32 protein-coding genes and 1 pseudogene are annotated in these 42,563 nt (G+C 66.9%); 24 read left to right on the top strand and 9 right to left on the bottom strand.

The window, feature by feature from the left end; all coding sequences use genetic code 11:
- Together ACGLHR_RS10320 and bamE are read left to right on the top strand one after the other, a co-directional pair.
- Positions 1 to 3,244, top strand: a 3,244-nt coding sequence (locus ACGLHR_RS10320) for a translocation/assembly module TamB domain-containing protein (protein ID WP_400093638.1), incomplete at its 5' end; no start/stop codon positions are given.
- A gap of 70 nt (positions 3,245 to 3,314) precedes the next feature.
- A complete protein-coding gene (bamE, locus tag ACGLHR_RS10315) occupies positions 3,315 to 3,857 on the top strand; it encodes an outer membrane protein assembly factor BamE (protein ID WP_400093637.1) in 543 nt (180 codons plus the stop codon).
- 65 nt (positions 3,858 to 3,922) lie between these two features.
- On the opposite strand, the gene metG is transcribed toward bamE, so the two are convergent.
- Positions 3,923 to 5,992, bottom strand: coding sequence for a methionine--tRNA ligase (gene metG / locus ACGLHR_RS10310; RefSeq protein WP_400093636.1), 2,070 nt, complete (start codon positions 5,990 to 5,992; stop codon positions 3,923 to 3,925).
- Positions 5,993 to 6,315: 323 nt separating this feature from the next.
- Positions 6,316 to 6,948 (bottom strand): OmpA family protein, encoded by a 633-nt coding sequence (locus ACGLHR_RS10305; RefSeq protein WP_267604094.1) that lies wholly within the window; start codon positions 6,946 to 6,948, stop codon positions 6,316 to 6,318.
- Positions 6,949 to 7,258: 310 nt separating this feature from the next.
- On the opposite strand from ACGLHR_RS10305, the gene apbC reads away from it, so the two are divergent.
- The 16 genes from apbC (at position 7,259) to ACGLHR_RS10225 (ending at position 24,471) form a co-directional block, all read left to right on the top strand.
- On the top strand, positions 7,259 to 8,347 hold the full coding sequence (gene apbC, locus ACGLHR_RS10300; protein ID WP_267604093.1) for an iron-sulfur cluster carrier protein ApbC: 1,089 nt from the start codon (positions 7,259 to 7,261) through the stop codon (positions 8,345 to 8,347).
- A gap of 5 nt (positions 8,348 to 8,352) precedes the next feature.
- The gene (locus tag ACGLHR_RS10295; RefSeq protein ID WP_318231898.1) at positions 8,353 to 8,925 is read left to right on the top strand and encodes a DUF3305 domain-containing protein; all 573 of its coding nucleotides are present in this window, start codon (positions 8,353 to 8,355) and stop codon (positions 8,923 to 8,925) included.
- Positions 8,926 to 8,941: 16 nt separating this feature from the next.
- Complete coding sequence (locus ACGLHR_RS10290) at positions 8,942 to 9,559, top strand: DUF3306 domain-containing protein (protein WP_400093634.1); 618 nt, start codon at positions 8,942 to 8,944, stop codon at positions 9,557 to 9,559.
- A gap of 101 nt (positions 9,560 to 9,660) precedes the next feature.
- Complete coding sequence (locus tag ACGLHR_RS10285) at positions 9,661 to 11,832, top strand: 4Fe-4S binding protein (protein WP_400093633.1); 2,172 nt, start codon at positions 9,661 to 9,663, stop codon at positions 11,830 to 11,832.
- 107 nt (positions 11,833 to 11,939) lie between these two features.
- Entirely contained in the window at positions 11,940 to 12,578 is a 639-nt protein-coding gene (locus ACGLHR_RS10280; RefSeq protein ID WP_400093631.1) for a molecular chaperone, read from the top strand.
- A 200-nt stretch (positions 12,579 to 12,778) separates the two neighbouring features.
- Positions 12,779 to 12,994 (top strand): formate dehydrogenase, encoded by a 216-nt coding sequence (locus ACGLHR_RS10275; protein ID WP_267604089.1) that lies wholly within the window; start codon positions 12,779 to 12,781, stop codon positions 12,992 to 12,994.
- Between the two features lie 57 nt (positions 12,995 to 13,051).
- Complete coding sequence (locus ACGLHR_RS10270) at positions 13,052 to 16,075, top strand: molybdopterin-dependent oxidoreductase (RefSeq protein WP_400093629.1); 3,024 nt, start codon at positions 13,052 to 13,054, stop codon at positions 16,073 to 16,075.
- A gap of 59 nt (positions 16,076 to 16,134) precedes the next feature.
- Positions 16,135 to 16,800, top strand: coding sequence for a formate dehydrogenase FDH3 subunit beta (gene fdh3B / locus ACGLHR_RS10265; protein WP_318231893.1), 666 nt, complete (start codon positions 16,135 to 16,137; stop codon positions 16,798 to 16,800).
- Positions 16,797 to 17,030, top strand: a complete 234-nt coding sequence (locus tag ACGLHR_RS10260) for a hypothetical protein (protein ID WP_318231892.1) — start codon at positions 16,797 to 16,799, stop codon at positions 17,028 to 17,030. The genes fdh3B and ACGLHR_RS10260 overlap by 4 nt, the downstream gene beginning before the upstream one ends.
- Positions 17,031 to 17,082: 52 nt before the next feature.
- A complete protein-coding gene (locus ACGLHR_RS10255; protein ID WP_400093628.1) occupies positions 17,083 to 18,297 on the top strand; it encodes a formate dehydrogenase subunit gamma in 1,215 nt (404 codons plus the stop codon).
- Between the two features lie 36 nt (positions 18,298 to 18,333).
- Positions 18,334 to 18,735, top strand: a complete 402-nt coding sequence (locus tag ACGLHR_RS10250; protein WP_400093627.1) for a hypothetical protein — start codon at positions 18,334 to 18,336, stop codon at positions 18,733 to 18,735.
- A 13-nt stretch (positions 18,736 to 18,748) separates the two neighbouring features.
- On the top strand, positions 18,749 to 19,288 hold the full coding sequence (locus ACGLHR_RS10245; RefSeq protein ID WP_400093625.1) for a superoxide dismutase family protein: 540 nt from the start codon (positions 18,749 to 18,751) through the stop codon (positions 19,286 to 19,288).
- A gap of 62 nt (positions 19,289 to 19,350) precedes the next feature.
- Entirely contained in the window at positions 19,351 to 20,181 is an 831-nt protein-coding gene (locus ACGLHR_RS10240; protein ID WP_267604083.1) for a formate dehydrogenase accessory sulfurtransferase FdhD, read from the top strand.
- Between the two features lie 191 nt (positions 20,182 to 20,372).
- Entirely contained in the window at positions 20,373 to 20,939 is a 567-nt protein-coding gene (gene dcd / locus ACGLHR_RS10235) for a dCTP deaminase (protein ID WP_017230746.1), read from the top strand.
- A 142-nt stretch (positions 20,940 to 21,081) separates the two neighbouring features.
- Complete coding sequence (locus ACGLHR_RS10230) at positions 21,082 to 23,346, top strand: arginine/lysine/ornithine decarboxylase (RefSeq protein WP_267604082.1); 2,265 nt, start codon at positions 21,082 to 21,084, stop codon at positions 23,344 to 23,346.
- A 144-nt stretch (positions 23,347 to 23,490) separates the two neighbouring features.
- Positions 23,491 to 24,471 carry a quinone oxidoreductase family protein gene (locus ACGLHR_RS10225; RefSeq protein WP_400093623.1) on the top strand — a complete coding sequence of 327 codons (981 nt, stop codon included), beginning with the start codon at positions 23,491 to 23,493 and terminating at the stop codon, positions 24,469 to 24,471.
- A gap of 87 nt (positions 24,472 to 24,558) precedes the next feature.
- Here the strand turns inward: ACGLHR_RS10225 and ACGLHR_RS10220 are convergent, their stop codons facing one another.
- Both ACGLHR_RS10220 and ACGLHR_RS10215 read right to left on the bottom strand, forming a co-directional pair.
- Positions 24,559 to 26,301 (bottom strand): TRAP transporter large permease subunit, encoded by a 1,743-nt coding sequence (locus tag ACGLHR_RS10220; RefSeq protein ID WP_400093622.1) that lies wholly within the window; start codon positions 26,299 to 26,301, stop codon positions 24,559 to 24,561.
- Positions 26,298 to 26,840 carry a TRAP transporter small permease subunit gene (locus tag ACGLHR_RS10215; protein WP_183036609.1) on the bottom strand — a complete coding sequence of 181 codons (543 nt, stop codon included), beginning with the start codon at positions 26,838 to 26,840 and terminating at the stop codon, positions 26,298 to 26,300. Before ACGLHR_RS10215 ends, ACGLHR_RS10220 begins: the two co-directional genes overlap by 4 nt.
- A gap of 305 nt (positions 26,841 to 27,145) precedes the next feature.
- Here ACGLHR_RS10215 and ACGLHR_RS10210 point away from each other — a divergent pair, with 305 nt between their 5' ends.
- A complete protein-coding gene (locus ACGLHR_RS10210; protein ID WP_400093620.1) occupies positions 27,146 to 28,588 on the top strand; it encodes an RNA-guided endonuclease InsQ/TnpB family protein in 1,443 nt (480 codons plus the stop codon).
- 60 nt (positions 28,589 to 28,648) lie between these two features.
- On the opposite strand, the gene argH is transcribed toward ACGLHR_RS10210, so the two are convergent.
- The 3 genes from argH to ACGLHR_RS10195 form a co-directional block, all read right to left on the bottom strand.
- A complete protein-coding gene (gene argH, locus ACGLHR_RS10205; protein ID WP_006160535.1) occupies positions 28,649 to 30,058 on the bottom strand; it encodes an argininosuccinate lyase in 1,410 nt (469 codons plus the stop codon).
- A 136-nt stretch (positions 30,059 to 30,194) separates the two neighbouring features.
- On the bottom strand, positions 30,195 to 30,941 hold the full coding sequence (locus tag ACGLHR_RS10200) for an anti-sigma factor domain-containing protein (protein WP_267604078.1): 747 nt from the start codon (positions 30,939 to 30,941) through the stop codon (positions 30,195 to 30,197).
- Positions 30,938 to 31,540 (bottom strand): sigma-70 family RNA polymerase sigma factor, encoded by a 603-nt coding sequence (locus tag ACGLHR_RS10195; protein ID WP_400093619.1) that lies wholly within the window; start codon positions 31,538 to 31,540, stop codon positions 30,938 to 30,940. Before ACGLHR_RS10195 ends, ACGLHR_RS10200 begins: the two co-directional genes overlap by 4 nt.
- Positions 31,541 to 31,764: 224 nt before the next feature.
- Between ACGLHR_RS10195 and ACGLHR_RS10190 the strand changes: the two genes are divergently transcribed.
- On the top strand, positions 31,765 to 32,400 hold the full coding sequence (locus ACGLHR_RS10190) for a ferritin-like domain-containing protein (RefSeq protein WP_400093618.1): 636 nt from the start codon (positions 31,765 to 31,767) through the stop codon (positions 32,398 to 32,400).
- 149 nt (positions 32,401 to 32,549) lie between these two features.
- Here ACGLHR_RS10190 and ppc read toward each other — a convergent pair whose 3' ends face one another.
- Positions 32,550 to 35,567 carry a phosphoenolpyruvate carboxylase gene (ppc, locus tag ACGLHR_RS10185; protein WP_400093617.1) on the bottom strand — a complete coding sequence of 1,006 codons (3,018 nt, stop codon included), beginning with the start codon at positions 35,565 to 35,567 and terminating at the stop codon, positions 32,550 to 32,552.
- A gap of 80 nt (positions 35,568 to 35,647) precedes the next feature.
- Here ppc and hemC point away from each other — a divergent pair, with 80 nt between their 5' ends.
- From hemC to ACGLHR_RS10170, 3 genes are read left to right on the top strand one after another with little or no spacing between them, the layout of a single operon-like run.
- A complete protein-coding gene (gene hemC, locus ACGLHR_RS10180; protein WP_400093616.1) occupies positions 35,648 to 36,649 on the top strand; it encodes a hydroxymethylbilane synthase in 1,002 nt (333 codons plus the stop codon).
- A 9-nt stretch (positions 36,650 to 36,658) separates the two neighbouring features.
- Positions 36,659 to 38,830 carry a fused uroporphyrinogen-III synthase HemD/membrane protein HemX gene (gene hemDX, locus ACGLHR_RS10175; RefSeq protein ID WP_400093615.1) on the top strand — a complete coding sequence of 724 codons (2,172 nt, stop codon included), beginning with the start codon at positions 36,659 to 36,661 and terminating at the stop codon, positions 38,828 to 38,830.
- Positions 38,831 to 38,833: 3 nt separating this feature from the next.
- A complete protein-coding gene (locus ACGLHR_RS10170; RefSeq protein ID WP_400093613.1) occupies positions 38,834 to 40,024 on the top strand; it encodes a heme biosynthesis protein HemY in 1,191 nt (396 codons plus the stop codon).
- 68 nt (positions 40,025 to 40,092) lie between these two features.
- On the opposite strand, the pseudogene ACGLHR_RS10165 reads toward ACGLHR_RS10170, so the two are convergent.
- Positions 40,093 to 41,642, bottom strand: a pseudogene (locus tag ACGLHR_RS10165) (cryptochrome/photolyase family protein).
- A gap of 175 nt (positions 41,643 to 41,817) precedes the next feature.
- Here ACGLHR_RS10165 and ACGLHR_RS10160 point away from each other — a divergent pair.
- Positions 41,818 to 42,525, top strand: coding sequence for a pseudouridine synthase (locus ACGLHR_RS10160; RefSeq protein ID WP_400093642.1), 708 nt, complete (start codon positions 41,818 to 41,820; stop codon positions 42,523 to 42,525).
- Positions 42,526 to 42,563: the final 38 nt, after the last annotated feature.

Below are 42,563 nucleotides of genomic sequence, written 5' to 3'. Positions count from 1 at the left end.
GGTGGATGGCGCTTCCGCGCCGGCGCCGGCCGCGGCGGCCAGCGCTCCGGCGGCATCGGCAGCGGCAGTTGCCACCCCCGCCTCCGCGCCCGCTGCCAAGCCTGGCAGCGCTCACGACAGCGCGCCCCTGCGCGTGGCGGGCGACGTGCGCATCGTCAACCACGAAGCCGGCAAGCTCGACGCCGAGCGCCTGCCGGTGGAATCGGTGCAGGCGCATATCGAGGTCAGCGAGGCGACGCAGATGGTGCGCGACCTGCACGTGGCGCTGGCTGGCGGCGGCGAGATCCGCGGCGGGGGCGCGCTGCGCGATAGCCGCGGCGGCTTCGACCTCGACGTGCGCAACCTCGACCCGCAGGCCCTCTATGGCAGCCTGAAGCGCGTGCGCCTGTCCGGGCCGGTGAGCTTGCGGATGGAGCCCGGCCGCCAGAGCGTGGCGCTGGATCTGGCCGGCGGCGAGTACAAGCTTTTCGCCGACGCGCACATGGACGGCGAGGCGGTCACGGTGACCTCGCTGCGCGCCGGCATCGGCGCGGGCACGCTGAACGCCGACGGCAAACTGTCGCTCAAGGACGAGCAGCCCTTCACCTTCAAGGGCAAGCTGACGAATTTCGACCCGGCGCGCGTCGCCGAGGTGGCGGCGGGCCGCATCAATGCGGACTTCACCACCAGCGGCACGCTAGCGCCTGGGCCGCGCGTGGCGCTGGACTTCGCGGTGCGCGACAGCGTCTATGCGGGGCTGCCGATGCGTGGCGAGGGCAAGCTGCGCCTGGACGGCGAGCGCTTGCTGCCGAGCCAGGCCACGCTCGAGATGGCGGGCAACCAGGCCCAGCTCAATGGCAGCTTTGGCGCGCGCGGCGACCGCCTGAAGCTGCACGTGGACGCGCCCCAGCTCGACCGGCTCAAGTTCGGCGTGGCCGGCGTGCTCAAGCTCGACGCGGACATCACAGGCACGCTGGCGCGGCCCGAGATCGTGGCCAGCTATGACGCGAAGTCGCTGGTGGTCGGCCCGCACCACGTGGCCAGCGCCAGCGGCAGCGCCGAGTTGCGCGGGGGGGTGAACGGCACGCTCGCGCTGAAACTGAACGCCCGCGACTATCGCGGCCCGGTCGCCACGCTGCGCACGCTCGATGCCACGCTCAGCGGCACCCAGGCCAGCCACACCTTCGACCTGAAGGCGGCCGGCGCGTTGCACGACAAGCCGATGCAACTCGCCTTGTCGGGGCAGGGCGCCTGGCAGGGGGCGGCCGGCTGGAAGGGCACCATCCTCACCCTGGAGGAGCGCGGCACGGTCAACGTGCGGCTGATCGCGCCGACGCAGCTGCAGGTGGCGGACCAGCGCGTGCGCCTCGGCGCGGCCGGCTTGCAGTTCGAGCGCGCCCGCGTGACTGTGGATAGCTTCGATTTCGACCACGGCCGCATCCGCACCCAGGGCAACCTGGATGGCCTGCAGATGGCCAACGTGCTGCGCCTGGCCGAGGCCTTGACCGGCGAAGCGCCGCCGGTGCGCTCGGACCTGGTGCTGGACGGCCGCTGGAATATCACGCTGGCCGAGACCGCCTCAGGCTTTGCCGAGCTGCGCCGGCGCAGCGGCGACGTCTCGGTGAGCGCCGGGCGGGGCTACACCACGCTGGGCCTGGGCGAATCCGTGCTGCGCGCCGAGTTTGCCGGCAGCCGCATCATCCTGAGGGGCGGCATCGAGGCCGCGCGGGTCGGCAAGGTGGTGGTCGATGCGTCCGCCGGGCTGATCCAGGAGCAGGGCCTGATGACGGTGACGCCGGCGTCCACGCTGGCGGGCAAGGTCGCGCTGGATGTGCCGAAGATCAAGTCGCTGGAGTCGCTGAGCGGCCCGCAATACGCGTTCGATGGCAAGCTGGCGGCAGTCCTGCAGCTGGCGGGCACCGTCGGGCAGCCCCTCGTTACCGGCACGATCGACGGCACCGGCATCGCCATTACGCTGTACGACGAGGGCATCCGGCTGACCGATGGCATCGTGCACGTGGTGCTCGACCAGAACACCATCGAGCTCAAGCAGGTGGAGTTCCGTGGCGGCGACGGCAAGATCGTGGCCACCGGCAATGTGAAGCTGGGCGACACCGATCCCAACCTGACCGGCAAGATCGTGGCCGACAAGCTCCAGCTCTTTGCCAGCCCCGAGCGCACGCTGATCATTTCCGGCGATGCCAGCATTGCCAACGAGAACCGGCAGATCGTGATCCGCGGCAAGTTCCGCGTGGATCGCGGCTTGTTCGACCTGCCCAAGGCCGGCGCCCCGGAGCTGGGCGACGACGTGGTGGTGGTGCGCCGGCGCGACCAGCGCGAGATCAAGACCGCGGCCACGCCGGTGCCGGAGGCCAAGCCGGCCAGCCGCTTCAGCCCGCTGATCGACCTCACGCTCGACCTTGGCGACAATTTCCGCTTCCGCGGCGCTGGCGCGGACCTGCGCCTGGGCGGGCAGCTTGGCGTGCGCAGCGCGCCGCTGACGCCGCTGCGCGCCACCGGCACCATTCGCGTGACCGACGGCACCTATGAAGCGTTCGGGCGCAAGCTCAACATCGAGCGCGGCATCGTCAATTTCAACGGGCCGGTGGACAATCCCAACCTCAATATCCGTGCCATGCGCCGCAACCAGGAAGTGGCGGCGGGGGTGGAGGTGACCGGCACGGTACGCCTGCCGCGCGTCAAGCTGGTGTCCGAGCCGAATATGCCGGAGGAGGATAAGCTGTCATGGCTGATGTTCGGCTACGGCGCGGAAGGCGCCGCGGCCGGACAGCAGCAGCAACTCAGCGCCGGGGCCCTGGGCGGTGCCGCGCTGGGCATGCTGGGCGGGCGCGCGGGCAAGGGGATCGTGCAGCATCTGGGCATCGACGAGTTTTCGATCGGGCCCAGCACGGCCGGCCTTAACGACCAGCAGGTGGTCAGCGTGGGCAAGGCCGTGACCGAGAAGATCTCGGTGGGCTACGAGCAGAGCCTGACCAGCGCCAGCAATGTGGTCAAGCTGACCTGGGCATTCTCGCGGCGCTGGTCGCTGATTGCCAAGGGCGGCTCGATCAACGGGCTTTCGGTGCTGTTCAACCGCCGCTTCGACAGTTGGGGTAATTTGTTCACGGGCGCGTCCAACCGCGCCGGAACCGCGAGGAGCCAGACCGATGCCAGCCAGGATACCGACAGCATTGCAACGGACGCAGCGCCGGCCAGCAAGCCGGGCGGCGCCGCCTCGGACGCGCCCGCGCCTGCGCGGCCCTGAGGCGCGCAGCGCCTTGATTTGCGTGCCCCCCACCTCCGCCACTGCCGCGTCTTATCGACGCCTTGCCGCCATGGGACTGATTTCCTCCGTGCTCGCCCTGTTCGGGTGCGACCAGCAAAAGGTCGACGAAGCCATGAAGAAGGCGGGAGACACCGCGCGCGCCACCTGGAACTCGGTCAAGCCCGACAGCCATCTCTTCAAGGGCATCGTGGTGGGCGAGTCCAGCGAGGAAGACGTGCGCCGCCAGGCCGGGCGCCCGGAGATCACCTGGGAAGAAGAGGACGGTGGCCGTCGCCTGGAGTACCCGCGCGGCCCGGAGGGCGCCACCACCTGGATGGTGACGATCGGCGCCGACGGCACGGTGCGCGCCATCGAGCAGGTGCTGACCGCGGAGAACTTCGCGCGCGTGCGCGCTGGCATGAGCCGCGACGATATCCGCCGCCTGGTAGGCAAGCCCACCAAGGTGGAAGCTTTCGCGCTCAAGAAGGAAGAGGTGTGGGGATACCGCTGGTGGGAAAGCTCGCAGGAGAAGGCGTTCTTCAACGTGCATTTCAACGCCGACGGCAAGGTGACGCACACCTCGCGCAGCGACGAGAAGCTGCAGGGCGGTTAGCCGGCGGCGGCGGTTGCGGTTGCCACCGCCGCCGCCGCGACTGCCGATGCGCTTAGGCGATGCGCTTAGCCGATGCGCATGCCCGGCACCGCGCCTTCGTGCGGCTCCAGGATCCAGAGCCCCGGCGTGGCCTTCTCATCCGCTGCCGATGCGGCCAGCACCATGCCCTCGGACAACCCGAACTTCATCTTGCGCGGGGCCAGGTTGGCCACCATCACGGTGAGCTTGCCCACCAGCTGTTCCGGCGTGTAGGCCGACTGGATGCCGGAGAAGACATTGCGGGTCTTGCCTTCGCCCAGGTCCAGCGTGAGCTGCAGCAGCTTGCTCGAGCCTTCCACCTTCTGGCAGTCCACGATCTTGGCGACACGCAGGTCGATCTTGGAGAAGTCGTCGATGGTGATGGTGTCGGCGATAGGCTCGATCGATGCGCCGCCAGCGTCCGCTTCACCGGCGGGCGCGGTGGCCTGCAGCGAGTCGCGGTTGGCGGCCAGCAGCGCATCGACCTGCTTGGCATCCACGCGCGTCATCAGGTGCGAATATGGCTGCACCGGGCGCGAAGCCGACAGTTGCTTGTCGATCGCGCGCCAGTCCATCGGCTCCACATTGAGGAAGCGCTCCACGCCGGCGGCCATCTGCGGCACCACCGGCTTGAGGTAGACGGTGAGCAGGCGGAAGGCTTCCAGCGAGACCGAGCAGGCCGCGTGCAGGGCCGCGCGCTTGCTTTCGTCGCGTGCCAGCTCCCACGGCTTCTCCGTGTCGACGAAGGCGTTCACCGAATCCGTGAGCTCCATCACCAGGCGCAGCGCCTTGCTGTACTCGCGGCCTTCATAGAACTGCGCCACCTGCGGCGCGGCTTCGCGCAGCTGCTTGAGCAGCGGATGGGCCAGCGCGGCCTCGTCCACCACGCCGTCGAAGCGCTTGACCAGGAAGCCGGCGGCGCGGCTGGCAATGTTGACGTACTTGCCGATCAGGTCGCTGTTCACGCGCGCGATGAAGTCATCGAGGTTCAGGTCGAGGTCTTCCATGCTGGCGTTGAGCTTGGCGGCGAAGTAGTAGCGCAGCCATTCCGGGTTCATGCCGGTGTCGATATAGCTCTGCGCGGTGATGAAGGTGCCGCGCGACTTGCTCATCTTGGCGCCGTCCACCGTCAGGAAGCCGTGCGCGAACACGTTGGTGGGCGTGCGGTAGCCCGAAAAGCGCAGCATCGCCGGCCAGAACAGCGTGTGGAAGTACAGGATGTCCTTGCCGATGAAGTGGTACTGCTCGGCGGTGGAGTGCGGGCCCACCCAGGCGTCGAAGTCGATGCCCTTCTTCTCGGCCAGGTTCTTGAAGCTGGCGTAGTAGCCGATCGGCGCATCCAGCCACACATAGAAATACTTGCCGGGCGCGCCGGGAATCTCGAAGCCGAAGTAGGGCGCATCGCGCGAGATATCCCAGTCAGACAGGGTGGAGGCCTCGCCTTCGGCGCCCAGCCATTCCTGCATCTTGTTGGCCGCCTCCGGCTGGGCCAGGTCGGCCACCCACTCGCGCAGGAAGGTTTCGCAGCGCGGGTCGGACAGCTTGAAGAAGTAGTGCGCGGAGGACTTGCGCACCGGCGTGGCGCCGGACACCACCGAGTACGGGTTTTTCAGGTCGGTGGGCACGTAGGTCGTGCCGCAGACTTCGCACGAGTCGCCGTACTGGTCCTTGGCGCCGCACTTCGGGCACTCGCCCTTGATGAAGCGGTCCGGCAGGAACATGTTCTTGACCGGGTCGTAGAACTGCTCGACCTCGCGCTCGGCGATCAGGTCCTCGGCTTTCAGCGACAGGTAGATCTTCTCGGAGAGCTGCTTGTTCTCCTCGGAGTCGGTGCTGTAGTAGTTGTCGAACGACACCATGAAGCTGTCGAAATCGCGCTTGTGCTCGGTCCACACGCGATCGATCAGTTCCTTGGGCGTAATGCCTTCCTTCTCGGCCCGCAGCATCACCGGGGTGCCATGCGTGTCGTCCGCGCCGACGTAGTAGACCTCGTTCGCCATCATGCGCTGGAAGCGCACCCAGATGTCGGTCTGGATGTACTCCACCAGGTGGCCGATATGGATCTGGCCGTTGGCGTAGGGCAGGGCAGAAGTAACGAGGATGCGACGTGCGGTCATGGAAAAATTGCCGGTCAGGAGGGGGTTGGACGGTAAGGCGGGGGCGTCGCCGCCAAAGTTGGGCGGGCACCGTGAGAGGGCTATTCTAACAAGCGGGGCGGCGAGCGCGTGCACTGCTCAGGGGCGTGGCGCGAAGAGAGGGCTTTGGCTGGTGGTTAGTGACGCAAAGTGCACTCAGTAAGCTGGGGACAAAAAAAGCGCCGGTCAGAGCCGGCGCAGCTTTCCACAACGGAAAAGGAGGAGAAATCAGGTACCGCCCGGGAGGTCAGCCACCCATCGCGAGCCAGCAACGGTGACAAGCGGTACCTATTTCTATGACCGCATCATCTCTGAATTGGTTTCAAATAAATTTCGACCCGGCGATTTTGTGTGCGTCCGGCCTCGGTGGCGTTGTCCGCGACCGGCTGGGTCTGGCCTCGTCCTTCAGCTGCCAGGCGGGGCCGGGCAACGCCTCGGTCACCCAGGTAGGTCGCGACGCTCTGGGCACGGCGCTGCGACAGTTGCATGTTGTAGTTCGGGTTGCCGGTGCTGTCGGTATGGCCCACCACGGTGGCGGAGACGTCTTGTTGCTGGGCAAGGGTCTGCGAGACCTGGTCCAGCACCGAGCGGAACGACGGCTTGATGCTGGCGCTGTCTGTATCGAAGGTCACCTGGCTCGGGATGTTCAGCTTGAGCGAGCCGTCCGGCTGCTCGGTGATCTGCGTGCCCGTGCCCGCGGTGTCCTTGCTCAGCTTGCCGCGGATCGCATTCCAGTTGTAACCCGTGGCCCCGCCCAGGGCCCCGCCAACCGCCGCGCCGACGAGCGTGCCGGTGGTATTGCCGCCGATCAGGTTGCCCAGGCCGGCGCCCACTGCAGCGCCCACGCCGGTGCCGACCGCGGTCTGGGTGCCTTGTTCCGTGGCGCAGCCGGCGGCAAGGGTGGCCACAACGGCAAGGCTGACAAGCTTGAGTTTCATGCTTTCTCCTTCAGGACGAATTTTTTTGGCTGTTTGGAAGTGGTGCGTGCAATACCACTAGAAATAACGCGGAAGACACGTGAATACAAGGCCCTGGACCGTATTCGCCGGGCTTGCGTTCCTGGCGCACTACAATAAGGAGATGATGCCGGGTGCACAAGCCTGTTGCTGTGACAGTTGTAAGTGCGTGTAATTCCACGTGCGGATCATGGGCTTGCCATCCTCGCGCTACCCTTGCGCTGCACTTCGCTCATACTTTGATACAGTACGCGCCTTCCCCATATTCCCATATTCAGTAGCGGAGATTGTCTTGAGCCTCACCGTCGACCAGGTTACCGAAGTCCTGCGCACCGTGATCGACCCCAACACGGGCCGGGATCTGGTGTCCACCCGTTCGGCTCGCAATGTGCGGGTCGAAGGCGGCGATGTGTCGCTGGAAGTGGAGCTGGGTTATCCCGGCAAGAGCCAGCTGGAGCCGATCCGCAAGCAGGTGGTGGATGCGCTGCGCCAGTTGCCCGGTGTGACCAATGCCAGCGTGGCCGTCAGCATGAAAATCGTGGCCCACGCGGTGCAGCGCGGCGTCAAGCTGCTGCCGGGCGTCAAGAACGTGATCGCCGTGGCGTCGGGCAAGGGCGGGGTGGGCAAGTCCACCACCGCCGTCAACCTGGCGCTGGCGCTGTCCGCCGAGGGCGCCCGCGTGGGCATGCTCGACGCCGACATCTACGGCCCCAGCCTGCCCATGATGCTGGGCATCGATGGCCGCCCGGAGTCGTCCGACGGCCAGACCATGGAGCCACTCGAAGGCCACGGCCTGCAAGCCAACTCGATCGGCTTCCTGATAGAGCAGGACAACCCGATGGTGTGGCGCGGCCCGATGGTGACCTCGGCGCTGGAGCAGTTGCTGCGCCAGACCAACTGGCACGATCTCGACTACCTGATCGTCGACATGCCCCCGGGCACCGGCGACATCCAGTTGACCCTGTCGCAGAAAGTGCCGGTGACGGGTGCTGTAATCGTTACTACGCCGCAAGACATCGCCCTGCTGGATGCCAAGAAGGGCCTGAAGATGTTCGAGAAGGTGGGCATCCCCATCCTCGGCCTCGTCGAAAACATGGCCGTCTACTGCTGCCCGAGCTGCGGCCACGTCGAGCATATCTTCGGCGAAGGCGGTGGCGAGAAGATGTGCGAGGACTACGGCGTGGACCTGCTGGGCAGCATGCCGCTGAACCGCTCCATTCGTGAGCAGGCCGACTCCGGCCGCCCGACCGTGGTGTCCGACCCCGACAGCCCGATCGCCGAGCTGTACCGGGCCATGGCGCGCAAGGTGGCTGTCAAGGTGGCCGACCGCGCCCGCGACATGACCAGCAAGTTCCCCAGCATCGTGGTGCAAAACACCTGATCCCCATGGACACGCCAGCCGACTTCGCTGCAGGCAACCCGGCCCCCGAGGCCGTGCCCGCCGGGCGGCCCGGCGTGACCATGGCCGTGGTGATGCGCCGCGTGCCGCTGGCCAGCCGCTGGCAGCCCTGGAAATGGGAGCTCGATGCCGTGCTGCCGGATCTTGGCGAGTTCGGTGCCGTGCCCCACTGCCTGGCGCAGGACGAACACGGCGCGCGCTGGCTGTACCCGGGCTACGCCGTCACGCTGTTCCGCGACGAGGCCGAGGGCTATTACCTCAACCTCACTTCGACCGCGCCCTGCTGGTTCGTGCTGTGGCGCATGGCAGAGGAGGACGGACAGGCTGCCGTGCCCACGTCCAGCGACGGCGAGCCGCTGCCGGTGCCGGTGACGGTGACACTGTCCTACAACGAGGCCGGACGCTGGCTCGATGCCGGGGAAACCGTCGAGAACGTGCCGCTAGCCCCTGAGCAGCTTGAGTGGCTGCAAGCCTACGTGGCGCAGCACTACCGCCCCGAACCCAAGAAACGCCGCCGCCCGGAATCGTTCAAGGCGCCGCAGGACCGGGCGCGCAACTGATGCAGGCAGGTCCGATATGAGCGATGCTTCCTTCCTGTCGCGCTGGTCCCGCCGCAAGGCCGCGGCGCGTGAAGGGCAGCCGCTTGCGCCCGAGCCGGCGCCACCCGTGCCGGCTCCGCCTGTGCCCGTTGTCCAGCGGCAGGCGGAACCAGCCCCGCCGGCGGAGCCACTCCCCACGCTCGCCGACGCCGCCTTGCTGCAGCCGGGCGACAGTATTGCGCGCTTCGTGGCGCGCGGCGTAGACGAAACCGTCAAGCGCGCCGCGCTCAAGACCCTGTTTGCCGATCCGCATTTCAATGTGATGGACGGGCTCGACACCTATATCGACGACTACGGCAAGCCCGACCCGATTCCCCTCGACGTGCTGCGGCGCATGCGCCAGTCCGAGACGCTGGGCCTGTTCGCGCCGACCGACGACGAACTGGCTGCCGCGCGCGCGGCAGCACAGGCGGTGGATGCGCCCGCCGCGGCGGTGCAGCAGGCGGAGCAGGCAACCTCGGACCAGCCCGCGGCGCTGGAGTCCTCGCACGCCGTGCCGCCTGAAATGCAGCCGCACGCGCCAGTTGCCGCCGATCCCGATTTACCCGGAATGGCGCGCCAGCCTGACGATTCGGCCCCAGGCAAACACGCGTAGCCGCTGCCGGCGCGGGGGCCTACAATGGGCTTCCCCCCACAATTCGCCAGCCGCAAGACTCCTTAAAAAAGGGGCATCCAGGCCGGCCAGCCGCATTCGCCATGCCGACGCTGATTTGCAATTGCAACGACACCATGCCGCTTGACGGGGCGGCCTTGTCGGGTAAGGGTTCGACCCCGGCAGAAGGCACCAGCCCACCGCTCAAGGTCCACCATCTGCTGTGCCGCCGCGAGATCGGCGACTTTACCGCCGCGCTCGACGGCACGGACGACGTCATCGTGGCCTGTACGCAGGAGCGCGCACTGTTTACCGAGGTGGCTGCCCGGCGCCAGGCCGATGGCACCATGACGGCGCCGGTGCGTTTCGTCAATATCCGGGAAACCGGCGGCTGGTCGCAGGGAGCGCGCCGCGATCCCAAGACCGTCAACGCCAAGATCGCCGCGCTGCTGGCCGCCGCCGCGCTGCCCGATCCGGAGCCGGTACCCGTGGTGGACTACCACTCGGGCGGCGCCGTGCTGATCCTCGGGCCTGCTTCGCGCGCCATGACCTGGGCCGGCAAGCTCGCCGAATCCGGCCTGGACGTGTCGGTGCTGCTGAGCGGCGCCGGCGAGGCCATGGGTGCAGCCACCCCGCCTGCCTCACGGGCCTTCCCGGTGCACAGCGGCAAACTGGTCAAGCTGGGCGGCTGGCTTGGCGCCTTCGAGGCAAGCTGGGAGACCGGCGCCGGGCGCGGCAACCCGATCGATCTCGATCTCTGCACACGCTGCAACGCCTGCATCGAGGCCTGCCCCGAAGACGCCATCGATTTCAGCTACCAGATCGACCTGGACCGCTGCCGCTCCCACCGCGCCTGCGTGAAGGCTTGCGGTGCGGCCGCCGCGATCGATTTCGAGCGCCCGCTCAAGACCGCCACCGAGCACTTCGACCTGATTTTCGACCTGGCCGATACGCCGGCCTTCACCATGCACTCGCCGCCGCAGGGCTACCTGTACGCCGGCGCGGATGCGCTGCGCCAGCACTCGCAGGCACTGGCCCTGGTCCAGATGGTGGGCGAGTTCGAGAAGCCGAAGTTCTTCCAGTACAAGGAGAAGATCTGCGCGCACGGCCGCAATAAGATCACCGGCTGCACGGCCTGCATCGATATCTGCTCCACCCAGGCGATCCGCTCGCAGTGGCATGACGGGCGCGGCCGTATCGAGGTCACGCCCAACCTGTGCATGGGCTGCGGCGCCTGCACCACGGTGTGCCCGACCGGCGCCATCAGCTACGCCTATCCCAAGCCGGACTACCTCGGCGAGCGCCTGCGCACCCTGGTCTCGGCCTACCGCGCGGCGGGCGGCCGCGATGCGGTGCTGCTGCTGCACGGCGAGGAATACGGCAATGCGCCCATCCTGGCGCTGGGCCGCGCCGCGCGCGCGGGCCAGGCGCGCGGCGTGCCGCCCAATGTGATTCCAGTTGGCCTGTTCCACCCGGCCGCGAGCGGACTCGAGCTGTGGCTGTCGGCCATTTGCTGGGGCGCCAGCCGTGTCGCCGTGATGCTCACGGGCGACGAAGCGCCGCAATATCGCACGGCGCTGGCCGGGCAGATGGCAGTGGGGCAGGCCATCCTGGCAGGGCTTGGCTACGATGGCGAATACCTGTCGCTGGTGGATGGCCCCGATGCCGCCACGCTGGACGCGCAACTGGCGCCATTGAGCGCGCCCGGCGCCGGCCGCGCAGCGTTCCCCCCGGCGGCCTTTCACGCCGCGGCCGCCAAGCGCGAGACGCTGGATTTCGCGCTGGATCACCTGGTGCGCAACGCGCCGCGCCCGCAGGCCAGCGTGCCGCTGCCGGCCGGCGCGCCGCTGGGCGCGGTGGCGGTGGATACCGGGCGCTGCACCCTGTGCATGGCCTGCGTCGGTGCTTGTCCCTCGCAGGCCCTGCGCGATAACCCCGAGCGTCCGGTGCTTGGCTTCCTGGAGCGCAACTGCGTACAGTGCGGCCTGTGCGAGACCACCTGCCCGGAAGATGCCATCACCCTGGTGCCGCGGCTGCTCACCGGCGAAGACGCGCGCCGCACCGTGACGCTGGCCGAGACCCAGCCCTTCCATTGCATCCGCTGCGCCAAGCCGTTTGGCACCGCCCAGATGGTGCATGCCATGCTGGCCCGTCTGGCGGACCACCCGGCGTTTGCCGGCGAGGCCGCCGAGCGCCTGAAGATGTGCGGCGATTGCCGCGTGGTGGATATGATGGAAAAGAGCAGCGGCGCCTCCAGCGGCACCGCCGTGCAGTAGCCAAGCCCTGTGGGACGCAAGCTGCCTTGCCGCGTGCGCGGCAAGGCAGCTTGCGCCGGCCGAATCCGGAACTCCAATCTTCCGGTACCCTTGAGAACCATCACGAAATGACTGATTTCCAGCCTATCCAGCTGATTCCCCCGGTTACCGAAGCCACGGCCAATGCCGAGGACACCGCCCGCGCGGACCTCTACGGCCTGCTGGCCACCCTGTTGTATCGCGCGCCTGATGCCGCGCTGCTGCACCATATCGCCGCCAACCGTGCCATCGGCGAAGACGCCGCGACCACGCTGGGCGAAGCCTGGAATGGTTTGTGCGACGCAGCATCGATCGCCACGGCCGCCGAGACTGCCGATGAGTACCAGCAATTGTTCATCGGCGTGGGCAAGCCGGAAGTCCTTCTCTACGGCTCCTACTACCAGACCGGCTTCCTCAACGAACGCCCTGTGGTGGCGCTGCGCGACGACCTGGCGCGCTATGGCCTGGTGCGCCAGGACAATGTCAGCGAGACCGAGGACCATATCGCCACGCTGTGCGAGGTGATGCGCTTCCTGGTCGCGGGCGAGGATGCGGGCATTGCCAATCTTGCCGAGCAGCAGCACTTCTTTTCGCGCCATCTGCAGCCATGGGTGGACACGCTATGCGATGCCATGGCGGCCCATCCGCAAGCCCGTTTTTACGTACGGGTGGCCGTTTTGCTGAAAGCCTTCATGGCGGTCGAGGCGATCGCGCTTGATATGCATTGAGCCTTCAACGCAGATGGCCGGAAGCGGGCGCGCAATCCGTCTCAGGCCTTGTTCCAAACGTTCCATGCATGGCACTTTTCAAGCGCCGGCGTCAGTAGAAACCCGCGCATGGCATGGTCTTTCGACACATATCAATCTAATATAAGCAAAAGACTACATAACTTGTTTGGCAACTGGTCTCTCTTTGCCAAGGAGTTCCCATGAAGGACGAGCAGCACAGGGTCGCACGCCGTACTTTCCTTGCCGGCGCAGGTGTCGTTGCCGCTGCCGGCGCCGCCGCCGCGCTGACCTCGCGCGGTCCCGCCGTGCCCAATGCGGCCATAACCTCGGCCATTCCGGATGTCACGCCCAGCGACAACGACGGCTACCGGGTTACCGAACATATTCGCAAGTACTACCGGACAACGCTGGTGTGAGCCGCGTCGCGCCTGCCGCGCGCCTCGCTTGACCTCGTTTCCATCCAGGGGTGATACATGATCTTGACCCGCAAACGCGCGGCGCAGGGTAGCGCATCTTCGCAACTGGCTAGCACGGTGGCCGGGCATGCCACCGGCCGGCTCTCCGAGCGCCTGGCCGCCGGCCTGGCCGGCGCGATGCCCACCATGGACCGCCGCAGCTTCCTCAAGCGTTCCGGTATCGGGGTAGGCGCGGGGCTGGCGGCCTCGCAGTTGATGCTATTACGCCGGGCGGATGCCGCAGATGCAGGGAGCGCCGCGAGCGGCGGCGAGGGCAAGAACAATATCGTGGTGCGCCGCACCGTCTGCGGCCATTGTTCGGTGGGCTGCGCGGTGGATGCGGTGGTGCAGAACGGCGTGTGGATCCGCCAGGAGCCGGTCTTCGATTCGCCGATCAACATGGGCGCGCACTGCGCCAAGGGCGCCGCGCTGCGCGAGCACGGCCACGGCGAGTACCGCCTGAAGTACCCGATGAAGCTGGTAAACGGCAAGTACCAGCGCATCAGCTGGGACCAGGCGCTCGACGAGATCACCGCCAGGATGAAGGAGATCCGCCAGCAGACCGGCCCGGATTCGATGTTCTTCGTCGGCTCCTCCAAGCACAGCAATGAGGGCTCCTACCTGCTGCGCAAGTGGGTGTCGTTCTTCGGCACCAACAACACCGACCACCAGGCACGTATCTGCCACTCCACCACGGTGGCCGGCGTGGCCAATACCTGGGGCTACGGTGCGATGACCAACTCGTACAACGATATGCAGAACGCCCGCGCGGCGCTGTATATCGGCTCCAACGCGGCCGAGGCGCACCCGGTTTCGATGCTGCACCTGCTGCACGCCAAGGAAAACGGCTGCAAGGTGATCGTGGTCGATCCGCGTTACACCCGCACGGCAGCCAAGTCCGACCATTACGTGCGGGTCCGCTCGGGCACCGACATCGCCTTCCTGTTCGGCATGCTGTACCACATCTTCAAGAACGGCTGGGAAGACCAGAAGTTCCTGAACGACCGCGTCTACGGCATGGACAAGGTCAAGGAGGAGGTTCTCGCCAAGTGGACGCCGGACAAGGTGGAGGAAGTCTGCGGCGTGCCCGAGGCCGAGGTCTACATGGTCGCCGAGATCATGGCCAAGAACCGCCCCAGCACGCTGGTGTGGTGCATGGGCCAGACCCAGCACACCATCGGCAACGCCATCGTGCGCGCCTCCTGCATCGTGCAGCTGGCGCTGGGCAATATTGGCGTGTCGGGCGGCGGCGCCAACATCTTCCGCGGCCACGACAACGTGCAGGGCGCTACCGACGTGGGCCCCAACCCTGACTCGCTGCCAGGCTACTACGGTCTCGCCACCGGCGCGTGGAAGCACTATGCCGCGGTGTGGGGTGTCGACTACGAATGGATCAAGAAGCAATACGCCTCTCAGGCGATGATGGAAAAGTCCGGGACCACGGTGTCGCGCTGGATCGATATCGTTACCGAGAAGCCTGAGCTGATCGACCAGGACAACAACGTCCGCGGCGTGTTCTTCTGGGGCCACGCGCCCAACTCGCAGACGCGCGGCCTGGAGATGAAGAAGGCGCTGGACAAGCTCGACCTGCTGGTGGTGATCGACCCTTATCCGTCGGCCACCGCGGCAATGGCCAACATGCCGCCGGCGCAGGGCGACACCATCAACCCGAAGCGCGCGGTCTACCTGCTGCCGGCCTGCACGCAGTTCGAGACCTCCGGCACCTGCACGGCTTCCAACCGCTCGCTGCAATGGCGCGAGAAGGTGATCGAGCCGCTGTTCGAATCGATGCCGGACCACACCATCATGCAGGCCTTCGCGGAGCGCCTGGGCTTTGGCAAGGAGCTGTCGAAGAACTACAAGCTGCTGGAGGTCAAGCGCGCGGGCCGTACCTGGATGGAGCCCGAGCCCGAGTCCATCCTGCGCGAGATCAACGCCAGCAACTGGACCATCGGCTACACCGGGCAATCTCCTGAGCGGCTCAAGTCCCATATGCGCAATATGGAGAAGTTCGACGTGCGCACGCTGCGCTGCCTCGGCGGCAAGGATCCGTTGACCGGCTACGACCTGACAGGCGATTACTTCGGCCTGCCGTGGCCGTGCTATGGCACGCCGGAACTCAAGCACCCGGGCTCGCCCAACCTGTACGACACCAGCCGCCACGTGATGGACGGCGGCGGCAACTTCCGCGCCAACTTCGGCGTGGAGCGTGACGGCGTCAGCCTGCTGGCCGAGGACGGCTCGTACTCGAAGGGCGCGGATATTACCACCGGCTATCCCGAGTTCGATCACGTGCTGCTGAAAAAGCTGGGCTGGTGGGATGAGTTGACGGACGCCGAGAAGCAGAAGGCCGAGGGCAAGAACTGGAAGACGGACTTGTCCGGCGGCATCCAGCGCGTGGTGATGAAGAACCATGGCTGCCATCCCTTTGGCAATGCCAAGGCCCGCGCCGTGGTGTGGAACTTCCCCGACCCGATCCCGCAGCACCGCGAGCCGCTGTATTCCATCCGGCCAGACATGGTTGCCAAGTACCCCACGCACGACGACAAGATGGCGTTCTGGCGGTTGCCCACGCTATACAAATCGCTGCAGCAGCGCAACATCGAGAACAAGCTCTACGAGAAATTCCCGATCATCCTCACCTCTGGCCGCCTGGTCGAATACGAGGGCGGGGGCGAGGAAACGCGGTCCAACCCGTGGCTGGCCGAGTTGCAGCAGGAGAACTTCGTCGAGATCAACCCGCGTGCGGCCTCCGATCGCGGCATCCGCAACGGCGACTTCTGCTGGGTCAGGACGCCCACCGGCGCGCACATCAAGGTGCGCGCCCTGGTGACCGAGCGCGTCGGCGTGGATACCGCCTTTATCCCGTTCCACTTCTCGGGCTGGTGGCAGGGCAAGGACCTCAAGGATTACTACCCGGAGGGCGCGATGCCGATCGTGCGCGGCGAGGCCGTCAACACGGCCACCACCTACGGCTATGACGCGGTGACGATGATGCAGGAAACCAAGACCACGATCTGCCAGATCGAACGGTTCGCCTGATGCAGACCTGATGCAGACCTGATGCAGAGACAGTGTGAGATCAAGGGCAAGGAACGACCATGGCACGCATGAAATTCATCTGTGACGCCGAGCGTTGCATCGAGTGCAATAGCTGCGTCACCGCCTGCAAGAACGAGCACGAGGTGCCGTGGGGCGTCAACCGGCGCCGCGTGGTGACCATCAACGACGGCATCGTCGGCGCCGAGAAATCAATCTCGGTGGCCTGCATGCACTGCTCGGACGCGCCCTGCATGGCGGTTTGCCCGGTCGATTGCTTCTACCGCACCGAAGACGGCGTGGTGCTGCACGACAAGGACGTCTGCATCGGCTGCGGCTACTGCTCCTACGCCTGCCCGTTCGGCGCGCCCCAGTTCCCCAGCGCCGGGACCTTCGGCGTGCGCGGCAAGATGGACAAGTGCACCTTCTGCGCCGGCGGGCCGGAGAAAAACGGCAGCGACGAAGAATTCGAGAAATACGGCCGCAACCGGCTGGCCGAAGGCAAGTTGCCGCTGTGTGCGGAAATGTGCTCGACCAAGGCGCTGCTGGGCGGGGACGGTGACGTGATTGCCGACATCCTGCGCAACCGCGTGATCAAGCGCGGCAAGGGCGGCGATGTGTTCGGCTGGGGCACGGCCTACGGCAACAAGGGAGCCGCGCAAGGCGCCACGGCTGCGCCCGCGGCGCCGGCCGCCGCGCCACCCGCTTCAGGAGCGCAACCATCATGACCCGCCTGCTGCTGATCTTGCTGGCCGCCGGCTGCACCGCGCTGGCCGCGTGCGGCGAGCGCGCCCAGACCGCCACGGCGGCGCATAAGAAATCCGACGCGCCGGCCTACGAAGGCGCGCCGGGCGATCCCTTCGTAGCCAAGGGCTGGACGCCAGGCGACAAGACCAGCTGGCAGAACCAGATCCGCGAGCGCAACCAGAAACAGAACGAATACAACCGCACGCCATGACCCCGGCGCCGCGCACCCCGGGGCCAACCCTGGCCGACCCGATGGAGGGCATATGAAGCCGACGCTCAATCCTGGCTGGTTCCGCTACTTGGCGGGGGTGGCCTGCGCGCTGGCCATGCTGGCGCCGCTCGGGGCCGCGCAGGCCCAGGCCCAAGCGCCGTCCCCGGGCGGCGCATCCGCCGCACAGGCCGCCGGCGCGCCCGCCGATGCCAACAATCCGGCCACGCACCCGGCGCAGCCCTTTGCGGGCATCGCCTCGGAGAACATCTTCAACGTGCCGCGCCGCGACATCGCCGCCGAGGCGCAGTCCCAGCAGGCGCGCACGCAGTCGCAGCCCGGCAATAACGCGCCGGTCTGGCGCGAAGCCAATTCCGACCAGGCGCACTACAGCAGCCTGCCCGCCAAGGAAGCCGGCGTGCTGATCCAGCGCACCGGCCAGCGGTGGCGGCTGTTTCGCAACGGCGTGATCACGGTCTGGGGCGGCTGGCTGGTGGTGCTGGTGCCTGCGGCGATCCTGGCCTTCTTTTTCTGGCGTGGCACCATTCCCCTCAAGACACCGCGCACCGGGCGCATGATCCAGCGTTTTACGCCGCTGGAGCGCATGGTGCACTGGACCATGGCGATCGCCTTCGTGACACTGGCGGTGTCGGGCATCGTCATGCTGTTCGGCAAGCATTTCCTGTTGCCGCTGATGGGCCACACGCTGTTCGGCTGGCTGACCTACCTGCTGAAGAACGTGCACAACATCGTCGGGCCGGTCTTCACCCTGGCGGTGATCGTCGGCTTTGTACTCTTCGTGCGCGACAACCTGCCCGCCCGCGAGGACTGGCAGTGGATCACCAAGGTGGGCGGGCTGGTTTCCGGCAAGCATGTGCCCAGCGGGCGCTTCAATGCCGGCGAGAAGGCCTGGTTCTGGGGCGGGCTGGTGCTGTTCGGCCTGATCCTGTCCGCCTCCGGCTGGGTGCTCGACATGATCGTGCCCGGCATGGATTTCTACCGCGCCACCATGCAGATCGCCAACGTGATCCATGGCATAGCGGCAGTGCTGATGATCGCCATGGCCTGCGGCCATATCTACATGGGCACCATCGGCATGGAAGGGGCCTACCGCGCCATGCGCGACGGCTGGGTCGACGAAGCCTGGGCCAAGGAGCACCACGAGCTCTGGTACGACGATATCAAGTCCGGCAAGATCCCGGTGCAGCGCGCGGCCGAGCCAGAACCCGGCAGACGCGCCGGCGGCCGGGCCAGCCCGGGCGAAGTCTGAGCGCGCACGGCCATTCCCCAACGAGGAGCCCGATCCATGAACCGCATCCTGCTGGTGCTCGCCCTGGCCCTTGGCACCACGGGCGCCCTGGCCAAGCTGCCGCCGCCCAGCGAGGCGCAAAAGCTCAAAGCCGACGAGGCCAAGGCGCGTGCCGGCTGGGCCGACAAGGTGGCCGCTTATCAGCTTTGCCGAGCGCAAGACAAGGTGGCGGCGCGCTACTACAGCGACATGAAAGCCAAAGGCAAGGAGGTGCCAGCGGCTGCCACGGGTGCGCCGTGCGTCGATCCGGGCCCGTTCGTGGCGCAAGCGCCGGCCGCGCAAGGCGCCGCAAGCATTGCGGGAGGGCCTTCCACCGCACCTATCGCCGCGCCTTCGGATCACAAACCGGCCGCAGCGCCGGGCACGGGAGCGGTACAATCGCCCCGGACATCACCGTGAGAGGAGATTCGGCATGAAGCATGTACGTGTACTTTTCGGTCTGGCGGTAGCGGGCACCCTGGCAGGCACTCTGGCCGGCTGCGGGGGTATGGGGACGGGCAGTTCCGATACCGCGGTCGCCGCGCTGGCGTCCAGGAGCGGCACCGCGACGCAGGGCAGCATCACCTTCACCCAACGTGGCGCCACGGTGCTGGTCAAGGCTGACGTAACCGGCCTGCCGCCCAATACCGAGCACGGCTTCCACGTGCACGAGACGGGAGACTGCTCGGCCCCCGACGCCATGAGCGCGGGCGGCCACTTCAACCCGACCGGAAAGCCGCACGGCTCGATGTCGATGCCCGACCACCATGCCGGCGATATCAACAACCTCAAGGCCGACGCCACCGGGCGCGCCCAGGCCAGCTTCGAGCTGACCGGCGTGACCGTGGCCCCCGGCCCCACCAGCGTGGTGGGCCGCGCCGTGGTCGTCCACAAGGATCCGGACGACTACAAGACCCAGCCCACCGGCAACTCCGGCGGCCGCATCGCCTGCGGCGTGATCGCCAAGTCCTGACGGACGGGGCAGCGCGGGCCGGCGGCGTCCGGTGCGCGGCCGCCATTCACCTTCTCCATCCCATGCCCCTGCGCCCCGAAATGACCCACGCGTCCGTTCCCCTGATCGAAGAGGTCGAGGTGGTCGACGAGCAAGGGCGCGTGCGGCAGGCCTTCCTGCCCGGCGAGCGCCCGCTGACGGTCTACCTCGACAAGCGCGAGCTGGTAACGCTGATGACGCTGGGCGGGGCGCCCGAGGCCCTGGTGCTGGGTTACCTGCGCAACCAGCGCCTGGTCGAGTCGGTCGAGGATATCGCCGCGATCCAGGTCGACTGGGAGACCGAATCCGCCGCCGTCACGACCCGCACGGGCGTGGACCGCATCGAGGAGCGCACGGCGCGCCGGGTGGTGACCACCGGCTGCGGCCAGGGCACCGTGTTTGGCTCGCTGCTGGACGAAGTCGACAACATCCGGTTGCCGCTCGACGCTACCCTGGACCAGGAAACGCTCTACGGCATCGTCGATACCATCCGGCTGCAGCAGTCGGTCTACAAGCAGGCCGGCTCCGTGCATGGCTGCGCGCTGTTCCGCGGGCGCGAGCTGCTGATGTTCATCGAGGATGTGGGCCGGCACAACGCCGTGGATGCCATCGCGGGCCTGATGTGGCTGGAAGGCATGAGCGGCGCCGACAAGGTGTTCTACACCACCGGGCGGCTGACCTCGGAGATGGTGATCAAGGGCGCCCAGATGGGCATCCCCTTCCTGCTGTCGCGCTCGGGTGTCACGCAGATGGGCTACCAGATGGCCCAGCGCGTCAACCTGGCTCTCTTTGCCCGGTGCACCGGGCGGCACTTCCTGCTCTATACCGGCCGCGAACGCTTCCGCCACCAGTTGCCCGAGCCAGCCACGGCCTGAAGCCACGCGGCGGATCGCCTGTCCTGGCGCAGGGCTGCCATTTCGGCGGGGATGCCGGATTTTGGTTGTACAATGCGGCCCATCGCAAGGCCCCGGCAGGTCCGGCGCCCCTGTGAGCAAATGCGAGCAGCGTTCCCGGTCAGCATGGACCGCGCCCGAGCCTGCCCTCATTTGTTCATCCCGATACCCCTATGAGCATCAAATCCGATAAGTGGATCCGCCGCATGGCGGAACAGCACGGCATGATCGAGCCCTTCGAGCCCGGCCAGGTACGGGAGGAAGACGGCCGCAAGATCGTTTCGTACGGCACCTCGAGCTACGGCTACGACATCCGCTGCGCCGACGAATTCAAGATCTTCACCAATATCAACAGCACCATCGTCGATCCGAAGAACTTCGACGAGAAGTCCTTTGTCGATTTCAAGGGCGATGTCTGCATCATCCCGCCGAACTCCTTCGCGCTGGCCCGCACGATGGAGTATTTCCGCATCCCGCGCAGCGTGCTGACCATCTGCCTGGGCAAGAGCACCTATGCGCGCTGCGGCATCATCGTCAACGTGACGCCGTTCGAACCGGAGTGGGAAGGCTACGTGACGCTGGAGTTTTCCAACACCACGCCGCTGCCTGCCAAGATCTACGCTGGCGAAGGCTGCGCCCAGGTGCTGTTCTTCGAGAGCGACGAAATCTGCGAGACTTCCTACCGCGATCGCGGTGGCAAGTACCAGGGCCAGCAGGGTGTCACACTGCCGAAGACCTGATCGCATACAATGCGCGCGTTGCGGCGTTACGGGGAACCCCGGGGCCGCGCGCCAAGCCTGAACGTCGAGCCACATGCCGACCCAGGGGGATGAGTCCCCGGGCCATGTGGCTCAAGTCCTTCTAGCCGTCCAAGGATGCCACATGAAATTCCGCTTCCCCGTCATCATCATCGATGAAGACTTCCGCTCCGAGAACATTTCCGGCTCGGGCATCCGCGCGCTGGCGCAGGCCATCGAGCAAGAAGGCATGGAGGTGATGGGCCTGACCAGCTATGGCGACCTGACCTCCTTCGCCCAGCAGTCCAGCCGCGCCTCCTCGTTCATCGTGTCGATCGACGACGACGAGTTCGTCAGCGAAGACGACCGGCCCGAAGCGGCGGCCATCGAGAAGCTGCGCGCCTTCGTCAACGAAGTGCGTCGCCGCAACACCGACCTGCCCATCTTCCTGTACGGCGAGACGCGTACCTCGCGGCATATCCCCAACGATATCCTGCGCGAGCTGCACGGCTTCATCCACATGTTCGAGGACACGCCGGAATTCGTCGCGCGCCACATCATCCGCGAAGCCCGGGTCTACCTGGATTCGCTGGCGCCGCCGTTCTTCAAGGCGCTGATCGCCTACGCGCAGGACAGCTCCTACTCGTGGCACTGCCCCGGCCACTCCGGCGGCGTGGCGTTCCTGAAGAGCCCGGTCGGCCAGGTGTTCCACCAGTTCTTCGGCGAGAACATGCTGCGCGCTGACGTCTGCAACGCCGTCGATGAACTCGGCCAGCTGCTCGACCACACCGGCCCGGTGGCGGCCTCGGAGCGCAATGCCGCGCGCATCTTCAACTCCGACCACATGTATTTCGTCACCAACGGTACGTCCACCTCGAACAAGATGGTGTGGCATGCCAACGTGGCGCCGGGCGACATCGTGGTGGTGGACCGCAACTGCCACAAGTCGATCCTGCACGCGATCATGATGACGGGCGCGATCCCCGTGTTCCTGATGCCCACGCGCAATCACTACGGCATCATCGGCCCGATCCCGAAGAGCGAGTTCGATCCCGAGACCATCCGCCGCAAGATTGCCGCGCACCCGTTTGCCAGCCAGGCCAAGAACCAGAAGCCGCGCATCCTGACCATCACCCAGGGCACCTACGACGGCGTGCTGTACAACGCCGAGCAGATCAAGGAGATGCTGGCCACCGAGATCGACACGCTGCATTTCGATGAAGCCTGGCTGCCGCACGCGGCATTCCACGATTTCTATCACAACATGCACGCGATCGGCAAAGACCGCCCGCGCAGCAAGGACGCGCTGGTGTTCGCCACGCAATCCACGCACAAGCTGCTGGCCGGCTTGTCGCAGGCCTCGCAGATCCTCGTGCAGGATTCGGACACGCGCAAGCTGGACCGCTACCGGTTCAACGAGGCGTACCTGATGCACACGTCCACCAGCCCGCAGTATTCGATCATCGCCTCGTGCGACGTGGCGGCGGCGATGATGGAAGCCCCGGGCGGCACCGCGCTGGTGGAAGAAAGCATCCAGGAAGCGATGGACTTCCGCCGCGCCATGCGCAAGGTGGAAGGCGACTACGATGCCGGCAACAACGGCGACTGGTGGTTCAAGGTGTGGGGCCCCGAGGCGCTGGTCGAGGACGACATCGGCGACCGCGAAGAGTGGATGCTCAAGGCCAACGAGCGCTGGCACGGTTTCGGCGACCTGGCCGATGGCTTCAACCTGCTCGACCCGATCAAGGCCACCATCATCACCCCGGGCCTGGATGTGGATGGCGAGTTCAGCGACCGCGGCATCCCCGCGGCCATCGTCACCAAGTACCTGGCCGAGCACGGCATCATCATCGAGAAGACCGGGCTGTACTCGTTCTTCATCATGTTTACCATCGGCATCACCAAGGGCCGCTGGAACTCGCTGGTGACCGAGCTGCAACAGTTCAAGGACGACTACGACCAGAACCAGCCGCTGTGGCGCGTGCTGCCGGAGTTCGTCGGCAAGCATCCGCAGTACGAGAAGCTCGGCCTGCGCGACCTGTGCGACGCGATCCACAGCGTCTACAAGGCCAACGACGTGGCCCGCGTGACCACCGAGATGTACCTGTCCGACATGGAACCTGCGATGAAGCCGTCGGACGCATGGGCCATGATGGCGCACCGCGAGATCGAGCGCGTGGCCGTTGACGAGCTGGAAGGCCGCGTCACCGCCATCCTGCTCACGCCGTACCCGCCGGGCATTCCGCTGCTGATCCCGGGCGAGCGCTTCAACCGCATCATCGTGCAGTACCTCAAGTTCGCGCGCGAGTTCAACAAGCTGTTCCCCGGCTTCGAGACCGATATCCACGGCCTGGTCGAGGAAGAGGTCGAAGGTGGCGGCAAGGCGTATTTCGTCGACTGCGTGAAGTAACGCAGGCTGGCGGCAGGAAAAAAGGGCCTCGCGCGTGCGAGGCCTTTTTTCTGCGCTCGCCCATGCCTTGCGCACGGCCGACGCGTCGCGCGAGATTGCGATAGAGTGGCGCTCACAAATCTATTCAACCTCGACGGAGTGGAAATGACATCAGCACGAGTGGTGGAATTGACGGAGTTCGGCGGCCCCGAAGTGATGCGCCTGGTGAGTGCCGAGCTGCCCGCGCCGGCGGCCGGTCAGGTCCAGTTGCGCCAGACCGCCATCGGCTTCAACTACATCGACGTCTACCAGCGCTCGGGCAAGTACCCGCTGCCGTCGCCGACCGGGCTGGGCCATGAGGCCGCCGGCGTGGTCGAAGCGGTGGGCGAGGGCGTGACCGGCCTGCGCGAAGGCGATCGCGTGGTCTACATGCACGCGGGCATCGGTGCCTATGCCAGCCGGCGCAATGTGCCCGCCGACAAGCTGGTCAAGCTACCCGACAGCATTGACGACCTCACCGCCGCGGCCATCTTCTTCAAGGCCATGACCGCCCAATACCTTGTGCGTAAGACGCATCGCGTGCAAGCCGGCGACATCGTACTGGTGCACGCCGCCGCGGGCGGCGTAGGGCAGATCCTCAGCAGCTGGGCCAAGGCGCTCGGCGCCACCGTGATCGGTACCGCCGGCTCGGCCGAGAAGTGCGAAGTGGCCCGCGCGGCGGGGTGCGATGTCGCCATCAACTATTCGAAGGCGGACTGGGTGGAGCAGGTGATTGCTGCCACGGACGGGCGCAAGGCGCGCGTGGTCTATGACTCGGTGGGCAAGCATACCTTCATGGGCTCGCTGGACTGCGCGGCGCCATTCGGGCTGGTGGCGCTCTATGGCGCAGCCTCGGGCCCGGTGCCGGCGTTCGAGCCGGAACTGCTCGGCAAGAAGGGTTGCCTGTTCCTGACGCGACCGTCGGTGTTCCCGCACAACGCCGATCCGCAGACGTTCCGCGCCAACGCGGCGGACGTGTTCCAGGCGATCGGGCAGGGCGCGATCCGGGCGGCCATTGGCGCGCGCTTCCCGCTGGACCAGGTTGCCGAGGCGCATCGGGTGGCCGAGGCGCGCGCGACCACGGGCGCTATTCTGCTGCTGCCTTGACGTCCGGAGCAACCACGGAAAACGGAAAAAGGCCTCGGGTTCCGAGGCCTTTTTCAATGCAACCAGAGCCGCCGGCCGTCGTCCCTGCTACTTCTTCTTGTCGAACTCAAACTGCGGCGTAGCGGGTTCGCTCTCTGCTGGCGCCGAAGGCAGCTCCAGCGTGCCACCGCCACTGCGCCCGCCAGGCGCTGGCACCGAGGCCGCTCCGCCCGGGCTCTCACCCCCCAGCGGAATCGTGACCTCCGCCGCATTGGTATGGTGCAACGAGCCCTTGTCGAGGAACATCGTCACCATGCCCGGCCAGAACATCACCAGCGCGACCATGATCAGCTGCAGGCCAACCCAGGGCAGCGCGCCCCAGTAGATGTCGGAGCTCTTCACTTCCTTGGGCGCAATGCCGCGCAGGTAGAACAGCGCGAAGCCGAAGGGCGGGTGCATGAAGGAGGTCTGCATGTTCACGCACAGCATCACGCCGAACCACACCAGCGCCGCGGTGGCTGCCGCTTCCGGATTGCCGCCCATCGAGTCGGCGACCACCGGCGCCAGCACCTTGACCGCCACGGGGGCGAGCATCGGGACCACGATGAACGCGATCTCGAAGAAGTCCAGGAAGAAGGCGAGGAAGAAGATGAACAGGTTGACCACCAGCAGGAAGCCGATCCAGCCGCCGGGCAGCGAGGTGAACATGTGCTCCACCCAGGCACCGCCATCCACGCCCTGGAACACCACCGAGAAGCAGGTGGAGCCGATCAGGATGAACACCACCATGGCGGTGATGCGGGCCGTGGACTGGTAAGCCTCGATGATCAGCCCGCGCAGCTCGGTCAGTTGCCCGGCGCGCAGCAGCAGCCACATGATCACAAGGTAGACCACCGCCAGCGGAATGCGGAAGGCATGCGAGCCGAACGCGACGGTGCCGGCGATGATGGCCACGCCCGTGGCGGCAAGGCCGATGCGGTAGACGGTGCGGTCGAGCTTGCCGAAGCCGGGGTCGCGCAGCACCGCCAGCACCAGCGCGCCGACCGCGCCCATGGCGCCGGACTCGGTCGGCGTGGCGATGCCCAGCATGATGGTGCCCAGCACCAGGAAGATCAGCACCGCGCAGGGAATGATGCCGCGCAGGCACTTGCGCCACAGCGGCCAGCCGCGTAGCGTGCGCTCCTCCACCGGCACCGGCGGCAGCCAGTCAGGCTTGACGCGGGCCAGCACGAAGGTATAGAGCGCGAACAGCGCGATCTGGATCACCGACGGGCCCCAGGCGCCCAGGTACATGCTGCCCACGTCGGCGCTGCCCATCGGCGTCTTGAGTTGGTCGGCCAGCACCACCAGCACCAGCGATGGCGGCACCAGCTGCGTGATGGTGCCCGACGCCGCCAGCACGCCCGTGGCGTACTTCATGTTGTAGCGGTAGCGCATCATCACCGGCAGCGAGATCATCGCCATCGCGATCACCTGCGCCGCCACGGTGCCGGTAATGGCACCAAGGATGAAGCCCACGATGATCACCGAATAGCCCAGGCCGCCGCGCACCGGGCCGAACAACTGGCCCATGGAGTCCAGCATGTCCTCGGCCAGCCCGCATTTCTCCAGTATCGCCCCCATGAAGGTGAAGAACGGGATGGCGAGCAGCAGCTCGTTGGCCAGCACGCTGCCGAACACGCGGCTGGGCACCGCCTGCAGGAAGCTGACCGGGAAGTAGCCAAACTGGATGGCCAGGATGCCGAAGGCAAGGCCCACCGCGGACAGCGAAAATGCGACCGGAAAACCGATCAGCATGAATACCACCAGGCCGCCGAACATCAGCGGCGGCATATATTCCAATGGAATCATTGCACTGGCCTCTCGTATTTCGATTCGATGCGCACCAGGCCCTTGAGGGCGGCAATGCGCTTGATCAGCTCGGACACGCCCTGCAGACCCAGCAGGACAAAGCCGAGGGGCACCACCAGCTTGATCGGGTAACGCGGCAGGCCGCCGGAGTTACCGGATTGCTCGAGGATGCGCCACGAGGGCAGGAACAGAGAATCCCATGACAGCCAGGCAAACAGCACGCACGAAGGCAGCAGGAAGAAGATGATCCCGAAGATGTCGATCCAGTGTTGCGCGCGCTCCGATACGTTGCCGTAGATCAGGTCCACGCGCACATGCTCGTTGCGCTGGAAGGTGTAGGAGGCGCCGAACATCACCGCGATGGCGAACATATACCACTGCAGCTCGAGCGGCCAGTTGTCGCTAAGGTTGAAGCCGTAACGCAGCAGGGCGTTGCCTGCGCTGATCAGGCACGACAGCAGGATCATGATGTTTGCAAGCCTGCCCGTGTGCTGATTCAACCTGTCGATCTGTCGTGACAGACCAAGCAAGTAATACATGGGTTGTCTCCCCTGTTTTTGCGGCAATTAGTTTATCTGTAACAAAATGCTTCGGCGCTTGGGGCTAATACCTACCGCATTGCGCAAAAATCAAAAAAGCAGGAAGTAAATAAAAAAAGCCGCCAGGGATGCGCCCTGGCGGCTTTCTCGCAAAACAAAACTTACGTGAACAATCCTTTGCCGACGCATTCCACCCCCTCCTAGGGCCGGTAGGCTCAGGAGGGGGTCAAGTCGGCGGCAGCCGCGAGGCTGCCTTTGCGCCAAGCTATGGTTGCGGGCGGCTTTTCTGCTGTTAAAGTTGTCGCATGCAAACCGGCTACCGATTCCGCTGTTACCCCACGCCAGCGCAGCAAGCCATTCTGCTGCGCTGGATTGGTTGCCAGCGCTTCATCTACAACGCGAAAGTTGGTGAGGATCGATATTACCGGTCATTCCAGCGCAAGACGTTGGCCTTGGCGGGGCAACATCCTCCGATTGACCAGGAATACGCGCGTTACAAGAACGCGGAGCTAACGCCCTGGCTGTCCGAAGTCCCATCACAGGTGCTGCGCAATGGCGCGGTACGCTGGAAGCAGGCATACAGCCGGTTCTTCCAGAAGCTGGGTGGACGTCCAACGATTCAGCGCAGGAGCGGCCCACAATCGATCTGGCTCACGAGCGAGTTATTCTCGTTCCAACCGATTGCCGACACGCCGACCGGCGAGACACGCTATCGCCTGCACGTCGGCAAGGGCAAGTTCCCGGTGGGCGGCATCCCCTATACCGCTCACCGGCCTCACACGATGCCGGCTAGCATTACGCTGACCGTCGACGCCGGGCGATGGTACGTCGCCTTCAGCGTCGACGATGGGCTGCCGGCGGTGACGCAGGAAGAGATCGCAGCGGAGCTGGCGACCTGGTCCGAAGCCGATCTGCGCGCTGCGGCGGTAGGCGTGGATCGTGGCATTACGGTGCCCGTGTACGCTAGCACCGGGCAGACAGCCGCCCTGAGCCGCGCCCAGCAGCAACGGATGGAAAAGAAGGAGCGCGCCCGCCAGCGGTGGCAGCGCCGGATGGCGCGCCGGACCAAAGGCTCATCGGGATGGCGCAAGGCCAAGTACCGCGCCGCGCGGTGCCAACACTATGCCAAGAACGTGCGGCAGGACTTCGCGCATCAGACCAGTTACCGCCTGGTAACAGGCGAGGAAACGCGGCTGGTGGTGTTCGAAAATCTGCGCGTCAAGGCGATGAGCGCACGGCCAAAGGCCAAGCGGGACGAGTCGGGCAAGTGGCTCAAGAACCAGGCTCGCGCCAAGGCGGGACTCAACAGCAAAATTCTGGCGAGCGCCTGGGGCAGGACGCTCACGCTCGCACAATACAAGGCGCTGCGACGAAACAAGCTCGTCGTCACCGTGCCGCCGCATCACAGTTCGCAGGAGTGTAGCCGGTGCGGCCACACCCACCCGGACAACCGGCCATCGCAGGCTGCGTTTGTCTGTCAACGCTGCGACTTCCGTGCCAACGCCGACCACAATGCGAGCGAGGTGATTCGCGATCGTGGCGTGGCACTGGTCCGGTCGGGCGAGTTCTCGGCCAAGGGCAAGAAGAAGACGATGCGCCTCAGAAACAAGGTAGGGGCGGGATGCTCCGAACCGGGGTCCGAAGGGACCTCTACGCCGAGGGAGACTCGAGTAAGACACCGGGCGGGCAACCGCACGGTGCATGAGTCGCCGAACCCGGAAACCCCTGCTACAAGCCGAAGGCTTTAGCGGCGGGAGTATTCATACTTACATCGGCATGCTGCGCTGCATTTAATCCGCAGCTTGCGTTTAAAGCGTGGCGCGCGCCGCAGCAATGGCCGCGCGAACCTGCGCCGGCGCGGTGCCGCCGATATGGTTGCGTGCCGCGACCGAGCCTTCCAGCGTCAGCACCGCGTGCACGTCGTCGCCGATCAGCGCGGCCTTGTCGCCCAGGCCGGTGACTTCACGCAGCTCGGCCACGGTGAGGTCGGCCAGGTCGCAGCGGCGGTCGTCGCAGGCGCGCACCGCGTGGGCCACGGCTTCGTGGGCATCGCGGAAGGGCAGGCCGTGCTTGACCAGGTAATCGGCCAGGTCGGTGGCGGTGGCATAGCCTTGCAGCGCGGCGGCACGCATGGCATCCGGCTTGACCGAAATGCCCGGCACCATGTCGGCGAAGATGCGCAGCGTGTCGGCCACGGTGTCGACCGTGTCGAACAGCGGCTCCTTGTCTTCCTGGTTGTCCTTGTTGTAGGCCAGCGGCTGGCCCTTCATCAGGGTCAGCAGGCCGATCAGGTGGCCGTTGACGCGGCCGGTCTTGCCGCGCGCCAGCTCGGGCACGTCGGGGTTCTTCTTCTGCGGCATGATCGAGCTGCCGGTGCAGAAGCGGTCGGCGATGTCGATGAAGCCCACGCGCGGGCTCATCCAGATCACCAGTTCCTCGGAGAAGCGCGAGATGTGGGTCATCACCAGCGCGGCGGCGGCGCAGAACTCGATGGCGAAGTCGCGGTCGGAGACGGCGTCCAGCGAGTTGCGGCATACGCCATCGAAGCCCAGCTGCTGCGCCACGAACTCACGATCGATCGGGTAGCTGGTGCCGGCGAGCGCGGCGGCGCCCAGCGGCAGGCGGTTGACGCGGCGGCGGCAGTCGGCCATGCGCTCGGCGTCGCGCGTGAACATTTCCACGTAGGCCAGCAGGTGATGGCCGAAGGTGACCGGCTGTGCCACCTGCAGGTGGGTGAAGCCCGGCAGGATGGTATCGGCATTCTTCTCGGCCAGATCCAGCAGCGCGCCACGCAGCGCGCCCAGCAGGCCGATGATGGTGTCGATCTCGCTGCGCAGCCACAGGCGGATATCTGTCGCGACCTGGTCGTTGCGCGAGCGGCCGGTGTGCAGGCGCTTGCCGGCGTCGCCGACCAGCGCGGTCAGGCGTGCTTCGATATTCAGGTGGACATCTTCCAGGTCGAGCTTCCACTCGAAGCCGCCGGCCTCGATCTCGCCACGGATCTGCGTCATGCCGCGCTCGATCTCGGCGCGGTCGGCCTCGGCGATGATTCCCTGCTTGGCCAGCATGGCGGCGTGCGCCAGCGAACCCTGGATGTCGAAGAGAGCCAGGCGCTTGTCGAAGAACACCGAAGCGGTGTAGCGCTTCACCAGGTCGGACATCGGTTCGGAGAAGCGGGCGGACCAGGCTTCGCCTTTCTTGGCAAGTTGGGAGGTCATGGGCGGTAAGGCTGGGTTAGCTCGCAAGCCGGCGGCAGGCCGCGGGGCGAACGAGAAAAATCGGGGAAACTGCAATTATATCGCTGCCGGGCGCCTCGCAGACGCTAGCGGGCGTCGGCGGGCCTCCCAGCCTTGCCTATAAGGTGTTGTCGATGACCTGGCCCTTGAATACCACTGGCCCCGTGGGGCCGTTGGGATCGGGCGAGCCACCGCGCGGCTCCACGCTGATCGCCAGTGCCGGCACCTTGCCCAGAGTCTGGGCAACCGCCAGGCGCAAGTGGCGCTGGTGCCCGATCACGCCCAGCGACTGCGGCTTGCCGCCGGCCGGCAGCGCCCAAAGCTGCAGCGCCTGCGCGTCGTTCAGCGGCAAGTGATCCAGGCGACGCAGCGTGAGTGCCTGCGAGCGTGCATCCCACGTCACAAGCACGGCGGCCTGGGCATGATCGTCGTTGAGCACCGCCACTGCGTTGACCAGTGGGGCTGTGTCCAGCTGGCGGGCCATCCGCACGTTCAGGCCGATCGCGACGGCTGCCAGCACCGCTGTTGCCATGGTGGCGCCGCGCCAGAAGCCGGGGGCAGCCCACAAGCGTTGCCACCAGCCCGCGGGTGCCGCGCCGGTAGTGCCGGCGGCGTTTGCCTTATCCATGGCCTGCCAGCCCAGCCGCTGCTCGATGCCGCACCACACCTTTTCCACCGGCGCCGAGGCGGGCTGGAGCTCGGCAAGGCCGGCCAGCCGGGCCTGCCAGTGGCTGATGGCGGCGCGGATCGCGGGTTCCTCGCGCGCCAGCGTCTCCAGCCGGCGGCGCGCGCCCCCGCGCAACACGCCCAGCGCGTATTGCGCGGCGAGGCGGTCGATCAGGTCGGGGTGGCGGCCGAGGTTCATGACAGGCTTTCCAGGCACGTGCGCAGGCGTTCCAGCCCGCGCCGTATCCATGACTTGATGGTGCCGAGCGGCACCTGCAATTGCTCGGACAACTCGCTATGGCTCATGTCCTTCAGGTAAGCCAGCGAGATCGCTTGCCGCTGCGGTTGCTCAAGCCGCTGCAGGCACTGGTTCAGCGCCCGCGCCTCCTGGCTGGCCAGCGCCAGTTCCGCCGGGCCGGCCGCGTCGTCGGCCAGCCACTCGCCGAGTGTGTCGTCCAGTTCCACCGTCTGGCTGGCACGCGCGGCCGCCTGCCGGCGCAGGCAGTCCAGCGCCCGGTTGCGCACGATGGCGGTCATCCAGGTCATCGGGGCCGCCAGGTGCGGCCGGTAATCGCCGGCGTGATGCCAGATGCTGACGAAACTCTCTTGCACCACATCCTCCGCCCAATCGTGCCTGTTGGTGATACGCAGCGCGAGCCCAAACAGTTTCGTCGCGGTTTGATCATAGAGCTGGCGCAAGGCCTGCCGGTCGCCCATTGCCGCGCCCTGAAGCAACGCCGCTAGCCGGTCGGCGTCGGCCGGCCTGGGGGCAAAGGAAGAGTCGGCGGAGGAGGGCACCGTTGCGGATCCGTGGTAGGCAGAGGCAATAGAGGCAAGTGACGTGTCCGGATTATAGGCATGGCTTGGGCCTGGCATGCGTGCGGCATCACGCTGTTCGCTGCATCCGATCGGCAGACCGGCGCGTAGATGGGACAGGCGCCGCCATTGCCGCCGCGCTGCAGCCCAACGCAGCCCCGTGCAGTCCCGGCAAGGCGCCATCTACCTCACTACAGGAGAACACCATGGAACGCATGCAGTCGAGGCCCGCGCAGACGGAGCGTCAGGCCGTCGAGGACACGAACAGCCGCATCCTTGTTGCACCGGACGCGCGCCGGCGCGGCCTGCTCAAAGTCCCCGGGCTATTCGCGCTGGGATCGCTGGCGGTGATGAGCCTGGGCGAGTCGATGCCCGCCTGGGCGCAGGTCCAGTCCGGCAGCACTAAGGACGACATCGCGATTCTCAACGTGGCCCTAGGGCTGGAGTACCAGGCCATCGCGGCTTATCAGGTGGGCGCGGAAAGCGGCCTGCTGCAAAAGCCGGTGCTGGATACCGCGGTCAAGTTCCAGACGCATCACAAGGCGCACGCGCAAGTGTTGGCGGGCACGGTGTCCAAGCTGGGCGGCAGTCCGGTCATGGCGAAGAAGCCGGCCGAGTACAGCTTCCCGACCGACCAGCTCAAGACGCAGGCCGATGTGCTGCGCTTTGCCGCGGGGCTGGAGAAAGGGGCCACCGCGGCCTACCTGGGCGTGTTGCCGAATTTCCATAACCGCGAGTTGACCAAGGCGGCTGGCAGCATCTTGGGAGATGAGGCGATGCATTGGGCCATCCTGCTCTCGGTCCTCGGCGAAGACCCGGTGCCGGGTGCGTTCGTGGGCTGAAGCCGGATACCCGGCATGACTACCGTTTCCGCCGGGCCGGCCGATATGGACAGTTAGCGAGCAACGCTCTGCGCCGTCCGGCCCACCGGCCGGGCGGGTTCTCCCGCCATGGTGCCAGCCACCATGGCGGATTTTTTGCACTGCCAGCGTCAGCCGCTGTTGCGCAAGCCTGCAGCCACCCCGTTGATGGTCAGGTGGATGCCACGCCGCACGCGGATATCGTCGCCATCCTTGCCCGAGCGGTAGCGCTTGAGCAATTCCACCTGCAAGTGGTTGAGCGGATCCAGGTAGGCGAAGCGGTTCTTGATGGAACGCGCCAGCAGCGGGTTGTCGGCGAGGCGTTCCTGGCGGCCGGTGATCAGGGCCAGCATCTCGCACGTCAGGTGCCACTCGGCGCTGATCCGCGCGAACACCGTCTTGCGCAACGCGGCGTCTTCGCACAACTGCGCGTAGCGCGAGGCCACGGCGAGGTCGGTCTTGGCCAGCACCATGTCCATATTGGATAGCAGCGTGGAAAAGAACGGCCAGGTCTTGACCATGCGGCGCAGCGTGGCCACGGCCGCCTTGTGCGACTTTTCGTCCTGCGCCTCGTCCAGCAGCGCCTTGACCGCGCTGCCAAAGCCGTACCAGCCCGGCAGCAGCAGGCGGCACTGGCCCCAGGAAAAGCCCCAGGGAATCGCGCGCAGGTCTTCGATGCGGCGCTGCTTCTTGTCCATCAGCTTGCGCGAGGCCGGGCGCGAACCCAGGTTGAGGTCGGCGATTTCGGTGATCGGCGTGGTGGCGAAGAAGTAATCCTTGAAGCCAGGCGTGTCGTACACCAGGTGACGATACGAGGTGAACGCGCGATCCGAGAGCTGCTGCATCATGCCCTCGAACGTCTCCAGGTCCTTCGGCGCGTTCTGCGTCGGCAGCAGCGAGGCTTCCAGCGTGGCGGCGATCACCGTTTCCAGGTTGCGCCGGCCGATCTCGGCGTTGGCGAACTTGCTGTTGATGATTTCGCCCTGCTCGGTCAGGCGGATCTGGCCGTTGACCGTGCCCGGCGGCTGCGACAGGATGGCCTGGTAGGTCGGGCCGCCGCCGCGGCCAACCGTGCCGCCGCGGCCGTGGAACAGGCGCAGCTTCACGCGGCGCGCCTCGAACACCTGCACCAGCGCCAGTTCAGCCTTGTACAGCTCCCAGTTGGAGGTAAGGAAGCCGCCGTCCTTGTTGGAGTCGGAGTAGCCCAGCATCACTTCTTGCTCGCCGCCGTGGTGGGCGATCACCGAGGCGAAGCCCGGCAGCTCCAGCAGCGATTGCATGATGCCGGCGGCGTTGCGCAGATCCTCGATGGTCTCGAACAGCGGGATCACCATCAGTTCCGGGCGTGCCGGGTCCGACTTGCTGCCCAGCGTGCCGCGCAGCATGCCGGCCTCCTTTTGCAGCAGCATCACCTCGACCAGGTCGGAGAGCGTCTCGGTGTGCGAGATGATGTAATTGCGGGCCACGCGCGAGCCATAGCGGGCGCGCAGCTCGCGCGCCATGTTCAGGATGGCCAGTTCGCTGCGGGTTTGCTCGGAGTAGATATGCCACGGCAGGGTCAGCAGGCGCGGCTGGCGCAACTCGGCCAGCAGCAGTTCCAGCTTGCGGGCTTCCGGCAGGGCCGCGTAGTTGGCCTCCACGCCGGCGGCGGCAAAGAGCTCGGCGATCACCGCTTCGTGTACGTCGGAGACCTGGCGCATGTCGATCGAGGCCAGGTGGAAGCCGAACACGGCGATGGCCTTGGCCAGCGCGTCGATGCGGGTGCGCGCGAGCGCCTCGCCGTGGTGGGCGCGCAGCGAGTCGATGACCACCTGCACGTCGGCGCCGAAGGATTGCGCATCGGCGTACGGCGCGGCGTTGGCCACCGGGTGGCGCGGCGCGGCCTGGCCGGTCACGGCCAGGCAGGTTGCCGCCAGGCGCGCGTAGATGCCGATCAGGGCGCGGCGGTAGGGCTCGTCGGCGCGGTGCTCGGAATGGTCGGGTGAGGCTTCGGCCAGCGCCAGCAGTTCCGGGCTGGCTTCCACCATCAGGCTCGACATCGAGAGCTCGGCGCCGAGCGCGTGCACCTCGTCCAGGTACCACTCCAGGATCAGCGACGACTGCTTGCTCGCGGCCTGTTCCAGCGTGTCGGCGGTGACGTTGGGATTGCCGTCGCGGTCGCCGCCGATCCACGAGCCCATCTGGAAGAAGGGCGCGAGCTGGGTCTGCGCGGCCGGCGCGGACTTGCTCTTGCGGGTGGTGGGGAACACCGCGGCGATGTCTTCCTCCAACTCGCTCATCAGCAGCGGGATGCCGCGCAGGAAGCAGGTACGGTAGTAGGACAGCGCGTTCTCGATCTCGTCGACCACCATCAGCCGCGTATTGCGCAGCATGCGGGTCTGCCACAGCGTGGTGACACGGGCGCGCAGCAGCGCGGTGTTGTGATCGCGCTCGCGCGCCGTCATCGGCAGGTCGCGCTCGGCCAGCAGGCGGGCGATCTCGCGCTCGGCGTCGAGAATGCTCTTGCGCTGGACTTCGGTCGGGTGGGCGGTGAGCACCGGCACGATCAGCGCTTCGTCGAAGAACTTGCGCAAGGTCTTGCCGGTCACGCCGGCCGCGTCGATGGCCTGCAGCGCGTGCGCCAGGCTGCCCGGCTGCGGCGGCGAGCCGGCCAGCGCGTGCACGCGCCGGCGGCGGTTGTGGTGCTGGTCCTCGGCAATATTGGCCAGGTGCGAGAAGTAGCTGAAGGCGCGCACCACCGAGTTGGTCTGGTCGCGCGACAGGCGCTTGAGCAGGCGATCCAGCTCGGCCCCGGCAGCACGGTCGTTCTCGCGGCGGAAACGCACCGCGGTCTGGCGGATGGTCTCGACCACTTCGAAGGCGGCTTCGCCTTCCTGCTCCCTCACGCAGTCGCCCAGCAGCCGGCCCAGGAAGCGGATGTCTTCGCGCAGGGGCACGTCCTTGTCGCTGGCGCGGCGGGCCGGGGCGCTGGCCGGGGTCGCGGCGGGCGCCGCTTCAGGCTTCGCCGCGGCGGCGCGCCTGGTGCGGGTGGTCTTGGCGGATGGGGCGGTCGCGGGAATCGAGGCGGAAGCCATTGCGGTGTCGGGGGCGTCTGCCCGGCTGGCGGTTGGCTTGCGCCGGCCGGCGGGGCGCGCAGCTTGCTGCGTCATGCAATCTCCTGTCGTTTCTTTATCTATTGTGTGTTGTCTATTGGCCCGGAGCGGCTTGGGGTGCGTGCTAACATTGGCGGATGCAAGCATCCGTCTCCCCGTCTTCCTCCGGCGCTGCGCCGCGCAAGCTAGTCATCGCCTCCCGTGAAAGCCGTTTGGCTATGTGGCAGGCCGAGCATGTGCGTGCTGCATTGCAACAATACTATCCCGCGTGCGATGTGTCCATTCTCGGAATGACGACGCGCGGAGATCAGATTCTAGACCGTACTTTGTCCAAGGTCGGCGGCAAGGGCCTCTTCGTCAAGGAGCTTGAGATCGCGATGGCCGAAGGCCGCGCCGACCTCGCCGTGCATTCCCTCAAGGATGTGCCGATGGAGTTACCTGAAGGGTTTGCCCTGACCGCCATCATGGAGCGCGAGGACCCGCGCGATGCGCTGGTCTCAAGCCGCTTCGCCTCGCTGGACGAAATGCCCGCCGGGACCGTGGTCGGCACCTCCAGCCTGCGGCGGGAGGCCGCGCTGCGTACCCGCTACCCCCACCTGGTGATCCAGCCGCTGCGCGGCAACCTAGATACCCGCCTGGCCAAGCTCGATCGTGGCGACTACGGCGCCATCATCCTGGCCGCCGCCGGGCTCAAGCGCCTGGGCCTGGCTGATCGTATCCGTGCCGTGCTGGATCCCGTCAGCTCGCTGCCGGCAGCCGGCCAGGGCGCGCTGGGCATCGAGATTCCGTCCGGCCGGCCCGAACTGGCCGCGTGGCTGGCGCCGCTGAACCATGCGCCCAGCGCGCTGGCCGTGACTGCCGAGCGCGCCGTGTCGCGCATGCTGGGCGGTTCGTGCCAGGTACCGCTTGCCGCACATGCCCGTTGGGACGGCACGCAACTGCACATCGATGCCTTCGTGGCGCTGCCCGATGGCAGCCGCTGCGTGCGGGCCCAGTCTGCCGCCGTGGTGGAAGGCGCCGATGCATCCAGCCAGGCCGAAGCGCTTGGCAAGGCCGTTGCCCAGGACCTGTTGGGGCAGGGCGCGGCCGACATTCTCGCGGCGCTGGTGGATCCGGCGTCCCATCAAGCCCCTGCCTGAGACTGGCCCATGCCCCGCCCGACCGTCGTTGTAACACGACCCGCCGGGCAGTCCCGGCAACTTACCGAGGCCCTGTCGGCCGCCGGCCTGGACGTGCTTGGCTTTCCCCTGCTGGCAATCGGCCCCGTGGCCGACGATGCCCCCTTGCGCGCGGCGCTGGCGCAACTGCCGGACTTCGCGCTGGTGGTCTTCGTCAGTCCCAATGCCGTGGCCTTCGCGCTCGACGCACTGGCCCAGGTGCAGGACAAGCCCGCGCCGCAGTGGCCGGCATCCGTAGCGGTAGCCGTGGTTGGCCCCGCCAGCGTGGCTGCGCTGGCCGAGCGCGGGATTGCCGCGCCCAACTACCGCGTGATCGCCCCGGCCGGTTGTACGACCGGCCATGAGGCAGACAACGGCGATGCCGCCAACGGTGGCGATGGCGCCGCCGCGCGCTTCGATTCCGAGGCCCTGTGGCAACAGCTCGAAGCCCAGCTTGACGCCGGCGCGCTCGACGGCCGCCAGGTCCTGATCATCCGTGGCAACGGCGGGCGAGACTGGCTGGCCGAGCGCCTGCGCGCCGCCGGCGCCGAGGTGCAGGCGGTCGAGGCCTACCAGCGCTCGGTCCCCACGCCCGGCAGCATGCAATGGCAAGCCGTGCGCGACGCTCTCAAGCCGGGCGCGGCGCCGCAGGCCTGGCTGCTGACCAGTTCCGAAGCCGTGCGCAATCTCGATGAGATGGCGCGCCAGGCCCTGAGCCCGCAAGAGCTTGCCTGCCTGCGCCAGGTGCAGTGCATCGCGCCCCATGCGAGAATCGCCGAACAGGCCTTGGCCCTCGGGTTCTCGCACCTGCTGCGCGCGGCACCCGGAGACGAAGGCCTGCTGGCGGCTTGCCGCCAGTGGGCGCAGGCGCATGCCGGCCCGCCGGCGCCGATGCCTGTCGCGGCGCCGCCGGCTGCCGCCGCGCCCGTGCCTGTGCCTGCCCCGGTCGCCACGGTGCCGCCGCCCCCGGCAGCACCACAAGTCAACCCACCGCCCGCAACGTCAACGAAGGTCGATCGCGTGACGCAAGACAATACCGCTCCTCCCGCCTCCAGCCCGCCTCCCGCGGCTGGCGCCCCGCTGCCCGTGCGCGGCGCGCCCCGCGTCAATCCGTGGTGGTTGCTGCTGTTCCTGCTGGTCCTCGCCATAGGCGGCGGCTTCTGGTGGCTGCAGCAGCACGTGGACCACCTGACCCAGGAGCTGGCGCGGCGCCAGCAGAGCAACGATGCGCTGGTGCAGGAAACCCGGGTGCTCTCGCGCAATGCGCAGGACACCGTCAAGGAACTGCAGGCCAAGGTCGGCGCGCTGGACGGCCAGGTGGGCGAGGCGCGCGACAAGCAATCCGCGCTGGAGCAGGTCTACCAGGACCTGATGCGCAACCGCGACGACTGGGAGATCGCTGAGATCCAGCAACTGCTCACCAACGCCGGCCAGCAACTCCAGCTGACGGGCAACGTGCAGGTGGCGCTGGCCGCGCTGCAAAGCGCCGACACCCGCCTCGCGCGCACCGACAAGCCGCAATACAACCTGCTGCGCCGGGCCATTGCGCGCGACGTGGCGCGCATGAAGGCCGTGCCGGATACGGACCTGACCGGTGCCGCCATCAAGCTCGACGAAGCCATCAACCAGATCGATACGCTGCCGCTGCTGTCGAGCGAGCGCATGCTCGAGCGCAGTGAAGCCGATGCGCGCAAGACGGACGCGATGGCCGAGGCCGTCGACAAGCCCGCCAAGCCAGCCGGCGCCAAGGCCGGCAGGAATGCCGCCAAGGAAGAGGCAGTGCCGGCCGGCAACGCGATCGGCAACTGGTTTGGCCGCCTGTGGGGCAGTGTGCGCGACGAGCTGACGCAAGTCATCCGCATCCGCCGCGTGGACGATGCCCAGGCTCTGCTGCTGACCGGCGACCAGGGCTGGTTCCTGCGCGAGAACGTCAAGCTGCGCCTGCTCAATGCGCGCCTGGCGCTGCTGTCGCGCAACGAGCCGGTGTTCCGCAATGACCTGGCGGCCGCGCAAGCCATGATCGGGCGCTATTGCGACACCAAGTCGCGCCGCGTGCAGGCCGTGCTGACCCTGCTCAAGCAGGCCCAGGCAGGCGCGGTGACGGTGCAGTTGCCCACCATGGCGGAAAGCCTCGGCGCGCTGCAAGCGCTCAAGAAGGAGTAGCACATGCGGCTTCTTTTCTGGGTAGCTATCCTGTTCGGTGGCGCGGTCGGGCTCGCGCTGTTCACGCAATTCAACCAGAGCAACCTGGTCCTGTTCTACCCGCCTTACCGGGTCGAGCTGTCGCTGAACCTCGGGCTGGCCCTGCTGTTGCTGGCGTTCTTCGTGGTCTGGACCATCCTCAGCACCATGCGCCATCTGTCCGAGATGCCGGCGCGCGCTGCGGCTTACCGTGAGCGCAGCCGCATGAGCCGCGCGCAGGCGGCCTTGCGCGAGTCCATCGAGAACCTGTTCGCCGGCCGCTTTGCCCGTGCCGAGCGCACCGCGCGCGAGGCCCAGGCCTGGCCCGAGCAAGCCCAGACCGCGGCGCTGATCGGTGCCCGCGCGGCGCACCGCATGCAGGAAACCGAGCGGCGCGACGCCTGGATGGCGCAGGTGACCGATCCCGAGCGCGAGCAGGCCCGGCTGGTGTCGATGGCCGAGTTGCTGGTCGACGCCCGCGACGCCGAAGGCGCGCTGGAGACCATCGCGCAGTTGCAGGCTCAGGGCGCGCGCCAGATCCATGTGCAGCGCATCGCGCTGCGTGCCCACCAGCACCTGAAGAACTGGACCGAAGTCCTGCGCCTGGCGCGTTCGCTGGAAAAGCGCAACGCCCTGCATCCTGTGCTGGCGCTGCGCCTCAAGCAGCTGGCCTGCGAGGCCCTGCTTGAAGAACGCCGGAACGACATCGATGCGCTGCATGATTTCTGGCGCTCGCTCTCGACCGACGAACGGCGCGCGGCCCGCATTGCCGAGCCCGCAGCGCGCTACTTCGCGGCGCTCGGCCGGCAGGAGGAGGCCCGCAAGATCGTGGAAGAGGCACTCAAGGTGAACTGGGACAGCCGGCTGGTCTTGCGCTATGCCGAATGCGCCGAGCCTGGACGAGCGCTGCCGCAGATCCAGCAGGCCGAGAAATGGCTGACGCAGCATCCGGTCGATGCGGACCTGTACTTTGCGCTGGGTGTGCTTTGCCTTGGCGAGAAGCTATGGGGCAAGGCGCAGTCTAGTTTCGAGCGGGCGTTGAGGTATGCGGATGTGGATTCGCAGCGCAGGCTGCGGGTTCGGGCGCATCTGGCGCTGGCCAAGATGTTTGAGGAGACTGAGAGGCCGGAGGAGGCGCAGCGGCATTATCGGGAGAGCGCGATTTTGGCGGCTTGAGGGTTTTGCTTCCCTCGCCCACTGAAGGGAGAGGGAGAGACAGCCGTCGTCATGGCGGCTGCGCTGGCCTATCCGTGGGCTTCGTTCAGTTGCCGCTGGTTTGCCTTCTCCACCACCGAGGCATACCGCGCCAGCGTCTCCTTGCGCGCGACATTATGCTGGACGATCGGTCGCGGATAGTTTTCGCCTAGCTTGACCCCGGATGCTAGTAACACGTCCTCTGAGGCTGTCCATGGTGCATGTATGTACTTGTCCGGCAAGCGCGCGAGTTGCGGCAGGTACTTGCGGATGAAGCGCCCCTGCGGGTCGAATTTCTCCGACTGCGTGGTCGGATTGAAGATCCGGAAGTAGGGCTGCGCGTCGCAGCCAGTGGAGGCTGCCCACTGCCAGCCGCCATTGTTGGCGGAGAAGTCGAAGTCGTTGAGCTGGTCGGTGAAGTACTGCTCGCCGCGCCGCCAGTCCACGCCGAGATCCTTCACCAGGAAGCTCGCTACCACCATGCGCAGCCGGTTGTGCATGTAGCCGCTTTGCCGGATCTGCAGCATGGCGGCATCCACCAGCGGGTAGCCGGTCCTGGCGTCGCACCAGGCCTGGAAGTAGCGCTCGCCGGTGTCGCGTCGATCCAGCGGATGGCATCGTAGGCGGGGTGGAAGGCATGCCCTTCGGCGACCCGGGGGTGGTGGTGCAGGATCATGAAGTAGAAATCGCGCCAGATCAGTTCCGACAGCCAGGTGGCGGCGCCGGCGCTGTCCGCGCCGCCGCGCAGCGTGGCGGCGTGGGCGGTGCGGGCTAGCGTGCGGATCGACAGGGTGCCGAAGCGCAGGTGTACCGACAGGTAGCTCGGGCCGCGCAGGGCGGGGAAGTCGCGCCGGCGCGTGTAGTCGCCCATGCGGTCGCAGAACTCGTCGAACAGCGCGTGGGCGCCGGCGCTGCCGGCGGGCATGGCGATCTCGGCCAGGTTGGAGGGGACGAAGCCCAGTGCCTCCAGCGTGGGCAGCGGGCGCACGTAAGCCTTGGGTGGTGCGGCCAGCGACCTGAGATAGGGCTCGACCGGGTAGGGCGTGAGGTCGAACGGGAGCAGGGCCTTGAGCCAGGCGTTCTTGTAGGGGGTGAAGACCGAGAAGGGCTTGCCCTGGCCGGTCAGGATCTCGTCCCGCTCAAAAATCACCTGGTCCTTGAAGCTGAAGAAGGCGCAGGACTGGTCCGCCAGCGCTCGCCTCACCTCGGCGTCGCGGGCCATTGCGGCGGGCTCGTAGTCGTGGTTGGCGAACACGGCGGTGGCGCCGAGCTCGGCGGCCAGCTCGGGAAGAGATGCGCGCGCATGGCCATGCAGCACGATCAGGCCGCCGCCGGCCGCGCGCAGCGCTTCGTCCAGCGGAGCCAGCGAGGCCAGGATGAACTCCACCCGGCGGTCGGCCGCCAGGCCCCGCGCCAGCAGCGGATCCAGGATCTCGCGGTCGAATACGAAGACGCACCATACCTGGCGGCAGTGCTTGAGGGCATAATGCAGCGCCGCGTGATCGTCGGCGCGCAGGTCGCGCCGGAACCAGACCAGGCCGCGCTCGAACTGCCGGTCGATCCGATAGGGCTGGCGGGCATCGGCGCGGGATGGGGGCAAGATCGGGCGCTCCGGAAGTTGGGCTGACGAAGCCTGTTACCCTACCATAGCGTCAGGCATGCGCCGCGCGCGCTGGCTGGCCCCGCATGGCGGCCAGCGTTGCCCGCAGCGCCGCACAAGCCAACCCGTATTCCAGCAATCCAGTAATCTAGATATCAAGAATCAAGCCATGGCCATGACACTCGACCGCATTCTCCAATCCCAAGGCTTCGGCACCCGCCGCTATTGCGGCGACCTGATCGGGGCCGGCCTGGTGGAGGTCGACGGCACCCTGTGCGAGGATCCGGGCGCCAGGTTCGAGGTCGACGGCCTGCGCCTGACCGTGGACGGCGAGGAATGGATCGGCCACACCAAGGCCTACATCCTCCTGAACAAGCCGGTGGGCTACGAGTGCTCGCAGCGCCCGCGCCACCATCCCAGCGTGTACAACCTGCTGCCGGTGCCGCTGCGCCAGCGCGAGGTGCAGGCGGTCGGGCGGCTGGACCAGGACACCACCGGCCTGCTGCTGCTCTCGGACGATGGCCAGTTCATCCACGCCCAGACCTCGCCCAAGAAGAAGGTGCCCAAGGTCTACGAAGTGACGACCGCCGAGCCGGTCAACCAAGCGCAGGTCGACGCCCTGGTGGCGGGCGTGCAGCTGGAGGACGAGCCGGCCCCGATCGCGGCGGCCGCTTGTGAGGCCACCGGCGAGCGCAGCCTGCGCCTCAGCCTGACCGAGGGCAAGTACCACCAGGTCAAGCGCATGGTGGCAGCCGCGGGCAACCATGTGGAAGCCCTGCACCGCAGCGCCATCGGCGGGCTGGTGCTGGAGCCGACCCTGGCGCTGGGAGACTGGCGCTGGCTCACGCCCGAAGACCTGGTCGCCCTGACGCGCAAGGAATAAGCAGGCGGCAGCAAGCGAGCAAAGAAGCTGGCAAAGAG

Origin of the sequence: Cupriavidus sp. CuC1 (genome assembly GCF_044627735.1) — a bacterium.
Lineage (GTDB): Bacteria > Pseudomonadota > Gammaproteobacteria > Burkholderiales > Burkholderiaceae > Cupriavidus > Cupriavidus ulmosensis.
Note: the sequence above shows the minus strand (reverse complement) of the source record. Positions and strands in the feature narration are given on the sequence as shown.

What these genes read in the sequence shown, in the direction of transcription:
- bamE (WP_400093637.1), top strand. Translation starts at nt 3,315, where the DNA reads ATGGGACTGATTTCCTCCGTGCTCGCCCTGTTCGGGTGCGACCAGCAA.
- metG (WP_400093636.1), bottom strand. Translation starts at nt 5,992, where the DNA reads ATGACCGCACGTCGCATCCTCGTTACTTCTGCCCTGCCCTACGCCAAC.
- ACGLHR_RS10305 (WP_267604094.1), bottom strand. Translation starts at nt 6,948, where the DNA reads ATGAAACTCAAGCTTGTCAGCCTTGCCGTTGTGGCCACCCTTGCCGCC.
- ACGLHR_RS10295 (WP_318231898.1), top strand. Translation starts at nt 8,353, where the DNA reads ATGGACACGCCAGCCGACTTCGCTGCAGGCAACCCGGCCCCCGAGGCC.
- ACGLHR_RS10290 (WP_400093634.1), top strand. Translation starts at nt 8,942, where the DNA reads ATGAGCGATGCTTCCTTCCTGTCGCGCTGGTCCCGCCGCAAGGCCGCG.
- ACGLHR_RS10285 (WP_400093633.1), top strand. Translation starts at nt 9,661, where the DNA reads ATGCCGACGCTGATTTGCAATTGCAACGACACCATGCCGCTTGACGGG.
- ACGLHR_RS10280 (WP_400093631.1), top strand. Translation starts at nt 11,940, where the DNA reads ATGACTGATTTCCAGCCTATCCAGCTGATTCCCCCGGTTACCGAAGCC.
- ACGLHR_RS10275 (WP_267604089.1), top strand. Translation starts at nt 12,779, where the DNA reads ATGAAGGACGAGCAGCACAGGGTCGCACGCCGTACTTTCCTTGCCGGC.
- ACGLHR_RS10270 (WP_400093629.1), top strand. Translation starts at nt 13,052, where the DNA reads ATGATCTTGACCCGCAAACGCGCGGCGCAGGGTAGCGCATCTTCGCAA.
- fdh3B (WP_318231893.1), top strand. Translation starts at nt 16,135, where the DNA reads ATGGCACGCATGAAATTCATCTGTGACGCCGAGCGTTGCATCGAGTGC.
- ACGLHR_RS10260 (WP_318231892.1), top strand. Translation starts at nt 16,797, where the DNA reads ATGACCCGCCTGCTGCTGATCTTGCTGGCCGCCGGCTGCACCGCGCTG.
- ACGLHR_RS10255 (WP_400093628.1), top strand. Translation starts at nt 17,083, where the DNA reads ATGAAGCCGACGCTCAATCCTGGCTGGTTCCGCTACTTGGCGGGGGTG.
- ACGLHR_RS10250 (WP_400093627.1), top strand. Translation starts at nt 18,334, where the DNA reads ATGAACCGCATCCTGCTGGTGCTCGCCCTGGCCCTTGGCACCACGGGC.
- ACGLHR_RS10245 (WP_400093625.1), top strand. Translation starts at nt 18,749, where the DNA reads ATGAAGCATGTACGTGTACTTTTCGGTCTGGCGGTAGCGGGCACCCTG.
- ACGLHR_RS10240 (WP_267604083.1), top strand. Translation starts at nt 19,351, where the DNA reads ATGCCCCTGCGCCCCGAAATGACCCACGCGTCCGTTCCCCTGATCGAA.
- dcd (WP_017230746.1), top strand. Translation starts at nt 20,373, where the DNA reads ATGAGCATCAAATCCGATAAGTGGATCCGCCGCATGGCGGAACAGCAC.
- ACGLHR_RS10230 (WP_267604082.1), top strand. Translation starts at nt 21,082, where the DNA reads ATGAAATTCCGCTTCCCCGTCATCATCATCGATGAAGACTTCCGCTCC.
- ACGLHR_RS10225 (WP_400093623.1), top strand. Translation starts at nt 23,491, where the DNA reads ATGACATCAGCACGAGTGGTGGAATTGACGGAGTTCGGCGGCCCCGAA.
- ACGLHR_RS10220 (WP_400093622.1), bottom strand. Translation starts at nt 26,301, where the DNA reads ATGATTCCATTGGAATATATGCCGCCGCTGATGTTCGGCGGCCTGGTG.
- ACGLHR_RS10215 (WP_183036609.1), bottom strand. Translation starts at nt 26,840, where the DNA reads ATGTATTACTTGCTTGGTCTGTCACGACAGATCGACAGGTTGAATCAG.
- ACGLHR_RS10210 (WP_400093620.1), top strand. Translation starts at nt 27,146, where the DNA reads ATGCAAACCGGCTACCGATTCCGCTGTTACCCCACGCCAGCGCAGCAA.
- argH (WP_006160535.1), bottom strand. Translation starts at nt 30,058, where the DNA reads ATGACCTCCCAACTTGCCAAGAAAGGCGAAGCCTGGTCCGCCCGCTTC.
- ACGLHR_RS10200 (WP_267604078.1), bottom strand. Translation starts at nt 30,941, where the DNA reads ATGAACCTCGGCCGCCACCCCGACCTGATCGACCGCCTCGCCGCGCAA.
- ACGLHR_RS10190 (WP_400093618.1), top strand. Translation starts at nt 31,765, where the DNA reads ATGGAACGCATGCAGTCGAGGCCCGCGCAGACGGAGCGTCAGGCCGTC.
- ppc (WP_400093617.1), bottom strand. Translation starts at nt 35,567, where the DNA reads ATGACGCAGCAAGCTGCGCGCCCCGCCGGCCGGCGCAAGCCAACCGCC.
- hemC (WP_400093616.1), top strand. Translation starts at nt 35,648, where the DNA reads ATGCAAGCATCCGTCTCCCCGTCTTCCTCCGGCGCTGCGCCGCGCAAG.
- hemDX (WP_400093615.1), top strand. Translation starts at nt 36,659, where the DNA reads ATGCCCCGCCCGACCGTCGTTGTAACACGACCCGCCGGGCAGTCCCGG.
- ACGLHR_RS10170 (WP_400093613.1), top strand. Translation starts at nt 38,834, where the DNA reads ATGCGGCTTCTTTTCTGGGTAGCTATCCTGTTCGGTGGCGCGGTCGGG.
- ACGLHR_RS10160 (WP_400093642.1), top strand. Translation starts at nt 41,818, where the DNA reads ATGACACTCGACCGCATTCTCCAATCCCAAGGCTTCGGCACCCGCCGC.